The organism is Enterococcus camelliae (genome assembly GCF_042685105.1).
GTDB lineage: Bacteria > Bacillota > Bacilli > Lactobacillales > Enterococcaceae > Enterococcus_G > Enterococcus_G camelliae.
Genome location: NZ_JBHUMO010000025.1, coordinates 1 through 41,365, shown reverse-complemented (window position 1 = coordinate 41,365; position 41,365 = coordinate 1). Strand labels below are relative to the sequence as shown.

At 39.7% G+C, this 41,365-nt stretch carries 41 protein-coding genes and 1 tRNA gene; 10 read left to right on the top strand and 32 right to left on the bottom strand.

The genetic code is table 11. The features are described from left to right. Nucleotides 1-145 precede the first annotated feature (145 nt). Nucleotides 146-976: a helix-turn-helix domain-containing protein gene (locus ACFSR0_RS03935; protein WP_379980119.1), complete on the top strand. Its 831-nt coding sequence runs from the start codon at nucleotides 146-148 to the stop codon at nucleotides 974-976. A gap of 46 nt (nucleotides 977-1,022) precedes the next feature. Here the strand turns inward: ACFSR0_RS03935 and ACFSR0_RS03930 are convergent, their stop codons facing one another. The 23 genes from ACFSR0_RS03930 to lepB all read right to left on the bottom strand — a co-directional run bounded on the left by ACFSR0_RS03930 (nucleotide 1,023) and on the right by lepB (nucleotide 21,656). Next, nucleotides 1,023-1,871 carry a MetQ/NlpA family ABC transporter substrate-binding protein gene (locus ACFSR0_RS03930; protein ID WP_379980117.1) on the bottom strand — a complete coding sequence of 283 codons (849 nt, stop codon included), beginning with the start codon at nucleotides 1,869-1,871 and terminating at the stop codon, nucleotides 1,023-1,025. 21 nt (nucleotides 1,872-1,892) lie between these two features. Then, the gene (locus ACFSR0_RS03925; protein WP_379980115.1) at nucleotides 1,893-2,579 is read right to left on the bottom strand and encodes a methionine ABC transporter permease; all 687 of its coding nucleotides are present in this window, start codon (nucleotides 2,577-2,579) and stop codon (nucleotides 1,893-1,895) included. Next, complete coding sequence (locus ACFSR0_RS03920) at nucleotides 2,572-3,603, bottom strand: methionine ABC transporter ATP-binding protein (RefSeq protein WP_379980113.1); 1,032 nt, start codon at nucleotides 3,601-3,603, stop codon at nucleotides 2,572-2,574. The genes ACFSR0_RS03925 and ACFSR0_RS03920 overlap by 8 nt, the downstream gene beginning before the upstream one ends. A 364-nt stretch (nucleotides 3,604-3,967) precedes the next feature. After that, complete coding sequence (locus tag ACFSR0_RS03915; RefSeq protein WP_379980111.1) at nucleotides 3,968-4,312, bottom strand: glycine cleavage system protein H; 345 nt, start codon at nucleotides 4,310-4,312, stop codon at nucleotides 3,968-3,970. Then, nucleotides 4,294-4,668 carry an arsenate reductase family protein gene (locus ACFSR0_RS03910; protein WP_379980109.1) on the bottom strand — a complete coding sequence of 125 codons (375 nt, stop codon included), beginning with the start codon at nucleotides 4,666-4,668 and terminating at the stop codon, nucleotides 4,294-4,296. The genes ACFSR0_RS03915 and ACFSR0_RS03910 overlap by 19 nt, the downstream gene beginning before the upstream one ends. A 17-nt stretch (nucleotides 4,669-4,685) precedes the next feature. Next, nucleotides 4,686-5,864, bottom strand: coding sequence for an FtsW/RodA/SpoVE family cell cycle protein (locus ACFSR0_RS03905; protein ID WP_379980107.1), 1,179 nt, complete (start codon nucleotides 5,862-5,864; stop codon nucleotides 4,686-4,688). Nucleotides 5,865-5,970: 106 nt separating this feature from the next. Continuing rightward, on the bottom strand, nucleotides 5,971-6,345 hold the full coding sequence (locus ACFSR0_RS03900; RefSeq protein ID WP_379980105.1) for a hypothetical protein: 375 nt from the start codon (nucleotides 6,343-6,345) through the stop codon (nucleotides 5,971-5,973). 95 nt (nucleotides 6,346-6,440) lie between these two features. Continuing rightward, nucleotides 6,441-6,513, bottom strand: a tRNA-Thr gene (locus ACFSR0_RS03895). A 97-nt stretch (nucleotides 6,514-6,610) separates the two neighbouring features. Continuing rightward, on the bottom strand, nucleotides 6,611-7,240 hold the full coding sequence (gene upp / locus ACFSR0_RS03890) for a uracil phosphoribosyltransferase (protein ID WP_379980103.1): 630 nt from the start codon (nucleotides 7,238-7,240) through the stop codon (nucleotides 6,611-6,613). A gap of 136 nt (nucleotides 7,241-7,376) precedes the next feature. Next, entirely contained in the window at nucleotides 7,377-8,618 is a 1,242-nt protein-coding gene (gene glyA, locus ACFSR0_RS03885) for a serine hydroxymethyltransferase (RefSeq protein ID WP_379980101.1), read from the bottom strand. 79 nt (nucleotides 8,619-8,697) lie between these two features. Then, nucleotides 8,698-9,741, bottom strand: coding sequence for an L-threonylcarbamoyladenylate synthase (locus ACFSR0_RS03880; protein ID WP_379980099.1), 1,044 nt, complete (start codon nucleotides 9,739-9,741; stop codon nucleotides 8,698-8,700). Nucleotides 9,742-9,913: 172 nt separating this feature from the next. Next, on the bottom strand, nucleotides 9,914-10,747 hold the full coding sequence (gene prmC, locus ACFSR0_RS03875; protein ID WP_379980096.1) for a peptide chain release factor N(5)-glutamine methyltransferase: 834 nt from the start codon (nucleotides 10,745-10,747) through the stop codon (nucleotides 9,914-9,916). Next, complete coding sequence (gene prfA / locus ACFSR0_RS03870; protein WP_379980094.1) at nucleotides 10,740-11,813, bottom strand: peptide chain release factor 1; 1,074 nt, start codon at nucleotides 11,811-11,813, stop codon at nucleotides 10,740-10,742. The genes prmC and prfA overlap by 8 nt, the downstream gene beginning before the upstream one ends. 12 nt (nucleotides 11,814-11,825) lie before the next feature. Beyond that, the gene (locus ACFSR0_RS03865; protein ID WP_379980092.1) at nucleotides 11,826-12,404 is read right to left on the bottom strand and encodes a thymidine kinase; all 579 of its coding nucleotides are present in this window, start codon (nucleotides 12,402-12,404) and stop codon (nucleotides 11,826-11,828) included. A gap of 273 nt (nucleotides 12,405-12,677) precedes the next feature. Beyond that, nucleotides 12,678-13,094, bottom strand: coding sequence for an Hsp20/alpha crystallin family protein (locus tag ACFSR0_RS03860; RefSeq protein ID WP_007209168.1), 417 nt, complete (start codon nucleotides 13,092-13,094; stop codon nucleotides 12,678-12,680). Nucleotides 13,095-13,242: 148 nt separating this feature from the next. Continuing rightward, nucleotides 13,243-14,994 carry a DNA helicase RecQ gene (gene recQ, locus ACFSR0_RS03855; RefSeq protein WP_379980090.1) on the bottom strand — a complete coding sequence of 584 codons (1,752 nt, stop codon included), beginning with the start codon at nucleotides 14,992-14,994 and terminating at the stop codon, nucleotides 13,243-13,245. 152 nt (nucleotides 14,995-15,146) lie between these two features. Further along, on the bottom strand, nucleotides 15,147-15,539 hold the full coding sequence (locus ACFSR0_RS03850) for an OsmC family protein (protein ID WP_379980088.1): 393 nt from the start codon (nucleotides 15,537-15,539) through the stop codon (nucleotides 15,147-15,149). A gap of 1 nt (nucleotide 15,540) precedes the next feature. Then, on the bottom strand, nucleotides 15,541-16,431 hold the full coding sequence (locus ACFSR0_RS03845; protein WP_379980086.1) for an ATP-binding cassette domain-containing protein: 891 nt from the start codon (nucleotides 16,429-16,431) through the stop codon (nucleotides 15,541-15,543). Continuing rightward, on the bottom strand, nucleotides 16,424-17,302 hold the full coding sequence (locus tag ACFSR0_RS03840; protein WP_379980084.1) for an ABC transporter ATP-binding protein: 879 nt from the start codon (nucleotides 17,300-17,302) through the stop codon (nucleotides 16,424-16,426). Before ACFSR0_RS03840 ends, ACFSR0_RS03845 begins: the two co-directional genes overlap by 8 nt. Continuing rightward, on the bottom strand, nucleotides 17,299-18,135 hold the full coding sequence (locus ACFSR0_RS03835) for an ABC transporter permease (protein WP_379980082.1): 837 nt from the start codon (nucleotides 18,133-18,135) through the stop codon (nucleotides 17,299-17,301). Before ACFSR0_RS03835 ends, ACFSR0_RS03840 begins: the two co-directional genes overlap by 4 nt. Continuing rightward, nucleotides 18,132-19,094: an ABC transporter permease gene (locus tag ACFSR0_RS03830; RefSeq protein WP_379980080.1), complete on the bottom strand. Its 963-nt coding sequence runs from the start codon at nucleotides 19,092-19,094 to the stop codon at nucleotides 18,132-18,134. The genes ACFSR0_RS03835 and ACFSR0_RS03830 overlap by 4 nt, the downstream gene beginning before the upstream one ends. Before the next feature lie 87 nt (nucleotides 19,095-19,181). Then, complete coding sequence (locus tag ACFSR0_RS03825; protein ID WP_379980078.1) at nucleotides 19,182-20,756, bottom strand: ABC transporter substrate-binding protein; 1,575 nt, start codon at nucleotides 20,754-20,756, stop codon at nucleotides 19,182-19,184. Between the two features lie 330 nt (nucleotides 20,757-21,086). Next, complete coding sequence (gene lepB / locus ACFSR0_RS03820; RefSeq protein ID WP_379980076.1) at nucleotides 21,087-21,656, bottom strand: signal peptidase I; 570 nt, start codon at nucleotides 21,654-21,656, stop codon at nucleotides 21,087-21,089. 167 nt (nucleotides 21,657-21,823) lie between these two features. Here lepB and ACFSR0_RS03815 point away from each other — a divergent pair, with 167 nt between their 5' ends. The 3 genes from ACFSR0_RS03815 (at nucleotide 21,824) to ACFSR0_RS03805 (ending at nucleotide 25,441) form a co-directional block, all read left to right on the top strand. Beyond that, nucleotides 21,824-23,230, top strand: a complete 1,407-nt coding sequence (locus ACFSR0_RS03815; RefSeq protein ID WP_379980074.1) for a TrkH family potassium uptake protein — start codon at nucleotides 21,824-21,826, stop codon at nucleotides 23,228-23,230. A gap of 146 nt (nucleotides 23,231-23,376) precedes the next feature. Then, nucleotides 23,377-24,729: a MurT ligase domain-containing protein gene (locus ACFSR0_RS03810; RefSeq protein WP_379980072.1), complete on the top strand. Its 1,353-nt coding sequence runs from the start codon at nucleotides 23,377-23,379 to the stop codon at nucleotides 24,727-24,729. After that, nucleotides 24,722-25,441 carry a type 1 glutamine amidotransferase gene (locus ACFSR0_RS03805; RefSeq protein ID WP_379980070.1) on the top strand — a complete coding sequence of 240 codons (720 nt, stop codon included), beginning with the start codon at nucleotides 24,722-24,724 and terminating at the stop codon, nucleotides 25,439-25,441. The genes ACFSR0_RS03810 and ACFSR0_RS03805 overlap by 8 nt, the downstream gene beginning before the upstream one ends. Before the next feature lie 204 nt (nucleotides 25,442-25,645). On the opposite strand, the gene manA is transcribed toward ACFSR0_RS03805, so the two are convergent. The 3 genes from manA to ACFSR0_RS03790 are packed head-to-tail and all read right to left on the bottom strand — an operon-like array spanning nucleotide 25,646 to nucleotide 28,513. After that, nucleotides 25,646-26,599, bottom strand: coding sequence for a mannose-6-phosphate isomerase, class I (manA, locus tag ACFSR0_RS03800; protein WP_379980068.1), 954 nt, complete (start codon nucleotides 26,597-26,599; stop codon nucleotides 25,646-25,648). Between the two features lie 3 nt (nucleotides 26,600-26,602). Next, nucleotides 26,603-27,634, bottom strand: coding sequence for a serine hydrolase domain-containing protein (locus ACFSR0_RS03795; protein WP_379980066.1), 1,032 nt, complete (start codon nucleotides 27,632-27,634; stop codon nucleotides 26,603-26,605). Between the two features lie 24 nt (nucleotides 27,635-27,658). Next, nucleotides 27,659-28,513 carry a CppA N-terminal domain-containing protein gene (locus ACFSR0_RS03790; protein WP_379980064.1) on the bottom strand — a complete coding sequence of 285 codons (855 nt, stop codon included), beginning with the start codon at nucleotides 28,511-28,513 and terminating at the stop codon, nucleotides 27,659-27,661. Nucleotides 28,514-28,682: 169 nt separating this feature from the next. On the opposite strand from ACFSR0_RS03790, the gene ACFSR0_RS03785 reads away from it, so the two are divergent. The 3 genes from ACFSR0_RS03785 (at nucleotide 28,683) to ACFSR0_RS03775 (ending at nucleotide 30,602) form a co-directional block, all read left to right on the top strand. After that, nucleotides 28,683-29,114, top strand: coding sequence for an HIT family protein (locus tag ACFSR0_RS03785; protein WP_379980062.1), 432 nt, complete (start codon nucleotides 28,683-28,685; stop codon nucleotides 29,112-29,114). Beyond that, nucleotides 29,111-29,464, top strand: a complete 354-nt coding sequence (locus tag ACFSR0_RS03780) for a YtxH domain-containing protein (protein ID WP_379980060.1) — start codon at nucleotides 29,111-29,113, stop codon at nucleotides 29,462-29,464. The genes ACFSR0_RS03785 and ACFSR0_RS03780 overlap by 4 nt, the downstream gene beginning before the upstream one ends. Nucleotides 29,465-29,594: 130 nt before the next feature. Beyond that, nucleotides 29,595-30,602, top strand: a complete 1,008-nt coding sequence (locus ACFSR0_RS03775) for a peptidylprolyl isomerase (protein WP_379980058.1) — start codon at nucleotides 29,595-29,597, stop codon at nucleotides 30,600-30,602. 55 nt (nucleotides 30,603-30,657) lie between these two features. Here ACFSR0_RS03775 and ACFSR0_RS03770 read toward each other — a convergent pair whose 3' ends face one another. The 6 genes from ACFSR0_RS03770 to ACFSR0_RS03745 all read right to left on the bottom strand — a co-directional run bounded on the left by ACFSR0_RS03770 (nucleotide 30,658) and on the right by ACFSR0_RS03745 (nucleotide 38,684). Next, nucleotides 30,658-31,605 (bottom strand): 3'-5' exoribonuclease YhaM family protein, encoded by a 948-nt coding sequence (locus tag ACFSR0_RS03770; RefSeq protein ID WP_379980056.1) that lies wholly within the window; start codon nucleotides 31,603-31,605, stop codon nucleotides 30,658-30,660. A gap of 56 nt (nucleotides 31,606-31,661) precedes the next feature. Next, nucleotides 31,662-34,319 (bottom strand): AAA family ATPase, encoded by a 2,658-nt coding sequence (locus ACFSR0_RS03765; protein ID WP_379980054.1) that lies wholly within the window; start codon nucleotides 34,317-34,319, stop codon nucleotides 31,662-31,664. Then, nucleotides 34,319-35,524 (bottom strand): metallophosphoesterase family protein, encoded by a 1,206-nt coding sequence (locus ACFSR0_RS03760; RefSeq protein ID WP_379980052.1) that lies wholly within the window; start codon nucleotides 35,522-35,524, stop codon nucleotides 34,319-34,321. Before ACFSR0_RS03760 ends, ACFSR0_RS03765 begins: the two co-directional genes overlap by 1 nt. Before the next feature lie 94 nt (nucleotides 35,525-35,618). Then, complete coding sequence (locus tag ACFSR0_RS03755; RefSeq protein WP_379980050.1) at nucleotides 35,619-36,005, bottom strand: VOC family protein; 387 nt, start codon at nucleotides 36,003-36,005, stop codon at nucleotides 35,619-35,621. A 92-nt stretch (nucleotides 36,006-36,097) separates the two neighbouring features. Beyond that, nucleotides 36,098-36,445 carry a YlbF family regulator gene (locus ACFSR0_RS03750; RefSeq protein ID WP_007209191.1) on the bottom strand — a complete coding sequence of 116 codons (348 nt, stop codon included), beginning with the start codon at nucleotides 36,443-36,445 and terminating at the stop codon, nucleotides 36,098-36,100. A 64-nt stretch (nucleotides 36,446-36,509) separates the two neighbouring features. Further along, nucleotides 36,510-38,684 carry a PBP1A family penicillin-binding protein gene (locus ACFSR0_RS03745; protein WP_379980048.1) on the bottom strand — a complete coding sequence of 725 codons (2,175 nt, stop codon included), beginning with the start codon at nucleotides 38,682-38,684 and terminating at the stop codon, nucleotides 36,510-36,512. 182 nt (nucleotides 38,685-38,866) lie between these two features. Between ACFSR0_RS03745 and ACFSR0_RS03740 the strand changes: the two genes are divergently transcribed. The 3 genes from ACFSR0_RS03740 (at nucleotide 38,867) to ACFSR0_RS03730 (ending at nucleotide 41,023) form a co-directional block, all read left to right on the top strand. After that, nucleotides 38,867-39,721: an RluA family pseudouridine synthase gene (locus tag ACFSR0_RS03740; protein ID WP_379980046.1), complete on the top strand. Its 855-nt coding sequence runs from the start codon at nucleotides 38,867-38,869 to the stop codon at nucleotides 39,719-39,721. A gap of 100 nt (nucleotides 39,722-39,821) precedes the next feature. Next, nucleotides 39,822-40,331: an HdeD family acid-resistance protein gene (locus tag ACFSR0_RS03735; protein WP_379980044.1), complete on the top strand. Its 510-nt coding sequence runs from the start codon at nucleotides 39,822-39,824 to the stop codon at nucleotides 40,329-40,331. A 431-nt stretch (nucleotides 40,332-40,762) separates the two neighbouring features. Further along, entirely contained in the window at nucleotides 40,763-41,023 is a 261-nt protein-coding gene (locus ACFSR0_RS03730) for an IS110 family transposase (RefSeq protein WP_379980042.1), read from the top strand. Nucleotides 41,024-41,365: the final 342 nt, after the last annotated feature.

The following is a 41,365-nucleotide window of genomic DNA, read 5'->3' as shown; positions in this document are numbered from 1 at the left end:
CTTTTTTTGTACGCTGTTTTTTTGTAAAAAATAATCGATAATATTTCTGAATTGCAAATTATTTCCTTTAAATTGGAAATTTTTATTATTTAACTTTTGATAAATTAAATATGAATAGTTATTTAAAATATGAGGAGGTTATGTCGTGTATACCTTATTTTTTTCGAGCGTAAATCAAAATAAAATGAACCAGCTAAAGATAGCAACTAAGCCATCACATAATGAACGAACTTCTTCCAAATTTATTGTCGCTGAAACTTTGACGTCCTTAGATGACTATGTAAGCTATTTTCAAAAGAATATACAAGAGAGTCTCCACTTTCAACTGCTCTATCGTATGACTAGCGATCCATTTATTTTTAATAAAGATCTCATCCAGATACTCTACATTAGTGAATCCACTTTCTTTCGTAAAATGAAGGAACTGAAAGAGTGGCTACAAGCATTTGATATCCAAATCGAACACCTCAGTCACCCAACATCTAAATTAGCTGAGATTCAACGTCGAACGATTTTTATTCCCATAGTTGCTTTCAAACAACTCGATTTACCAACCCTAGATAATATCGAATTAACTTTGTTCTCCCTTATATCAGAAAAAAAAAGCATCTGGAATAGTTCATTAAATCATCACTTGTCTGTAAATAACTCTCACCCGACATCATTCTTTTTTGAAAGCGAAGCAAATTATGAATATTTATGGAAGCTCATCTTGGGTATTGAAGCTTACCCTATTGATAGTCAATTTTCTAGAAATTTATGGCTACATATCCCCAGAAAAAGATGTTACCTTTTTTCTGGTACTGAGAAATGTGAACTCGGTCGTCTTTTTTTATTTTTCCATGCACTATATCCTTGGGGGATTCCTAGACATCTTTATGAAACAATATGTAAGCGCTATATCATTATTAAAAAGAACTATCCTTGTGTTATTGACCAGTATTCTCTATTGCTTGCTTTTTTCCTTTTTCCATAAAATAGGCTCCTCAGTCATTTTTGACTGAAGAGCCTATTTTTACAACTTATTTTGCATCTGCATCGACAATTCGAACTGAGCCTTTCCATTTTTCATTGACATAGTCTTTAATGGTATCTGAATGTAAGACTTCGATTAATTTCTTGATGGCTGCTTTATTTTCGTCCCCTTTGCGGACAGCAATAATATTTACGTAAGGAGTATTGTCTTTTTCTAACAAGACTGCATCTTTTTCAGGATTCAAGTTGATACCTAATGCGAAGTTCGCATTAATAGCCACGAGATCGCCTTCACCATTTTGGTAGACGGTTGCCAACATTGCAGGAGCAATATCATGATTGAATTTCAAGTTTTTAGGATTGGTTGCAATATCATCAAAGGTAGCTGTTTGCTTGTCCACACCATCTTTCAACGTAATTAAACCGTTGTCTTCAAGAATAGTTAAAATACGACCCCAATCGGAAGTAGAGTTCGAAGTGATGATGGTCGCGCCATCTTTTAAATCTTTGATATCTTTGATTTTTTGTGAGTAAAGCCCCATCGGTTCAACGTGAACTGCTCCAGCATTAACAATATCATACCCATATTTTTCTTTTTCTTGATTCAAATAAGGAATGTGTTGGAAATAATTGGCATCAATATCTCCAGCGTTTAAAGCTTTGTTTGGAATAGCATAGTCATCCATAATTTTGATGTCCAATTTAATTCCTTCTTTTTCAAGTAACGGTTTGGCTTTTTCTAATATTTCGGCATGTGGTGTGCTTGAAGCCCCAATGGTTAGCGTCGTTGTCTTTTCTTTACTTGAATCACTAGAGCTTGATTTGCTACTGCCACAAGCGGCCAATGTAACGGCTGCGACTGCTGTTAAAATAATTCCCAATGCTTTTTTCTTCATGTTCATTTCCCCCAATTTTTTTTATCGTTTATCTGTTTTTTTCGTCAACGTATCTCCGATTGCTTGAACAATAAAGACAATCACTAAGATGATGACGGTTGCTACCATTGTAACGGTGTAATTGCCACGTTGGAATCCTTCTTGCCAAGCCAATGAACCCAGCCCTCCGGCGCCAATTGTTCCAGCCATGGCTGTATAACCAATCATGGTGATGGTTGTCACGGTAATTCCCGAGATTAACGCTGGAATACTTTCAGGTATCAATACTTTGTAAACAATTTGCCAATAACTCGCCCCCATTGCTTCGGCGGCTTCAATCACACCCGCATCAACTTCTCGCAAGGCAATTTCTACCAGGCGGGCGTAAAAAGGTGCAGCGGATAACACTAATGCCGGAATCGCGGCTTTAGCACCGAGCATTGTTCCAACTAAAAGTGTCGTGAAAGGAATCAGTAGGACCATTAAAATCATAAAGGGCGTTGATCGAAAAATATTGCTGACAATTGAAACAACGGTGTATGAGATTTTGGATGAAAGGTGTTTTTGTCTTCCTAAGCTATACAAAGCTAAGCCCAAGAGTAATCCTAAAATAATGACTAAAATAGTGGAAACAATGGTCATAAATAACGTGTCATACAGCGATTGTTTCATCGCTTCCCAGTCCACTTGGTCAAAACGAAAATACGTTTCAGCAAATGATTTATGCATGTTTGATCACCTCGATTGCGACATGTTTTGTTTCAAAAAAGGTGATGGCTTGATCAATTTCTGTTTCATCTCCTGTTAATAAAACCGTTAGTGAACCAATTGAACCCTCTTTGACTTGTTCGATTTTTCCAAACACTACATTTACATCAATCTGATACTGGCGAATGGCTTGAGATATAACAGGAATATTCGCATTGTTTTCAGTAAATGTTAAGGTAACAAGGCGACCATTCGGATTTTCTTGAATGAACGTTGCTAAGAGTTCAGGATCGACGGGATCATCAATTTCTTGGCGGACAAATCGTTTGGTTACTTCTTTCTGGGGATTACGGAAAAGTGACACGACGTCGCCTTCCTCTACCACCTTTCCTTCTTCCATCACTGCCACTTTATTGCAAATTTGTCTGACAGCATTCATCTCATGTGTAATTAAGACAATTGTTAAATGCAATTCTTGATTAATTTTTTGCAAAAGCTCCAACACTTCTTCTGTTGTTTGAGGATCGAGTGCACTCGTTGCTTCATCGCAAAGTAAGATTTCCGGATCATTAGCTAGTGCACGAGCAATACCGACACGCTGCTTTTGTCCTCCTGATAGTTGAGCAGGATAGGCTTTTTCACGCCCTTCTAAACCCACTAAGCTTAGTAACTCACTCGCTTTTTTGGTCCGCTCTTTTTTAGGAACACCAGCTAACTCCAAGGGTAATTCAACATTTTCTTGGAGCGTACGAGACCATAACAAGTTAAAATGTTGGAAAATCATGCCAATTTTTTTTCGAAATTCTCGTAACTCTTTGGGTTTGAGGCTCGTAATGGTGTGTTCATTTACAATAACTTCGCCACCGGTTGGTAATTCAAGGCCATTTAACATACGAATGAGCGTACTCTTTCCTGCCCCTGAATAACCCACTACACCAAATACATCGCCACGTTCAATCTTTAATGAAACACCATTCACCGCATGAATGGCCCCATTCTTTCCGTCATATTCTTTTTTTACATTCTTTAGTTCAATTACGGCCATTTTGCTCCCATCTTTCGTATTAGTTTAAAAAAAAACGTCCCTTGTACGTTATTCGTACAAAGGACGTGCATTCGCTGCCGTGTTACCACCTTAATTCGTTCTATTTAATAATAGAACCTCCACCGATACGGAACACCTAGCTAGTGTCGATATCGTTACACAATAACGGGTGTACCCGTAGCTTGTTCACCTAAAGGCTCACTTGCTCTTGCTCATAGACCATCTTCTACCTTGTCGCCATACCCTTTTCCACCAAGCGGGGCTCTCTTTCATTTAAACAAGTTATACTCATCTATTCGTTGCTTTTTTCTATTGAGCACATTATAGCAAGCCTCTTCCTAACTTGTCAATGTTAACTCTCTAATTAATCTTTTAATGCCTCAAAGTCAGCTGCACTAACGTCTTTTAAGCTTAGGAACCAAGCGTTCATTTCGTCCTCAGCGTTTAACACATCCACGTCTTCAGCAATTTGATCATTCACAGATGAAATGATGCCACTTAAAGGACTGACAAATTCATTCACTGCTTTTTCAGCTTCCACTTCTAACAACGTGTCGCCAACTGTTACTTCCTTGCCCACCACAGGCAATGTTGCAAACGTCACTTTGCCCAGTTCGTCTTGCGCTTCCTTCGTTAAGCCAATGCAATATTCTTTCCCATTAAATAAGACCCATAAGTTATCTACTTTTTTTAGACATTTTTTTTCCATGATGCGAGCACCCCTTCATACGTTTGTTCATTAAATCCATTTACCACAAATTGACCGTTCTTTAATAAGATTGGTCGCTTTAGCAACATGCCATCTGAAGCCAAAACTTCACAAGCCTCTTTTAGTGTATACCCATCGACTTTATCTTTCAAGCCTAACTCTCTATAACGCATGCCACTAGTATTAAAAAAACGTCGAATCGGTAACTCACTTGCTTCAATCCACGAGGCAATTTGTTCTGCAGAAGGTGTGTTTTTCACAATATCAATGAGTTCCACAGGTACTTTCTTTTCTTGTAAAAATTTCATGGCTTTTTTGCAGGTTGAACATTTCGGGTAGCCGTAAACTGTCACCATCGCTCTTCACTCCCTTTTTACTCTTTTGCTTGGAATTTCATGGACAAGATTAACCCAATCCCTATCATATTACTTAGTAAAGCAGATCCACCTTGACTGATAAATGGCAATGGAATCCCTGTCAACGGAAGCAAGCCAATATTAGCACCAATATTTTCAAATACGTGGAACAAAATCATCATAATAATTCCTGATGCAATGTACGCATAAAATTCATTATTCGTATCATAACATACGCGAATCATGCGATAAATCAACATAAAGTATAAAAAGATAACAAGCGTACTACCTATGAACCCAAAATTCTCACCAATAACAGAAAAGATCATGTCCGATTCCCGAACAGATACATAGACATCACTCACGTTAAATCCTTTTCCTAGCAAACCACCAGAACCAATGGCCATAATCGCTGTGGCTACTTGCCTAGAACTCCCCTGAATATCATGAAAAGGATCCAGCCAAGAATCAATTCGTTTAAACTGGTAATTTTTGACCAGTCCTAAATTTGAAAGCAACTGACGTCCATCTTCATTAATAACTAGAAACAGCGTTCCCGCTACAACCACTAAGAAAAGAACAATCACTGGGAGCACAATTTTCCAAGAAATTCCGGACATTAAAAAAATACCACCAAAAATGGCTAAAAACACTAACATTGTTCCAAAGTCTTTTTGTAACAAAACTAAAAGTAATACCGGCAACGTGACTAAAAAAAGTTTACCAATCAACAATAAATCAGAGGTCAAATTTCGTTGACGATAGATTGTATTATGAGAAGTAACAACACGTGCCATCATTAAAATATACGCAATCTTCATCAATTCAGCTGGTTGCAATGTAAATCGACCAATACGAAACCAGTTCCTAGACCCTGTTGATTCAGCCAGACCACGGTCATAAAATTCTAGTAATAGGGTCATAATCGCTAACCCTCCACCGTAAATAAAAGGGGTGAGGCGCCAAAGAACTTTCGATTTTATTTGCATGATAATGATTACCGCAACCATACCTACGACGTACCACAGTGCTTGCGTCGCTACTCCAGCGACTAAACTGCCTTTATAATTTGGGTTTTGAGCATAAGCCACATAAAGGGCAGATAAGCCAATCAAACAAAGTAAAAATACAGGTAAAATCACACCATAATCAATTCGACTATCTATTTTTTTGCTCGTTCTGCTATTTTTTTCCATGAATTCTCTCTTTCCATTTGTTCTTTTCATTATAGCGCTAGTTCGCTAGCACTGAAAAGGCTTCGTTGTACGCATTCAATAAAAACTTAAGCTTCTTTGATTCATGTTAGTTCTCATCGGATGAATCGGATTGTTGTTGATGAATAATTTTTTGAAATTGTTGTTTTTTCGTTTGATAATTAAAAAGCAGATGAAATCCACCAGCTATCAATAACGTGATGGCGTAAGGCGCACTGCCATTCCAAAAATAATTCATATTCCAATAGGCCAATAAGAGCAATGCTACCCAATAATACCCAATCATCCGGAAAAGAATTCCTTTAGAACCAATCTTATGAAAATAAAGACGCCATTTTTCTTCCGTCATATGTTGAAAATAACGTTTCATCTTAAAATGAAGCATTAAAAATCCAACTGACAAAAAAGAAGACAATTTAATGCTGATAATAAAAAGAACCAATGTCCCTAAAATAAATATCATGTGTAAGCTCCTTTAATTCTTTATTCCTTTTCTATTTTACACGAAAGTGCAAAAAAATGTTGATTGCCTACTTAAGACAACCAACATTTTTCTAGTGCCAGCTATAGGAATCGAACCTACGACCTACGCGTTACGAGTGCGTTGCTCTACCTACTGAGCTAAGCTGGCAAAAACCACATACACGATTATAGGCAAGAATAAGATGTTTGTAAAGAGAAAAAAAGAGAAAATAGGAAAAAACCTACTCTCTCTTAGTCGATTGTACTTATTTTGTACCAAATAAACGGTCACCTGCATCGCCAAGACCAGGTACAATGTAGCCATTTTCATTTAGATGGTCGTCTAGAGCGGCGGTGTAGATATCAACATCTGGATGCGCATCGCGTAAAGCTTTTACACCTTCGGGAGCAGAAACCAGACAAACAAATTTAATATTGGTTGCACCACGTTGTTTTAGTGAATCAATAGCCATAATCGCTGAACCACCAGTAGCCAACATTGGATCAACAACAAACAATTGACGGCTGTCAATATCATCTGGCAATTTGACAAAATACTCATGAGGAATTAATGTCTCTTCATCACGATACATTCCGATATGACCTACTTTGGCAGCCGGAATCAATTCTAAAATACCATCTACCATCCCAATTCCCGCACGTAAGATAGGAATGATGGCTACTTTTTTCCCAGAAAGGGTTTTTTGAACAGTTTTTACGATTGGTGTTTCAATTTCAATGTCCTCTACAGGCATATCCCTTGAAATTTCATATGCCATAAGCATCGCAATTTCATCAACAACCTCGCGGAATACTTTTGTCCCACAATTTTTGTCGCGGATAATGGTCAGTTTGTGTTGAATTAACGGATGATCAATCACTTGAAATTTTCCCATGTCAGTTCTCCTTTATGTTTTCTTTTATTGTAAAACAACTTTATGAATGCCGCAAAGAATTTTACCGTTTTCTACTATAACATAAAACAATCCTCAAAAAAGAGAATCCATAAAAAAATGGACTCTCTAACATTTTTTACTTTTTATAGATTGGGTGTTGATCCGTCAATTCTTTTATTTTCCCTTTCACTTCTGCGAGTACGGCTTCATCTTTTGGATGACTCAATACTTGAACGATGAATTCTGCAACTTTGATCGCATCATCTTCTTTAAAGCCTCGACTCGTAATAGCCGGTGTGCCTACACGAATACCACTCGTTTTAAAGGGACTTAGCGATTCAAATGGAATAGAATTTTTATTAACAGTGATATTCACCGTATCAAGCAATTGCTCTGCTTCTTTTCCATTCATGTCAAAACCACGAACATCAATTAATAAGAGGTGGTTATCTGTTGAACCAGAAACCAAACGTGCGGCTGGGGTCTGATTAAAGACTTTCGCCATCGCTTTCGCATTTTCAATCACTTGTTCTGCATACTCTTTAAATTCTGGTGCTAAGGCTTCTTTTAATGCAACTGCTTTTCCGGCAATAACATGCTCTAACGGACCACCTTGAATACCAGGAAAAACATTGCTGTTAATTTTTTTGGCCAAGTCTTCATCATTTGTTAAAATAAGCCCGCCACGTGGCCCACGTAATGTTTTATGAGTGGTAGTGGTGGTGATGTCTGCATAAGGAACTGGACTTGGATGCACGCCTGCAGCAACTAAACCGGCGATATGCGCCATATCAACCATTAATTTTGCTCCAACCTCATCTGCAATCGCACGGAATTTGGCAAAATCGATGGTACGAGAATAGGCACTAGCTCCTGCCACAATCAATTTAGGCTGATACTTTCTCGCTAAGATTCGAATGACATCATAATCTAGGACCTCCGTAGTCGGATCTACTCCATAGCTCACAAAGTGATATGTTTTGCCACTAAAGTTAACTGGAGAACCATGTGTCAAGTGACCACCAGCAGCTAAATCCATCCCAAGAACCGTGTCTCCTGATTCAATCAAAGATAAATAGGCAGCCGTATTCGCTTGTGAACCAGAATGTGGTTGAACATTGGCAAATTTTGCTCCAAATAGTTCTTTTGCGCGTTCAATCGCGAGGTTTTCCACCACATCGATATACTCACAGCCACCATAATAGCGTTTGCCTGGATACCCTTCTGCATATTTGTTGGTCAAAATACTGCCTTGTGCAGCCAAAACCCCTGCCGATACGATATTTTCGGAAGCAATTAACTCCAAATTATTTTGTTGGCGTACCCCTTCATCATCAATTGCGGTCCATAATTCTGGATCAAAAGCTCGATAGTCCATCTACACTGCACTCTCCTTTAATGATATTACGTGAATTGTAACACAGGAAAAAATAAGCGACTAGGTTTCTCTGAAAAAATCAGGAATTTTCTGATTTATTGTTCGTAAAATACATGTGATTAGCAGCTTTTTTCAAGCGATTCATATAAGCAACCCCTAATCCCTCTTCAGGATAACTGGCAACATAGAGAATATCCAAGCCACCTTGACTTTCATCCAATGCGCGCAATCCAGAAAATAATCCTCGAGTAGCTGCCTCAATGGAATCATTTGCATACATGTACACTGCTGCGGCTTCCCCTCTGACCTTTCCAGACGCAGTTGGCCCCGCTAAGATGCCTGCTCGTAGTGGATGCGTGGCTAAAAAAGTAGCCACTTCTTCCCATTGGTGCTCAGAGACCATCTGTACAGGAATCGTTGGAGCATAATGCTTGTACTTCATCCCGGGTGCTTTGGGTGCCTCCTCTTCAGAAACCAAATGTTGATCAATCAGAATTGTTGATTGGCAGACCTGTTCCAACATATCTTTGGTAATGGCACCAGGCCTCAAAATCATGGGTGGTTTTGTTTCATCACTCAGGTCAAGAACCGTCGATTCAACTCCTATTTGGGTTGGGCCACCATCTAATACGCCTGCAATCGTCGTTTGAAAATCATGAATCACATGATCAGCCGTTGTTGGACTTGGACGACCAGATAAATTGGCACTCGGACCTACTAAAGGTACACCTGCTTCGGCAATCAATTCCAAGGTGAGTGGTTGATTGGGCATACGAAAAGCAACCGTATTCAATCCACCCGTCACAACGGCATCAAATGCATCCGGTTTGATAGGCAAAATAAGCGTCAGCGGTCCCGGCCAAAAATGGTGCACCAAACTTTCCGCCAATGGATGACTTTTTGCAATAAACGCTTTGACTTGCTCAAAGCCTGTCACATGAACGATGAGTGGATTGTCACTCGGGCGACCTTTCACTTGATACACTTGTTTGACTGCCTGTGGATTCAAGGCATTCGCTCCCAATCCGTACACTGTTTCCGTTGGAAATGCCACTAAGCCACCCTTTTTTATTTCATTTGCTGCTTTTTTAACTTCGTCTGCCGAAAATTTTTGAATTTCCACCGTTTATCCACACCCCTTATCGGTTAAAACATTTAGTTATTCACATTTTCAACAGGTTATCCACATTTTGTGGATAACCTTAATCACTTTTCTTCCGAATTTTTTGTGTATATCTTTGTTTTCTTTTTCTTGCTATACTTGCTTTTAGTATTTTTTTCCACAGTATCCACAATCAATGCACAAGAACCATTCGCGGATTGCCAAACATATCTTTTTTGATTTGAACCTCTTTTTTAGGAAAAGCCTGTTGAAAAATAGCTTGGACTGCTGCGCCTTGTTGGTACCCAATTTCTAGAAAAAGCCACCCTTGCTCATCTAGACATACTTGGGCCTGTTGTGCAATTTTTTTATACATTGCCAACCCATGATCTTCGGCAAAGAGGGCCAGCTTTGGTTCAAATTTGCGTACACTGGCATCCATCAATGGCCATTCTTCATAACTAATATATGGTGGATTGGCGATAATTACATCCCATGTTTGCTGTTGGACAGGACCTAGCGTATCACCTTGGAAAAAATCAATGGCTACTCCCAAGTGTTGCGCATTTTTTTTGGCAACTGCTAAAGCCTCAACCGACACATCTACTGCTGCTACTTGCCACAAGGGACGTTCCGCTTTTACCGTTACCGCTATGGCACCGGTCCCAGTGCCAATATCCACCACTCGACAGGTTTCAGCTGTGACTTTTTGGAGACACTGCTCCACCAATTCCTCTGTCTCAGGCCGAGGAATCAGCGTGGATTCGTTGACAAAAAAGACTCTTCCAAAGAATTCTTCTTGTCCAGTCAAGTATTGTGGAGGAATATCTGCTAGTAATTGCTCCAAATCACTGGCAATCTGCTGTTCATCTGCTTGGTGAATCGGTTCGTGCATGTGCAATAACCACTTGGTTTTGTCCCAATTTTTTCTTGTAAGGAAAACAGATTGAATCGCATAGCCTTCTTTGCCATGCGATTCCAGTTGAGATTTTGCCTCTTCTATCGTCAGAAAGTAACTCTTAGCCATTTTGCAATTCTTCCAATTTCGATGTTTGATCATAAAGAACCAATGCATCAATGATTTCGTCCAATTTCCCTGCCAAGATTTGATCTAGTTTTTGTAACGTTAGGCCAATTCGATGATCAGTCACGCGATTTTGTGGGAAGTTATAAGTCCGAATGCGTTCCGAGCGATCCCCAGTACCAACAGCGGACTTACGGTTTGCATCGTATTCACTTTGTGCTTCATGCTGCAATTGATCGTAAACTCGTGCACGTAACACTTTCATCGCTTTTTCGCGATTTTTTAGCTGTGAACGCTCATCTTGCATGGCGACGACAATTCCTGTTGGCAAATGAGTTAGACGAACCGCAGAGGCTGTTTTGTTGATGTGCTGACCACCAGCACCAGATGCGTGATAAATATCCACCCGAATGTCCTTATCGGCTAAATCCAATTCGACCTCTTCTGCTTCAGGCATAACCACAACAGTCGCCGTTGACGTGTGAATGCGGCCTTGTGATTCCGTTGATGGAACCCGTTGCACACGATGCGCACCACTTTCATACTTTAATTTTGAAAAAACGTTATCACCGGTAATCATCATAATTACTTCTTTATAGCCACCAATCCCTGTCACATTAGCATCCATCACTTCTACTCGCCAGCCTTGAGATTCAGCATAGCGTTGGTACATATTAAACAAATCACCGGCAAAAAGAGCCGCTTCATCCCCACCAGCTGCACCACGAATTTCCATAATGATATTTTTGTCATCATTAGGATCTTTTGGCAATAAGAGGATTTTAATCGTTTCTTCTAATGCTTCTTTTTCCTTTTTCAAATCAGAGAGCTCTTCTTTGGCCAGCTCCGCCATTTCAGCATCAAGGTTTTCCCCTAGCATTTCTTCGGCGTCTCCAATTCCTTGAACAACTTCTTTGTAGCGGCGATAAGTTGCTACTGTCTCACGGGTATTGGCTTCTTCTTTTGACAACTCCATAAAGCGTTTCGTATCCGAAACAACATCTGGATCACTCAATAATTCTCCTAGTTCTTCATAACGGTCTTCAATCGCTTGTAACTGATCGTACATACTTGCTCTCCTTTATTCTTCCATTCGTTTGGGGTGAAAATAGTGGTGGCGACAAACAGGATAATAGGCTTCATTGCCACCTATCTGAACTTGATCTCCCTCGTAAACAGGTTCTCCGTCAATATAATGTAAGTTCATCGTCGCTTTCTTATGACAAAACCAACAAATCGTCTTCATTTCTTCGATTTTATCTGCATATAATAACAAATACTTTGAGCCTTCAAATAATTCATTGCGAAAATCATTCTTTAAGCCAAATGCCATCACTGGGATGTTCAACTCATCGACAATTTGGGTTAACTCTATTATATGGTGTTTTTGCAAAAATTGCGATTCATCAATTAACACGCAATAAGGTGGTATTGCTAATTTGCAAATCACGTCATAAACGTTGGTTTGCTCAAAAATAGGAATGGCTTGCTCCTCTAATCCAATTCGACTAGAAACATTGCCCACTCCCGACCGCGTATCCAAAGCACTCGTCATCAAAATGACTGATTTGTTTTGTTCTTTATAATTGTGTGCCACTTTTAAAATCTCAATCGACTTGCCACTGTTCATTGCGCCGTACTTAAAAAATAACTGTGCCATTTCTGCGACTCCTTTTTTAGCTTCTTTGGTATTATACTTGAAATAGCAGATTTTTTACAGTGGAAACATTGGTCTTTGTCTTGAACAACCACTTTACCGTGCCCATTTTTTCGTTGACTTGCTCCGCTTTGTTCTTTCTTTTTTCCCTCAAATATTTGTCCTTTGTCAGCGAATGGTAGAAACAATCACTGATAAAAAAAGACTCCCAAAAATTGACTTGTCGGCCTAATTTTTGGGAGTCCGCATCCTCTAGATGAATTCTTCATTAAAAGGTTACTTAATCTCAATCTTCTTTAATGGTTCTTTCGCATCTGCTCGTTTTGGTAATTGCATGGTTAACACACCATCCTTGAATTCTGCCGCAATGGCACTTTCATCAATTCCCTTTAACATAAATTGACGATGATACGATTGACTACTACGTTCGCGCCGAACGAAATGTCCTTCTTCGTCTTTGTCTTCCACAACATTGTTGCGTTCCGCTGCAATTGTTAAAACATCATGATCATAAGTCACATTTAATTCTTCTTTTTTAAATCCTGGTAAATCGGCTGTTAATTCATATTCGGCATCATTTTCTTTAATGTCAACTTGAAATGTGTCATTACCAAAAAATCTAGGGAAGAAACTGTCGAATAAATCATCCATTCTTGCTAACCCACCATCATATCTTGATACTGCATTTGCCATTTTCTATTTCCCCTTTCAAAATTGGTTTTTTCTTACAAGCGGCAACACCTGTAAGTCTGGAAGCCTCTCACTTCCTTACACTTATTATTGTACTCACCCTCTAAAAAAATGCAAAAATTTAGCACTCTATTATATTGAGTGCTAAAAATTATTTATTCTCTTGGAGGATTGCTAAAAAAGCAGCGCCGTATTTATCCAGCTTATTTTGGCCCACGCCTTTTATTTGAAGAAGTTCTAGTGTAGTAGTTGGTTGTTTCTGTGCCATTTCTTGCAAAGTCTTATCAGAAAAAATGACATAGGGTGGCAACCCCTGTTCTTGAGCCAACGTTAAGCGTAGCTGACGCAAACGCTCGAATAATTCATCATCTATAATTAGCTGTTTAACGACTGTTTGTTTGCGATAAACCCGTTGTTTTCCTCGTAGAACATCCACACCACTTGCAGAAACACTTAGTAACGGGTACTGGCCTTCAGATAACATGAGATATTGTTCTGCCGTCAGATAATCAATCAAATCTGTGACTTCTTTTTGTGACCAAGTAGCCAATAACCCATATGTCGTTAGCTGGTCAAATTTCCATTGACTAATTTTTTGATCTTTAGAGCCTGTCAATACTTTGCTAACCAACCCTTTCCCAAAGCGTTCCCCCATCCGTTTGACACAAGACAATACTTTTTGTGCTTCCTGTGTGACATCGATTGCCTCACGCTCATCTAGGCAATTGCTACACTTGCCACACGCCGTACCTGTTTCACCAAAATAGCGAAGAATGTAACATTGCAGACACATTTGCGTATGCGCATATTGATTCATCTCACGCAATTTCAAATATTCGTTTTGCTTATAGTCAATTGGCGCTTCTGATTGCTCAATAAAAAACTGCTGAATTTGTAAATCTTGAGCGCCGTAAAGCAAAATAGCTTCACTTGGTAAGCCATCCCGTCCCGCTCGTCCAGCTTCTTGGTAATACGATTCGATATTACCGGGGATTTGCGCATGAATGACAAAACGAACATTGCTCTTATTAATTCCCATACCAAAAGCATTGGTCGCAACCATCACTTGTACTTGGTCAAATAAAAAAGCCTCTTGATTGCTTGACCGTTCCTCTTCACTCAATCCGCCATGATACTTGCCTACGGATACATGATGGTGTTGCAACAAATGATACAATCGCTCCACTTCTTTGCGGGTACTAGCGTAGATAATTCCAGATTGCTTCTGATTGATTTTTAAGTACTCTAATAAGTAAACATCCTTTTGCTCTTTCACGACTTGAAACGCTAAATTTTCACGTGCAAATCCCGTCTGAATGACTCGTTCTGGCGAAATATGCAACAGTTGGCAAATATCTTGAGCCACCTCTGGGGTAGCTGTGGCTGTAAGTGCGACAATCGTCGGAGAAGGGTTGAAGCTTTGCAACCACTCGGCTAAATACAAATAACTTGGACGGAAATCATGGCCCCAATGAGAAATGCAATGCGCCTCATCAATGGCAACCAATGAAATGGTGATATGTCGGAGCAACTCGGTGAATTCTGTCGTTGCCAATCGTTCAGGTGCTACATATAACAGCTGAACTTCCCCTCTCGCTGCCATTCCTAGTCGCTGTTGCATCTCAGAAAAAGAGAGACTACTGTTGACGTAAGTTGCGGCAATTCCCATTTCTTTTAAACTATCCACTTGGTCTTTCATTAATGAAATTAGTGGCGAAATGACGATGGTCAATCCTTCTAACATCATAGCTGGTAGCTGATAACAGATGGATTTTCCACCACCCGTTGGCATGACACCCAAGACGTTTTCACCTGCTAAAAGATCTTTAATAATCGGCAATTGCCCTGGACGAAATTGGTCATAGCCAAAGGTTGCTTTTAATTGTTGTGTTAAAGAATCCATAATTGCCTCACTTTCATTTATTCATTATAGCCAAAACAATCACGAAAACCTAGTTGAATTATTCAGAAATGCCTTCTCTCAAAAAAAACCAGCATGAATGATCCTAAGACCATTTCATGCTAGGTTTTTGAAAGATATAGGGGTGTGGTGAGTTAGATAAAAACAACGTTCTCACTAACTTCAATCCCTTTATCCAATGATTGAATCACTGGGCAATTGTGTGAGACAAGTTTGACACAACGCTGTGCTTTTTCTTGAAATGCTTCTGGTACACGAACAAAAAACGTAATCGCAATCGCAGAAACTGGTTGCGCCGTTTGTTCTTGGTTGCGATCATAAGAAACGGCAATTTTTTCAAATTCAAATGGCACATTTGAATTTTCTAACACCGATTCATACACGTAACCACCACATGTTGCCGTTGCTGTGACCAACATTTGAACTGGTGAATAGCCAGAACCTCTGGCCAAAACCCAATTTGTGGGATTTGCAGATAATTCAAATTTTTCTTTTCCTTTTTGAATAGTTAATGTTTCAAGAGACATATTATTCACTCCTTACAAAATGATTTGGTCGGACTTCTTTCCATTCAAAGTCAGGCCCTAACGTAATAATTTCTTGCACCTGTTCTTGTTGCATTTGCCGTCGTGCTAGTTTGGGATCTGCAACGGGGGCAGCCGCCAATAATTTTTTCGTATACGCATGTTGTGGATGCTCGAACAGCTCTCTGGTTGAAGCCAATTCAACCAATTGACCTTGGTACATCACAGCAATCCGATCGGAAATATGGCGTATCACTGATAAATCATGTGAGATAAACAGATAAGACAGTGCGTACTCTCGCTGTAAGCGAACGAGCAGCGCCATAATTTGTGCTTGAATTGAGACGTCCAAAGCAGAGGTTGGTTCATCACATAAAATAAAGCGTGGCTGTCCAACAACAGCCCGTGCAATTCCAATTCGTTGCCGTTGTCCACCACTAAATGCTCGTGGATACTTATGAACTGCTTCGCCTTCAATCCCCACTATCTTTAAAAGTGCCAGTGCTTTTTCCCTAGCTAGTTCTTTGGGTTCTCGAAACAGAGGCTCCATTACCAATTCCAAGGCTGTCATTTGTGGATTAAGTGCCGAATAGGGATCTTGAAAAATAATCTGCATCTCTTGAGCAAGGGTCTGTTTTTGACTGGTAGTCATGGTCTGAACATCTTCTCCATCAACCAATACTTGCCCCGAAGTAAACGGCTCTAACTGCAAAATGCCACGTCCAAGTGTTGTTTTGCCACTTCCTGATTCACCGACCAATCCAACCGTTTCTCCTTTATAAATCGTTAAACTGACGTCGTTGACTGCTTGAACTTCTGTCAATTGCCCCCGCCAATTACGTGTTTTAAAGAGTTTGTTGGCATGTTTAATTTGTATAAGCGGTTCTTTATTCATGAACAATCCCTCCTAACCAAACACGATGAGTGGGTGAAAGTTGCGTAACAACCAATTCTCCTAAAGAGGGGGATTGATAAGTTGTCGGCAATTCGGGTGTTTCTTTGTCTCCTAAATGAGCGGCTGCTAAAAGCTGTTTGGTATAGGGGTGTGCTGGATGATAAAATATTTCGTCCGTCAGCCCTTCTTCAACTACATGTCCCTTATACATCACTTTGATGGCATCACACATTCCTGCTACCACACCAAAATCATGAGTAACCAAAAAGACAGACAGTTCTTCTTCTTTCTGCAAACGCTGAATCAGTGTTAAAATTTGTGCTTGAATGGTCACATCTAATGCGGTCGTCGGTTCGTCTGCAATCAGCAATTGAGGTTTCGCCAATAATGCCATCGCAATCATAACCCGTTGCCGCATCCCTCCTGAAAGTTCGTGGGGGTATTGTTTCATCCGTTTTTCCGGTAAAGGAATTCCGACTTTCGCTAATTCTTGAATTGCTTGCTCACGAGCCACTTTTTTTGAAACATACGTTTGACGCCGAATCACTTCAATCAAATGATACCCAATTGTCCGCACGGGATTTAAGGAGGTCATTGGGTCTTGAAAAATCATCGAAATCGGCAGGCGCTCTTTGGGGGTAACCGATTGACCAGCAAACTCAAATGAGTCGTAAGTGACCTCTGCTTTTTGTGGCAAAATATCCAGTAAACTTTTCATCGTCATACTTTTTCCACTACCAGATTCCCCAACAATCCCAATCACCTGACCTTTGTTAATCGTTAAGGAAAGAGGATGAACCAGTGTCTGCCGCGCATCTTTCCCTGTCTCAATTGTCACTGACAATTGGTTGACTGCTAACAATGAACTCATTGCTCTTCTCCTCCTTGTAACCGACTCTTAACAAAGTCCCCTAGGTTATTAAATGAATAGACCGTTAAGACCACAAACAAACCAGGTAAAATTGCCATATACGGTGCACTTTGTAACGTTGCTTGCGCATTTTGCAACAAACTTCCCCATGAAGACATTGGTTGTTGAATGCCCATGCCCAAAAAGCTCAAAGCCGATTCTGTCATAATGGCACTCGAAATACTCGTTGTCGCTGCCACAATCAAAGTTGGTAAAACAGCAGGAAAAACATGTTTTACAATAATCGTTGCCGGTTTTTGCCCAATGAATTTCCCATAAGCCACGTAGTCCCGTTCTCTTGCTGATAGTGTCTCCCCGCGAATCAAGCGAGCAATACTCATCCAAGAAAAACCACCAATCACAATGACAATCGTCGTCAAGCCTGGTTTTAAAAAGACACTTAACACAATCACTAAGACTAACCAAGGAATCGCAGACAAAACATCAACAAATCGCATCAACACATTGTCCACCCAGCCACCAAAATAGCCTGCTACCAGTCCAATGATGGTACCGATACAAGTAGCTGTCAACATTGCAAGTACTCCGACTAATAAGGAAACACGGCCACCGTACACAACCCGAATAAAATAATCACGGCCCACTTCATCAGTCCCAAATAAATGCTGCCAACTAGGGGGTTGTGACATTTGACTCACATTCGTTAAGGTCGGATCCAATGGCAACAATGGTGCAATGAGTGAGAGCACCACCAAAATTGCTAGAAAAAGAAAAGACAGTAGGTACAAAGGATGTCGTAGGATACTTTTAAAAAATGATTGAATCGCACTCATTTTGCGCTCCCTCCTTTACGAATTCGAGGGTCAACGACGGAATACAACACGTCAGCTAGCAAGTTTCCTAAGATGACCAATGAGGCCGAGAAAAGCATCACAGCCATAATCACTGGATAATCTAAGCTTTTGGTCGCACTCATTAGGTAAGGTCCAACACCCGGCCAGCCAAAAATCGTTTCAGTAATAATTGCCCCCGTGACCAGCATGGGCAACGCCATCCCAATTTGTGTCACAATTGGAATCAGAACATTCCGACTAATATGATGACTAAAAATTTCCCATTTGGTCGCATGAAATGCCTTCTGGACCATCACATAATCCTCCGATACCTCTTTCATCGCAGACGCACGGATATAACGCAATAATTCTGGGAAAAAGACAATGGTCAAGGTTGTATATGGCAAAATAAAATGTGCCAAATAATCCCTTAGGCTCCATGCTTTTCCAACTGTTTGCATGCCAATAATTGGGAATAAATTTAGACGATACCCAAAATAATAAATCAACAACATTGCCAGCCAAAAAGACGGAACGGCAATCCCAATCGACGCAATACCATCAATGACCCGATCCACCCATTTGCCTTGATTGGCGGCCGCTACTAATCCTAAAATAATAGCCAAAACAAGGGCCGTCACATACGCAGGCAACACCAACCGAATCGTATTTGGGATTTTGGTTGCCAAATCATCCGCAATGCTATGTTGCGAAGCCAGCGAATACCCAAAATCACCCTGAAAAATTTGTTTCATCCACAAAAAATATTGCACCAAAAAAGGTTTGTCTAATCCATAACGTTGCCGCAAACCAGCCACCTGCTCAGGGGACATGTTGGGCGTCGTTAGCGAATCAATCACATCATAAGGTGCTAAGTGAATCAATGAAAAAACGATAAAAGAAATCACCAATAGCAACGGAATAGCTTGTACCAATCGTTTCAATATGTAGCGTAACATGCGTTCACATCTCTTTCCTTTTTCAATTAATCAGACAAAACAGGCTGTGCAAGAAATCGCATTTTCTTGGCACAGCCTGACAATCATTTACTTAATCGTTAATTTTGCCATATCTTCAAACGTATAGATTGGAACTAATTTGGCCTCATCAATTCCTTGAATACGTTTATTAGCAGCTAAAATCTTTTTGTTGTCAACAATCGGATAAATGACGGCTTGATCTGCAATTTCTTTTTGCAAATCATCATAAATCGTTTGGCGTTTCGTTTCATTCAGCTCAACCGCACCTTGATCAAATAATTGATCGACGGTCGCATTCGCTAATTTGAAATAGTTTGACCCTCCTCCAGATTTAAACAAGCGTGCATATTGATCGGGGTCATTTCCCATAATGTAGCCACCTAAGAACATATTGTACTTGGTCGAATCGGCTTTACGTAGCTCCGTGTAGATTGCCGTGCCATCGCCACCTTGTAGTTCAACTGTAATCCCAACTTTGGCTAATTGTTGTTGGATTAAGGTTGCTTGCAAACTTTGCGCTGGATCAGACGCCGTGAATGCTAAATTAATTTTTAAGTCAGAGACACCCGCTTCAGCCAATAATTTTTTGGCTTTTGCATCATCGGTACTGTATGTTTCAACATCATCACTAGCAAATTTGTTGGCTGGCGGTAAAAATGAATCTGGTGTAGCATAATATTTTTTGTCCAAATAAGCTGCTTTATTCATTTCATCTTTGTTTAAAGCATAAAAGATTGCTTGACGTACTTTTACATCTTTTAACTGTTCTGTTTGACTGTTCAATCCAAGGTAGCCAACCCGGTTTTCACTGTATGCGTAAGTGTTAATTGCTTTTGTATCCAAATCTTTAATGTCTGAAGGCAACACGACTGTTGCATCGACTTCACCTTTTTGTAAAGCAACTTTGGCTGTATTGGTACTTTCGATAATTTGTAACGTCACGTTTTTAATACTTGGTTTTGTGCCAAAATAATTTTCGTTGGCTTCAAATTGTAGATATTGTCCTCGTTTGTATTCTTTTAGTTTGTAAGGTCCTGTTCCGACAGGCGATTTTGGTAATTCGCTGACCGAAAAATCAGTCACATCTTTGTAGATATGTTCCGGAATGATAAATGTTTCCGTGACAATATTATTAACGGCTGCTGCACTAACAGTTGGAAAATCAAAGCGTACCGTATAATCATCCACTTTCACCGCTTTGATGGCTTGATCACCAATCCATAAACTATCGGCATTGCCATTTGCTTTATCTGCTTTTTTGGTGTAGGTAAACACGACATCATCCGCAGTAAGTGGTTCACCATCTGACCATTTAACATCTTTCTTTAATTTCACTGTTACTGACTTGCCATCCGCTGCTGGTTCAACCGATTCCGCCAATACATTCTCTGAATTGCCTTCGCCATCGATGGCAACTAATGGCGAATAAATCATATTTGCGACAGTTAAGCCCCAACGATCACTCGTATTGATTGGATTCATGGAACTTGGATCCCCACTAATGGCATAGGTAAATGTAGAAGCATCATTTTTTGATGCTTTCGATGTTGTCGTCGTTGAGTTGGATGAGTTTCCCCCACAAGCAGCTAAAAAAAGCCCCAAAACGACCAAGCCCGCTATTAACCATTTCTTTTTCCCCATGAATACATTCTCCTCTTCCCAAAACAAAATTCTAGATGCTATTTGTATGATAATAATCGTACTTTAATCAACATGACATCTCTTTGTCAAATGACCCGCATTCTCCTACGTCAGACTGTTCACTGCTATAGTTTTTATCTATCACAAATGGGTCGTAAGTACAGTCCTTTCCTTCAAAAAAACAATGCCGTACCTGAGATTGATTCTTTTTTTCTATCGCGCAATCAACACTCCTCGCAAAAAAGCCCCCCACACTTTAAACCAAAATAAGACTCGAATTCATTTGGTGCAATCACCAAATGAATTCGAGTCTCTCTTCTTCAAACGTTTTTAAAATAATTTGATTTTCTTAATTGGCCAATATCGCACGACCACTTCCCCTTGGATATCAGCTTTGGACACGAAACCAAAAATTCGACTATCTTTTGAAACCAATCGATTATCACCTAGAACAAAATAGCTATCCTTTGGTACCGTTACTTCAAAGTCGGAAGTAAACGTAGTGGCTGCATTCGCTCGTTCTTGGAACAACGTACTATAGCTGTATTCTGTTTGTAATTTTTCTTTGGCAAAGGCTTGCTTAAATTGATCAAGATAAGGTTCTTTGTAGATTTTGCCATTAACAGTTAGTACATCATTACTCATTTTCACGGTATCCCCTGGTAACCCAATCACTCGTTTCACAGCCGTTGTATCTTGGTCATCTGGTTCTTTGGTGGTCACAATCTCAAAGCGTTCAATGTTAGCCAACTTATTGACGATTAGTCGTTGACCATCGGCAAGTGTGGGATCCATTGAGTGTCCACTTACTTGGACAGGCGTGAAAATGAAGAAACGAATCACCAAAAAAAGAAGGATGATAACAATAAAAAGACCCCAATCACTCAAAAATTTTTTCACTAGACTGACTCCTCTTCTTTTTTTCTTCTTTTAGTATAGCATATCCTAAAAAGAAAGAACTGCCCATCATTTGTTATTAAGAATTTCGCAATGTTTTCACTGAATCTTGTCAACGTACGAAGAAAATTTGCTATACTAACTATACTGAATAATAAAGGAGTTTTCTGATGAATTTCCAACGATTTTCCCAGCTGACACAGCGCAAAGGACAGCATTTTTTATCGAAGAATATTTCATCGATTCAAATCATTGTCTTTTATTATCTTGCCATGGCTATCATTGCACTTATTCTATTTTATTTGCCCTTTTTTCGGGTGCCAAATCATCAGGTTTCCTTCATTGATTTGCTTTTCTTAGCCATTAGTACAGTCAGTGTAACTGGTTTAACGACGATTTCATTGACGGATGTTTTTAATCATCATGGGATTATTTTATTAGAAGTTCTTTTTCAAATTGGTGGACTCGGTATCATGATGTTTTCTACTTTTTTTGCTATTGTTTCGAGACGAAAAATTTCATTGAAACAACGGCAATTAATCATGACAGACATGAACCAGCCTCGACTAAGCGGCATTGTAAAAATGATTCGTACGACGTTTACCATTTTATTGATTGTGCAGCTTCTCGCGGGTAGTTTATTTGCCCTCTATTTTAAATTGGGAGGATACTATACTCAGTGGTCCTCTGCTGTTTTCTATGGTTTCTATCAAGCTATCTCAGCAGTTACCAATTCAGGATTTGATGTAACCGGCGACTCCATTCTCCCATTTGCCAAAGATGGCTTATTTTTAATTGCTATCATGGTTTTAATCTTTATTGGTGGTATTGGGTTTCCAGTGTTAATGGATGTTCATGAGTATTTTCTTTACCTTCTTCATAAAAAACGAAGCCGACTCCCTTTTCGCTTCTCTCTCTTTACGAAGATTGCCTGTTTGGCGTTTGTAGTTTTGTTCATTGGTGGTGCACTGGCTATTTATTTTTTAGAAAAAGATCACCTATTTATTAGAATGTCATTCGGCGAACAGCTCTTAAATAGCTCATTCTATTCTATGACTACTCGAAATGCCGGACTCCAAATTCACGATTTGAATCAATTTCAAATCACCACTTTAATGCTTTTTTCGGTCTTAATGTTTATCGGTTGTAGTCCTAGCTCAGTTGGTGGTGGTGTCCGCACGACCACCGTGGCCATTATTGGCTTGTACTTGGTGTCCTTTTTAAAAGGAGAAAAGCATGTCAATGTTTTTGGTCGAAAAATTGCCGATGATGATGTTCAAAAATCCATTGCTGTCTTCATGTTGTCTCTAACGATGTGTCTTTTCTGCGTTTTATTTTTAAGCTCAACGGAAGATTTGCCTTTAATTTCCATCATTGTCGAGGTTACTTCTGCTTTTGGGACCACCGGATTGTCGTTGGGCATTACGCCCGAGTTATCGACTGTAGGAAAACTTGTGATTGCTTTGTTGATGTTCATTGGGCGCATTGGGATGTTATACACATTATTGTTATTTGTTCCAAAAGAAAAACGAGACTTAGGCTATCAGTACCCAACGGAAAAAATTATTATTGGCTAACGTTCTTTTGAATCATTGGGTAGTCGGCGAAAATTCATTGCATTCTGTGGCTCTCCGTTTTTTTTCTTGTTGAAAGAGCGTTGGAAGAAAATTTGTGATAAGATTATACACGTTCAAATGGAAATCGGTCATTATTGGAGGAAATTATGGGAATAAGAAGTGCGGTCGCTATTCTTGTGGGAAAGAGCTCACAATGGCTTTTAAAAACATTTTTTAAAGGAGGATCGAGCCTTCCAGGCAAATTAGCCTTACAAATCGATCCAAAGGTATTAGATCAACTTGCAAAAGATTACCAAGTAGTTGTTGTAACAGGGACAAATGGAAAAACACTGACAACTGCTTTAACTGTAAATATTTTACGTCAAGAATTTGACAATGTTTTAACGAATCCCACTGGTGCAAACATGGTTCAAGGAATCGTCTCCACCTTTCTTTCTGCACGTGCCAAAAAAGGGCAAAAGAAATTTGCAGTTTTAGAAATAGATGAAGCCAGTCTTCGCGAGGTCACCAAATATATCAAACCAGAACTCTTCGTTTTCACCAATATTTTTCGTGATCAAATGGATCGCTACGGGGAAATTTATACAACCTATAAAATGATTGTCGAAGGGGCGGCCCAGTCACCGAAAGCCCTCATTTTAGCAAATGGCGATGCGCCCATTTTTCATTCTTTGAAAACAGTCAATCCACAACTTTTTTATGGATTCGATCATTTGCCAGACCAAGAACAAATGGCACATTACAATACCGATAATGTCCTTTGCCCACACTGTCAGCACATTCTTCATTATAAAATGCTCACGTATGCGAATCTTGGAAAGTATTATTGTCCCAATTGTTCATTTAAGCGGCCAAAATTAGACTATCGCCTGACTGAGTTAACGTCAATGACCAACAAACAAGCATCCTTTGTGATTGATGGCGAGCCTTATCATATTGAAGTAGGTGGCTTATACAACATATATAATGCGTTAGCTGCAACGGCTGTGGCAGAACATTACCATGTCTCTCCTGAAAAAATTCGTGCAGGTTTAGCCTATGATGAAAAAGTTTTTGGACGACAAGAAGTCATTCAATTAGGCGACAAAGAATGTACCCTTGTCCTCGTAAAAAATCCAGTTGGCTTGAATCAAGTCATTGATATGATTGGTCTCACACCGGAAGAATTCTCACTCGTTTGTTTACTAAACGCCAATTATGCTGATGGAATTGATGTTAGTTGGATATGGGATGGTAATCATGAAGCCCTCGCTGACATGGACATTCCTGCAGTGATTGCTGGGGGTGATCGTCACAAAGACATGGCGTTACGATTGAAAGTTGCTGGTATTCCTGAATCACACATCACAGAAGTTGCAAATATCGATGATACCATTCAACAAATTCCTCATTTACCAACCAAACACGTCTATATTTTGGCAACGTACACCGCCGTTTTACAATTGCGCAAACGACTAGCTGAAAAAGGCATCATCAAAGGAGGAATGAGCAATGACTAATTACAGCCTACGATTGGCTCATTTATATGGCAATTTATTAAATACGTACGGAGATAACGGGAATATCCTCATGCTCAATTATGTAGCCAAACAACTTGGGATTGCATTAGAAATGGAAGTTGTGAGCATTCATGAACCGTTTGATGCTGAACGTTACCAATTGGTTTTTTTTGGCGGTGGACAAGATTACGAGCAAATGATTGTTTCAAAAGATATCCAAGCAAAAAAAGAAGCGTTAACTTCCTACATTGAAAATGATGGTGTCATGTTAGCTATTTGTGGAGGATACCAATTACTTGGTCATTACTACATTGGAGCAGATGGCGAAAAAATTGCTGGCATTGGCGCCTTGAATCACTATACATTAAGTCAAGACAATCACCGTTTCATCGGCGATATTGTCATTCACAATGACGCCTTCAACGAAACCTATTACGGCTTTGAAAATCACAATGGTCGAACATTTCTTGGTGACGGAGAAAAACCGTTAGGAACCATTATCCAAGGAAATGGCAACAATGGGGAGGATCAGTCAGAAGGGGTTATTTATCGAAATGTCTTCGGTTCTTATTTCCATGGACCGTTGCTAGCAAGAAATCCGATTCTAGCAGAACGTCTTCTCAAGACAGCTCTAGTTAAAAAATACGGTGAAAAAGCTCTAAATGATTTGCCAACTCTTTCACACCCAACACCTCAAGCAACGAGCAACTAAACTGTTTTCGTGAAGCAAGTCTACTCAACAACTGAGTGCTTGCTTCACGTTTTTTTTCAAAAAAAAAGCTTACTAGTTGGGGGCTAGTAAGCTAGGGAGAAAGAAATGAAAAAAAGTTTGGTTTGTTTGGGTATGCCTAAAGGATAGCTTGGCTTGCTTAAATGAACCATAAAAACAAAAACTTTTTTTCGTTTATCCCTTTTTTTATTCTTTGGCTCCAGGTTCGGAAGCAATCAATTGCACATCGCCTTCGATTTTCCATTCATCAATCTGACTTGGTAAAATAAAACTCGTGCCTGGTTGTAATTCATACGTGTTCCCTTCAACAATCAGTGTTCCATAACCTGAAATAGCAGTAACCAGTGTATATGGAGCCTGCTTCTTGAAAGGTAATTCACCTCGAATATCCCATTCATAGACGTTGAAAAAATCCGTTTGTAAATACGTTGTAATGGTAGACTGTCCTTTCCGCTCTTCTTGGATGGACGGAGTTGGATACGTAGCTGGAATTGTGGAAACATCAATCGATTGTTGAATATGCAGCTCCCGCTTGTTGCCAGCATCATCAACACGATCATAGTCATAGACCCGATAGGTAGTATCCGAGCTTTGTTGGGTTTCCAAAATTAAAATTCCTTTTCCGATGGCATGAATGGTCCCACTAGGAACATAAAAGAAATCACCTTTGCGAACAGGAACTTTGCGGAACAATTGATCCCACTCCTCGTGTTCAATCATTTGAGCAAACTCGGCCTTTGTTTTGGCATGATGCCCATAAATAATTTCCGCCCCCGGTTGTGCATCAATCACGTACCAGCATTCCGTTTTCCCAAGTTCTCCTTCATGTTCTTTTGCATAGGCATCATCCGGGTGGACCTGTACAGATAGTTCATCCTCGGCATCTAGAATTTTGATTAACAAAGGAAAAACTGCTTCTGTTGGGTACCCAAACAATGCTTTTTCCTCTTGCCACAAATCTGCTAAATTCTTACCTTTAAATGGACCATTTGTAACTGTACTGACACCATGTGGATGCGCACTAATCGCCCAATCTTCCCCTATTTTATCGCTTGGCAAATCAAAGCCAAAGACATCGTGTAATCGCGTGCCACCCCAAATTTTTTCTTGAAATACTGGTTGTAAAAACAAAGGTTCCATCTCTTACTCCTCACTTTCCGCTTGTTCATTTTGCTCATTCCTATAGCAAGTGACCAATTGATTTCGTTGTTCGATATAGCCTTGTCGTTCATCTCGTGGATGAACCCGGTTAGATAAAAAAATCATCCCCGTTTGATTATGACAATCAAGTAGCAAAAAAGTTCCTGTATAACCGGTATGAAATAGCTTTGGCTGTTGATTCGTTCCAAGTAGCTGCCATCCCAAGCTCCTTCGTCCCTGATGATTCGGTGTTTGATCCTCTTGTGTCAGGCGCATCACTTCCGTGGATAAATAGCTCCCGCCATTTTGCAAATACATCTGTCCAAATGTTTCCAAATCAGCTAGCGTTGAGAAAATTCCCGCATTGCCGGCATGTGCCCCCAGAATTCGTGCTTTGGGATCATGCACGATTCCTCTAAGAACCTGACCATCTACGAGCTGTTCTGTCGGGACAACTTCATCCAAGTTGCCCGAATATCCAAGCGATGTATCCATCATATGTAGGGGGGTAAACACTTCTTGTTGAAAAATATCCGCTAACGGTATCCCTCCATATATGGTTTCTAACATAAAGCCTAATAAAAGAAAGCCTGTATCAGTATATTGTACCCGCTGCCCAATTTCGGATGATGCTCGCTGCTGCAGATAGGTTGCTTTGAGTTCTGATGCGGAGAGTTGATTCCGATGAGCAATCCACGTATGAATCCCAGAGGTGTGTGTAACCAGATGTCTGATGGTCACTCGTGAATCCACATATTCCGGTAAATACATCTGCAATGGATCATCTAGCTGAATCTCTTTGCGATCAAGTAAGCGCAAAAGCACGCTTGTCGTGCCAATCACTTTTGTCAACGAAGCCACGTCAAAAGAATGGTGCTCCGTCAAACGTTCCGTTGTCGGTACAGTCGCCGCCCATCCATTCAGCGTGCGTTCGCTTTTTCCTTCATTTAAGAAACTAACGAGATAACCACTGTAGACACCTGCTCTTCTTTGGCGCTCCATTAAGGCTAATGTTTTTTCAAACAGCTTGCTCACCTCTTTTGTTTGACTACTACAAGGCTACTTGCTTTGTTCAAACCACCATTCGACCCCTACTGAATCATAGACGGTCAGAATTGTTTTTTTCTGATCAATAAAGAAATCTTTGCTGGAAGCGACTAAATTTTCTTCCAAAGCAAGTAGATCTTTTTGGTCCATCCTAAACTTGATAAACTCTAAACCAATCACCTCATGACTAGCCAGCTTAACCGTTGGATCAGATACTTGGTTGGCTACCACTGAAAATGAAACAGAAGGCACGTGAACCGTTTTTTCCTGACTATTGTTTTTTAGTCCCATATTCGTCGTTAAAAACGCCACCTCTTCCTCCATGTCGTGCACATTTAATGCAACAGAGACGAATTGAATCGTTTCAGCCAGACGAATACTTGCGTCTGTTTGCTCTGTAACTAATTCCTCTGAACTTGTAATTACTTGGTCTGAGGCCTTTTTTTGATAGCAAATCACCCATTGATTTTCTTCTGGATCGACTACTTTGACTTCGATAACTGAATCTGTCACCTCAATTTGGTAATGCTGATCTGCCACTTTGGCTAATCGTGCAGCAATCGCTGCTAATTCCGCAAGTGATTGAACTTGTAGGGTTAGATGATGCAATTTTTTTGTTTTCCCAAAATAATCCTGTGCCCGCGGACTTTCCTCCAATAAAAACCGTTCCTCGGGATGCTGATCCGTCCCCATAATTGCCAATGCATTTTCTTCACTCTTTAAAGAAAAACCGATGATATCACGATAAAACGCAATCATTTTGTCACGGTCTTTCACTCGAATAGCCACTGATAGTAGCTCTGCACTTGGTCCAAGCTGAAATTGCCCCATTTCCTCAATATCTCCTCTCAAAGTTTCTTGCTTCATTTTACTGATAAACTTCTTTTCTAGCAAGCAATACCCGAAAAAAATCGGAAACCTCACTCTATACTAGTTGAATGATTCTTTTCCTTCCCCTATTCACTTTTTTTACGGAATTTTAGGGAATATGGTACACTGTTTGTAAACAAACATTGTTTTTAAGGAGGCTATTTTAATGGAAAACTGTATTTTTTGTAGTATTTTAGCTCACGATATTCCTAGTCACAAAGTCTATGAGGACGACAAAGTCTATGCCTTTTTAGACATCACGCAAGTCACACCTGGGCATACACTGGTTATTCCGAAAAAACATGTATCCGATATTTTTGAATACGATGAAACACTAGCCGCTGATGTTTTTTCACGTATCCCTAAGATTGCACGTGCCTTGGAAGCTAGTTTTCCTGAGATGGAAGGCTTAAACATTATTAACAACAACAAAGAGATTGCTTATCAATCTGTTTTCCATTCCCATATTCATTTAATTCCTCGGTATGGAAAAGAAGATGATTTTGCCATACATTTTGGCAACCATATGGAAAATTATCGTGCAGAAGACCTGGCTACTTTGGCGGCAAAAATCAAAGCGCAGGTGAAAAGTGAATGAAATCATTTTTTAAAGGATTGTTATTTGGTGCCGGATTAGGCGGTAGCCTGGGGATATTTTTTGCCCCCAAAAAAGGCAAAGAACTTCAAAACCAAATTGATCAATATGTCGTTGATGTCACTGATTCAACCAAAACGTTTAAAAATCACGTAGAAGAATTTCAAAAAACCGTGAAAGAAACATCCGAACTCGTTGCCCAAACGATTCCTACTGTCTCTCAAGCAATTCAAAAGGATATCGATGCCTTCCAATTTCAAGCGGAACCTAGAATCAAACGCATCGAAGAACAACGAACAATTTTAAGCCAACATGTCCAAGAAGCAAAGCAAAAATTTGCTTCAACTAAGTAAACTCCTAAAGAAAACATGATATTTATATGAATTTTATTTGAAACATTTACCGATTTCTTTTTTTCTATTAAAAATATGTTATAGTAGTTGTTGTGATTATTTTTAATAGAAAATGGGAGTGCTTAAGAAAATGAAGAAAAAACTACTTTTGGCAACATTAGGACTTTTTAGCGTGTTAACCTTAGCCGCTTGTTCTAGTTCGAATGACGAAACAATTGCTACCATGAAAGGCAATAAAATTACCGTTTCTGATTTTTATGCAGAAGCAAAATTAACCTCTGCCAATCAACAACTGGCTCGTAACATGATTATCTATCAAGCATTTGAAGATAAATATGGTGACAAAGTATCACAAAAACAAATTGATAAACAATACAACCAAACAGCCAAACAATACGGCGATTCATTTGAATCACAATTGGAATCAGCTGGCTACACAAAAGATTCTTATAAAAAGGCAATCAAACAACAACTTGCAATGGAAGCAGGCTTAAAAGCACACGTAAAATTGACAGATGCTGATTACAAAACTGCTTGGGAATCCTTCCATCCAGAAGTTGAAGCTCAAATCATCCAAGTTGCCTCTGAAGATGAAGCAAAAGAAGTAAAAACAGAAGCTAGCAAAGATGGCGCAGATTTTGCTAAGATTGCTAAAGAAAAATCTACAGATAGCACAACAAAAGAAGATGGAGGAAAAGTAACCTTCGATTCTACCTCTACGACCATCCCTGCTGAAGTTCAAGCAGCAGCATGGAAATTAAAAGATGGTGAAATTTCTGATCCAATTACGGTAACAAATGCATCTACGTATACGCAAAGCTACTACATTGTTAAAATGGTGAAAACATCTTCCAAGGGTAACGACATGGATAAATACAAAAAGACCTTGAAAACCATCGCAACAGATGCAAAAGTAAGTGACTCAACCTTCTCAACGAAAGTAATTGGTCAAGTCTTGAAAGATCAAAATGTAAAAATTGTTGATAAATCTTTCAGTAATATCTTATCAACCTTTATTGATGCCGCTGAAACGAAAACGTCATCTAGCTCAACTTCATCTACTTCAAGTTCAGCAACAACGTCTTCTACTAGCGAAACATCTGAATCTTCTTCAGATACAACTTCTTCATCCAAATAATTAAAAAAAAGTAGTTGAAATGACTGTGGTCATTTCAACTACTTTTTTTTGCTATTTACTCATTTATTTTCGGTACATAAAAACTACGGCCATCTAAACCAAAAATTCGTTCAGTGTAGCTTCCTGGTTCTGTTTGACTAATGGCTGTACTCATCATCTGCATCGAAGCATCGAGGTTGTCAATTTGATGTAAAATTTCAGCTTCCATGATGTGTGGGCGTACTGGCGAGCCATATTCTAATAATCCATGATGGGCCAACACCATGTGCCGGAGCAACACAACATCCTCACTAGCCGGATCAATCGATAAGGCCACACAAGCTTTTGTAATCTCCTCATCCACAATAACAAGATGACCCACTAGATTTCCTACTAACGTATATTCCGTTCCCACTGGACCAGATAGCTCAATCACTTTGCCTAAATCATGAAGCAAAACGCCAGCATAAAGCAAAGCAGAATCTAGTTGGGAATATTGACTTACCATTGCTTTTGCCAAGTGCAACATTGTCGTTGTATGATAAGCCAAGCCCCCAGCAAACGCATGATGGTTACGTTTTGCTGCTGGGTACTCAAAAAATTCCCGATTGTATTGGTTGAACAAATACCGAACAATGCGATTCCAATGAGGATTCGTAATTTCAAATAACGTTTGGCTGATGAATGCCTCCATCTCCTCCCGTTTCACAGGGGCGCGTTCCATAAATAAACTAGCATCGGATGGTTCTTCGTCTTTTGGTAACCGCAAATGAAAGATCTTCACCTGTGGATTTCCTTGGTAGACTTCTCGTTTTCCATCAAGACAAACCACTTTTCCCGCTGAAAATTTTTGAATTTCCTCTTCGGATGCATCCCAAAATTTACCATCAATTGTGCCACTCGTATCTTGAAACGTGAAGGCAATAAATTTTTTGCCATTTTTGGCAATTCGAACATCTGCTTGCTTGATTAAAACAAATAATTGAAAGGTTTCATCAAGGGTTAATTCTCTAATTTTTTTCATTACGTGGCTAGCTTTGTGGATGCACAGCATTCAACAAAGCTAGAATTCACATCCTTTCATTCGATGGACATTTGCATTTGGTCCAATTCCTGATAATAGCTTACCATTTCTCGGTCGGAGGATAAACAGATGACCTGCATCGTTTTTCCAAATTCTTTAAAAAGTTGTGCTAAATCATATTTTCGTTGGTAATCATAATGCAGCCATCCGTCGTCAATCATTATTGGACATAACGTTTCATTGCCCTGTAAAGAAAGATACGCAAAGCGAATGGCCATAATCAACTGATCTTTCGTTCCTGTGGACAATTGGTAAATATCAAACGTCTGTTTCTCATTTGCTACAAACAATAGTCCTTCATCAAACCAAATTTTTTGATAATGATTTCTCGTCAAAATTTGAAAGAAGTGCGCTGCTTTTTGCACTAATTGTGGTAATTGTTGTTCGGATCGATTGGTGGCTAGGTCCCCAAGCATCGCTGCATGAAGTTGATTGCTTGCCCATTGTGTAGTACTTTCTTGCAAGTCGTCTTCAAGCAAAACACGCTGTTGGTAAAGTTCATCAAGGGTCCCATCTTCTTGCAATTGAGCCAGTTCCAGTCGCAATTTTTGTTGTTCAGCTACCAACAACTCTTTTTGGTGTTTGAGGTCCATTTGTTGTTGGTGATTTTTTTGCACGAGCGTTGCTAGCTCATCTTTTTTTATTTGCTGAGGATAGATACCAGCTAACATCTGAGCCAGTTCTTTCTCACGCTTCCGCTGTTGCCAATATTCTTCCCACTGTCTCATCCACATTGGGATATCTGTTGGTTGCTCAATTCCTAATTGATGCAACAACGCATCGTGTGTTTTGATTAACTGCTCCCGTTCGAGTTGCAATTGTTGTACTTGTTTGGCTAATAGCGTACTGGGTTGTTGCAAACGTTCTATTTTAATCGCCTGCATTTCTTCGCCAAAAGCCAAAATCTTCGTCACTTGCTCCATTAAAGGTAACTTGGCCAACGGTAGCCATTCCCCAAAATCAGACCAAATTTGTTCCTTTTCCGCTAATTTGGTCTGTATAGTGTTGATGCTTTGGCGCAATGGTGGCAAACTTTGTAACAAATCCAAATATATTTGCACTTCTTCATCGTAATGTTGCACGATGAATGGCCACTCATCAACTGGAACTTGCTCTCCAAAGAAAGGATATAATTGGTGCACCAATTGTTCGTATGCTTCTTGTTTTCCCAGCAGTTGATCACTCAGATCTTGCAATTCCAGCTCATAGTTTGTTTGCCTTTTGGATGCCTCTGAAGAAGACTCATACACTGACTGGGTATTTTTTGATGATGATAGACGATAGGACATGATGCCACTACTTATTCCTAAAAGCATGAAGAAAATACTTGGTCCCAGTCCCCTTATTAAAACGGTTATGCCGCCCAAAACAAGCGCTACAATTGCCACGATACGTAAGGGTTTTGCATAATCCTTTTTCGCCTGATAGTGATCAATTTCACTCATTTGCTTTTCTTGAGTTGCTACTTGTTGTTCAGCTATCCAGCGCTTTCGTTCATGAAGCAGTTGACTTTCTTGTTGTAATTTTTTTATCGTTGCTAATTGATCATAAATTGCTTGTTGGGCAAGGGCAGGTGGATGATTGGTTTGCCATCCCCATTTTGCTTCCAACTTTTGTTGTTGCTGCAGCTTTACTTGTAACGTATTCGTTTGTTGCGCTACTTGATCAACCATTCGCGCCAATTCGACTTGTGCTTTGCTCACTTGCTGAATCGTTGCTTCATGTTCTAAGTAAAAAAAGTACCGTTCAGAAGTGTTGCCTTGCTCCAATCGGGCTATTTCAGCTTGATGTTTTTGAATCGTTGCTGTCACATCTTGATAACGCTGGTAAAAGTGTTGTACTCGTCGTGTCAGCTCTGGTGTTGCTAGGTTTTCTTCTTTAGGCAATGTTTGTCTGAGCATTTGCCATTCTTCATAGAGACTCCAATGAAGTGTCTGCTGCTCATATTGCTGAGCATGCTCGTGTAGCGCTGTTGACGTTTGATTCATTTGTTCCATTTCGTGTTGAATTTGCCCAACTCGTTGCACTTTTGCTTGGACTTGAGCCTCTTGTTGTTCTTTAACTTGAATGCGCGCTTGCAACTGTTTGTATTGTTGAATCAGTTGATTTAATGGCAACCGTTGCCCTCTTGGACGGAAGAGTGCCTGATTATTTTTTTTGTCGGCTTGTATACTGGACATGATGGACTGATTTCCACTAATTCCTATTGATAACAGTGCTTGATGCAATTCGTCTTCTTGTAAGTGATCAAGTTTGGACAGTTGCTCTTGTTGGAAGGTGTAGATTTCTTGGAACATTGCTAATGTCAGTCCACCTAATACCGTTTGTAAGTGTTCTTCCGTTGTCTCTAATTCACCAAGCCATACGCGAGCTTTTCCCCGATTTGCTTGACGGAACCGCTCGATTTTAATCGATTTATATTGGGGAGTCGCTATCCATAAACGTCCCCCATAGGCAGCTCCATCTGTCGGCGTATAGTCTCGTTTTTTAGTGGATTTCTTAGGAAACCCAAAGAGCATCGCTTGGATAAACTGATAAAGAGTGGATTTCCCCGCTTCATTTTCCCCATAAATCAATTGATTGCCTGCTGAAAAGGTAAACTCTCGCTGACGATAGGCGCCGAAACCAACAATTTCGGCTTTTATAATATGCATTATTCCCCCTCCTCTTTCACATCAAATTCTTCGTAGATGCGGCGTTGAACATTGGCTAATACCTTTTTTTGGAAAGAGGTAGTCTGAAACAGCTGACTCAAAACCGGTTGCGTCCACAATTCCTCAACAGTTTGATGAAAAACAGTGGGTTCTTGATAGGTCTGATACAAAAGTTGCCATTCAGCAAAATCAAGTAATAGCGGACTGCCTTGGTCCTGCTGTGCTTCTTTAACCACTGTGACATCGTATAACCACTGGGTTGTCTGCTCACCTTGCCTTTGATTCACATAAGCTAACAGCTCTTGCTTTTCGACGGGTGATAACCAATCACTTGGTAAATCGTCCGTATCAAAAAGTTCTAACTGTAAAAAGCATGGGCGAGAATGGATTGGTTCACTCAGCAAGCGATCCAAGACGTTTTTTTTCGATGAACAGCCAGCTAAAGATAGTTGTCCGGTAAGCCAATGAATCCCAGCAACAGAAATTTGTTCGATGATAGGTGCCTGTTGTGGATGGATGGTAACAAGTTGAATTCCTGCAATTTTGTCTTCTTTTTTATTTCGACCGAGCGGGGTCCCCGGATAACAGATCGGAGGCTGACTGGCTAACTTAGTGGGAACATGAATATGCCCTAACGCCCAATAGTCATAGCCTTTGGTTTGCAAATCTGCTACTTGGAATGGTGCGTATTGCCCAGATACCCCCACTTCCCCATGGTACATGCCAATGTGCACATCGACAGCCATACGCGGCGGAAATTCACTGGCTTTTGTCGTGCGAATCCATGGATGACAGTAACTGAACGCACTGATAGCATAACGTTCATGTTCTGCTGTCTCCCCCATCATGGTTGCGACCTCCTCTGATGTAAATAAATGAACATTTTTAGGAAAATCAAACCAATAGCGAGTCGGATCATAATAATCATGATTGCCAAAACAAAGATAGACTGGAATATTTCGCTGCGCTAAACGATCCATTTGTTCAAAAAATAAGCGTTGCATTTTTAATGTTGGACGGTTTTGGTGAAACGTATCCCCCGCCAATACTAAAAAATCAACCGCTTCTTCTAGTGCAACATCGACAAGCGTTTGCACCATCTGTTGATTGTACTCTAAAAAAAAGGCTTGATACTCTTTAAGAGCAGACAGGCCTTCAAATGGCCGATCGAAATGCAAATCGGCAGCATGAATAAACCGTACCATTCTGTATGACTCCTTTGCGTTTATTCCTTTATTTTATCATGTTCTCTGTCAAAAGTCAGAAAAAACGCGAAAACTTGTTCGTATTTTTTCTGATTTAGACGGCAACCACTTCCAATTTAATTCGATCTGGATCTTCAAAATAGACCGCATAATGATTCTGTCCACCTGCAAATGGATACAATTGATCATAAAGTAACGTTGTGGGATTTATGATGGTCAATTGATCATGTATTTGATCAACCTTCAGCCGAGATGTTGCCCAGAAAGCCAAATGATTCAGTCCTATGTGCGTACGATTATAACCCATTGATTGTTTTTCTTTGGCTACTTCAACAAAAACTAAGTAACAATCATCTTGACGGAACGTTACGCCATTCACCCAATGAGTATCCAGTTCGAATGCCAAATTACAAACCAACAACCAATGATAAAATTGGACCGTGTTAGCAAGATTGGCTACATAAATTTCAATATGGTTCATGCTCTCCCACTCTTTCTACAAAACAACAGTCGTTTCACATTTAGTTCGTGCTAAATGTGGAACGACTGTCTTTATTTTAGTATGAACGTTTTTTATTCACCTTCGTACAATTCATGAACTGGTGCCATAACAATCTTGTTCATATCATTCACCAATAAGCTAAAGGCTTGCTCGGCTTCCATTAACTCTGCAATCCCCGCTTCGGCTTGAACAGCTGTTGTTAATTCTTGCGCTTTTTGAGCATCTTCTTCCGTCATCTCTTCGCCGCTCATCATTTTTTGTTGAAGTGTTTGTTGAAAGGCTTGAAACTCTTTAAATAAGGCATAGGCTTCCGTTTTTTCTTTTAAATTTGCAAATGCTTCTTGCAAGGCTTTGTATTGATCAGTTGCCCGAATTTCTCGTTCTAATTGCGTTGCTGTATCATAAATATTTGCTGTCATGATGTTCCTCCATTCATTCTTCTTTCTCTATTTTACCATCTTATGAAAGCTCTGACAAAACCCTTTATTGATTTTCTTGGATTTTCCCCCAGAGGTTATTCCAAAGCTCTTTTGATTTTTCCTTAACTGTATTTCCAAAATCTGTTAACCCTTCTTTGGCTTTTTCGGTAAAGTCATCTAATCCCTTTTGCCAATCATTGTCCGTGGATTCCCCTGACTGCTCTTTGGCTTCTTTCGGTGTTAACACTTTCCCACCTGTGTCGTAAGCATCAGCCACCTCAAAACTGGTGCCCTTGGTATAAGGTAATACACTTTCCGCAACTTTTTTAAAAATCAACCCTGCGACGGTTTCACTCGTGCCGTGTAAATAATGTTCAGCACTCGTCTTTTCAAAGCCCAACCAAGTGGCCATCACTAAGTCTGGCGTATAGCCAATCACCCATTGATCATTCACCTTGCTTGCATCAAATCCGGTTTCAGTCGTACCCGTTTTTCCTGCAACAGTATAGCCATAAGGATCGGCTAACGAACCTGTTCCGTGAGAATACGTTCCTAGTAAAATACTAGTCATCGCATTCGCTACTTTTTGAGATACAACCCGTTTTCCTTTGACCTCAGTGTTGTCAACAATCACTGCACCCGTTGAGTCGACAATCTTCGTGATCAAATGGGGTTTGTAATATGTCCCACCATTGGCGAAGACACTGTAGGCCGCGGCCATTGTTAATGGTGATTCACCATATTGTAGACCACCTAAGGCCAATCCCCAATACTTGTCATCAGCGGTCAATGAAAGACCGAATTCTTTGGCTTTGTTGTAGCCAGTTTCTAAGCCTATTTCATGCAACAACCAAACAGCCGGCAAATTCAAACTTTGAGCGACAGCCTGATACATCGGTACTTCTCCCGAATAGGTGCGACTATAATTTTGTGCATCATAATAGCTTTGTGGACTATCTTGTAAAATGCTTGCCGGAGTATAGCCTTTTTCCAAAGCTGGTGCATAGACAGCTAGTGGCTTAATGGTTGATCCCGGAGAACGTTTCATTTGAGTGGCAAAGTTAAACCCTCGAAAAACGGATTCACCACGGCGACCGACTAATGCGGTAACTCCACCATTATTGGGATTGATTGCGACCGTTGCCGATTGTACAATCGCACCATCTGAGGCATTTTCTGGAAAATATCCATCTACTGCATACGTTTCTTGCATGGCTTTTTGTTGGTTTTGGTCCAATGTCGTATAAATTTTGTAGCCCCGATTCATAATATCATCCGCATCGATGCCATACTCATCCACCGCTTCATTAATCACCGCATCAAAAAAAGAAGGATATTGATAGTTATCAGTGGATGCTTGATACGTATCATTCACTAAACTCTGCAAGGAAACAGCTGTTTGTTCTTTGGCCTCATCCGCACTTAACTTATGATTGTCTACCATTGATTGCAAAACGGTATCACGGCGATTGGTGGCATTTTCTAAATGATCAATCGGATTATAAATAGATGGTCCTTTTAACATGCCAATGAGCGTTGCTGCTTCGCCAACAGATAGTTGACTAGCGTCGACACCAAAGTATTTTTGAGCTGCATCTTGTACTCCCCAAACTCCATTACCAAAATAGGAAGTATTTAAATACATCGTCAAAATTTCATCTTTCGAGTAGTGCTTTTCGATTTCAATTGCTAAAAAAATTTCTTTGGCTTTTCTTGTAAAGGTCTGATCCAATGTCAAATACGCATTTTTTGCCAATTGCTGGGTAATGGTACTCCCACCACCACCAGCCGTACTACGATTGATAACCATTCGGACCGCCGCACGAGCGATTCCTTTGATGTCAAAACCATGGTGTGTATAGAAGTTGCGATCTTCGGTTGAAATCACTGCATTGACTAACGCTGGTGACATCTCTTTTAAATCAATGTACGTCCCCTTTTGCGCATACAATTTACCCGCACTTTCACCTTTTTCATCGTAAATCAACGTTGATTCTTTCAACCCTGATTCAAGTTCAGAGACATTGGTTGTCTTTGCAACATAAAATAAGTACACACTTACACACAACAAACAGATTAACGTTACTAAAAAAAAGATTTTATGTATATGGTATTTTTTCCAAATACGTTTGCGCCATAAATGAAATTGGTGCAAGTATGGTTTGATCCACACCCAAAAGCGTTTGCTATATGTTTTAATGGTCTGCCATAACACAGCCAAGAATTGTTTCACGTCCATTTTTTTCCTCCGTTACCTCTATACGCCTACTATACCGAAATAAAGAAAAGACAGCATACGTCTTAGGAAGGAAATTCCTTCTCATCTGATCTCAATTAGTGTATCATTTGTTTACTAGAAAAAGATTACTTTTTTATTAAAAAAACCTTAAACATCCACGTTTAGCAAAAGAAAGGAACCTTATGGACTATCAGATTATGTTGCCACCCTCGCAACAAACCATCACTATTCGTGACTTACTGGAATCACAGTGGCTCATTCCAAGAAAAGTACGGCATTTTCTCCGTACCCGCAAACACGTCTGGGTAAACGGGCAGCTTGCCATGTTTCACCAAGAAGTGCAAGCAGGTGATTGTGTGACGTTGCGTTTAGAGGAAGACGATTATAGCTATCAACCCGTTGCATTGGGCCAAGCGAACCGCGTTGTTGTTTTATTTGAAGATAATCATTTGTTGATTGTGAACAAACCTCTGGGCATAAAGACTCATCCCAATCAACCCAACGAAACAAATACCCTACTAAATGATGTACAAGCTTACCTTTCTCCAACCAAGCAACGGGCTTACGTCGTACACCGCTTAGACAAAGAAACAAGTGGTGTCATTTTATTTGCTAAAAATCCTCTTGTTTTGCCGATTTTAGGCCGCCTATTGGAGCAAAAAAAAATCTATCGTATTTATCAAGCCATCGTGGAAGGTAAATTAGCAAATGATTGTACGATACGCAAAAAAATTGGTCGTGATCGTCACGACCGTCGCAAACGCGTAATCGATGAACGGCAAGGACAGTTAGCTATCACACATATCCATATAGTCCAGGTTCACTCTCGAACAACGAACATAACCTGTCAACTAGAAACGGGTCGAACACATCAGATTCGAGTCCATCTCGCTAGTATCGGCCATCCTATTATTGGTGATCCACTTTATCAAAAGAAACCAGCCGATCGACTTTTTCTTCACGCGTATCAAATGCATTTTATTCACCCTTTCACGCAAAAAGAAATGACGATAACTTCACCAGATTCTCTTTGGTAGAATCCTTTATTTTTTACGATTCATATAGATAAATTCAAGGTCGTATTTTTTCACTTTTCTCTTATGGTGCGCTAAGATAAAGAGGAAAGGAGATGAGAAAATGAGAACATTTAATTTGGGATACTTTTTGTTGGTGTTATTTTTTATTTTTGTTTCGTTGTTATCCTTTAGAAATCCTGGAGGAAATTTGGTCGCATTGGTTTATGTTTTTGCCTTTTTAGCTATTTTTAAAGGGGTAATGGAATTGGGCTTTCGTAGTCGGTTAGAAGGATTTACAGAAAATAAACATCGCTTTTTATTTCTAATTGGTATTGTCGATATTTTATTAGGGGTGTTTTTATTATTTAACGTTTCCGTTGGCCTAATTGCCCTCCCTTTCATTTTTGCAATCTGGTTTATTTTCGATTCACTCTCTGAACTCGTTGTGGCGGATTCTTACAAAGCAATTAGCACAGGATATTATTGGTTTTCCATTATTTTAAATTGTCTTTGTGTCATAATTGGTATCAGTCTCTTCTTTAACCCTGTTACAGCAGCCTTTACACTTGCTTTCTTGGTTGGCTTTTATTTTATGATGACAGGTATTTCTTACATTATCGCCGCCTTTTAGTTTCTTCTTAAAATGATTTCTAAAGAAGGAAGGTTGCGACTGTCTGTATCATGTGGTGCAGTCGCAAAAACTAAATAATACCTATTGAATAGTTGAAAATATTGGTTCTATAATGTTTGGTGTTGTTACTCAAAATGAGTAGTGACGCCGAATATCATAGAATCCTTTTTTTATTGCTTGAAAGTGGCTAAATTCATCTAACAATGAGCCCAATGAATTTATCGTGATTATTCCGTAGATTTCTGATAGTATTACTATTGGTCATTGTGAGCATTGCCTTTCTTACCTCCAGTTATAGTTGTCGGAACCATAACTTTAGAGGAATTTCAGGTTGCCCACAATGGCTTTTTATTATAGCTTAAGCGATTTGCGGGACTATGCGCTTTTGTGTGCAACCGTGTGTACTTTTATTCTGCCATAAACACTACCGTTTGAAGTATCAGCGTATTTACAAACGACGCGGAAAGAAACGCGCCATTATCGCAATCGCAAGGATGATGCTTACAGCTATCTACCATATGCTTTCAACTGGAGAGGTTTGGAATTCGACTGACTTATATAAGATTAGTATGCCAGACAATCTTGTTCAAAAACAGAAAACTAAAGTACTTAAACAAGCAACCAAATTACTCATTTCAGAAGGTTTATTACCAGATGATTTTGTTAAAAAAGACTTAGCATCACTCATCTAAATATTTTTTTTATTGTCAGACCTGTAGTTTTTGACGTTTATTTGATGTGCGCTTTATTTCTTGAATTGCTTATTATCCTAGATAGATTGGTTTTCACACTAAATTCATCAGTATAACGTTTTGGCATAGTATCAACCTTCCTTTTATAAAGAGTATATTTAATGTCTACTGAACAAATGGCGCATCTCTAAACGTCATTTTGAATACAGCTAATTGTTTCCAAAAATAAAATTTTTGTTTTTTTTCAAAAAAAGTGTGCAGAAAATCTGCCGTCAATTTTGACAGATTGAGTGCGATAACGCTTAGAGCTATGCTCGTAAGAGTCGTTCCCTTTAACTTTGT

What these genes read in the sequence shown, in the direction of transcription:
- ACFSR0_RS03755 (WP_379980050.1), bottom strand. Translation starts at nt 36,005, where the DNA reads ATGAACCATATTGAAATTTATGTAGCCAATCTTGCTAACACGGTCCAA.
- ACFSR0_RS03765 (WP_379980054.1), bottom strand. Translation starts at nt 34,319, where the DNA reads ATGCATATTATAAAAGCCGAAATTGTTGGTTTCGGCGCCTATCGTCAG.
- ACFSR0_RS03915 (WP_379980111.1), bottom strand. Translation starts at nt 4,312, where the DNA reads ATGGAAAAAAAATGTCTAAAAAAAGTAGATAACTTATGGGTCTTATTT.
- ACFSR0_RS03815 (WP_379980074.1), top strand. Translation starts at nt 21,824, where the DNA reads ATGAATTTCCAACGATTTTCCCAGCTGACACAGCGCAAAGGACAGCAT.
- ACFSR0_RS03805 (WP_379980070.1), top strand. Translation starts at nt 24,722, where the DNA reads ATGACTAATTACAGCCTACGATTGGCTCATTTATATGGCAATTTATTA.
- ACFSR0_RS03835 (WP_379980082.1), bottom strand. Translation starts at nt 18,135, where the DNA reads ATGAGTGCGATTCAATCATTTTTTAAAAGTATCCTACGACATCCTTTG.
- ACFSR0_RS03865 (WP_379980092.1), bottom strand. Translation starts at nt 12,404, where the DNA reads ATGGCACAGTTATTTTTTAAGTACGGCGCAATGAACAGTGGCAAGTCG.
- ACFSR0_RS03785 (WP_379980062.1), top strand. Translation starts at nt 28,683, where the DNA reads ATGGAAAACTGTATTTTTTGTAGTATTTTAGCTCACGATATTCCTAGT.
- ACFSR0_RS03780 (WP_379980060.1), top strand. Translation starts at nt 29,111, where the DNA reads ATGAAATCATTTTTTAAAGGATTGTTATTTGGTGCCGGATTAGGCGGT.
- ACFSR0_RS03930 (WP_379980117.1), bottom strand. Translation starts at nt 1,871, where the DNA reads ATGAAGAAAAAAGCATTGGGAATTATTTTAACAGCAGTCGCAGCCGTT.
- ACFSR0_RS03735 (WP_379980044.1), top strand. Translation starts at nt 39,822, where the DNA reads ATGAGAACATTTAATTTGGGATACTTTTTGTTGGTGTTATTTTTTATT.
- ACFSR0_RS03825 (WP_379980078.1), bottom strand. Translation starts at nt 20,756, where the DNA reads ATGGGGAAAAAGAAATGGTTAATAGCGGGCTTGGTCGTTTTGGGGCTT.
- ACFSR0_RS03840 (WP_379980084.1), bottom strand. Translation starts at nt 17,302, where the DNA reads ATGAGTTCATTGTTAGCAGTCAACCAATTGTCAGTGACAATTGAGACA.
- manA (WP_379980068.1), bottom strand. Translation starts at nt 26,599, where the DNA reads ATGGAACCTTTGTTTTTACAACCAGTATTTCAAGAAAAAATTTGGGGT.
- ACFSR0_RS03900 (WP_379980105.1), bottom strand. Translation starts at nt 6,345, where the DNA reads ATGATATTTATTTTAGGGACATTGGTTCTTTTTATTATCAGCATTAAA.
- ACFSR0_RS03745 (WP_379980048.1), bottom strand. Translation starts at nt 38,684, where the DNA reads ATGGACGTGAAACAATTCTTGGCTGTGTTATGGCAGACCATTAAAACA.
- glyA (WP_379980101.1), bottom strand. Translation starts at nt 8,618, where the DNA reads ATGGACTATCGAGCTTTTGATCCAGAATTATGGACCGCAATTGATGAT.
- ACFSR0_RS03925 (WP_379980115.1), bottom strand. Translation starts at nt 2,579, where the DNA reads ATGCATAAATCATTTGCTGAAACGTATTTTCGTTTTGACCAAGTGGAC.
- ACFSR0_RS03850 (WP_379980088.1), bottom strand. Translation starts at nt 15,539, where the DNA reads ATGTCTCTTGAAACATTAACTATTCAAAAAGGAAAAGAAAAATTTGAA.
- ACFSR0_RS03740 (WP_379980046.1), top strand. Translation starts at nt 38,867, where the DNA reads ATGGACTATCAGATTATGTTGCCACCCTCGCAACAAACCATCACTATT.
- ACFSR0_RS03790 (WP_379980064.1), bottom strand. Translation starts at nt 28,513, where the DNA reads ATGAAGCAAGAAACTTTGAGAGGAGATATTGAGGAAATGGGGCAATTT.
- ACFSR0_RS03750 (WP_007209191.1), bottom strand. Translation starts at nt 36,445, where the DNA reads ATGACAGCAAATATTTATGATACAGCAACGCAATTAGAACGAGAAATT.
- ACFSR0_RS03830 (WP_379980080.1), bottom strand. Translation starts at nt 19,094, where the DNA reads ATGTTACGCTACATATTGAAACGATTGGTACAAGCTATTCCGTTGCTA.
- prfA (WP_379980094.1), bottom strand. Translation starts at nt 11,813, where the DNA reads ATGTACGATCAGTTACAAGCGATTGAAGACCGTTATGAAGAACTAGGA.
- ACFSR0_RS03860 (WP_007209168.1), bottom strand. Translation starts at nt 13,094, where the DNA reads ATGGCAAATGCAGTATCAAGATATGATGGTGGGTTAGCAAGAATGGAT.
- upp (WP_379980103.1), bottom strand. Translation starts at nt 7,240, where the DNA reads ATGGGAAAATTTCAAGTGATTGATCATCCGTTAATTCAACACAAACTG.
- ACFSR0_RS03810 (WP_379980072.1), top strand. Translation starts at nt 23,377, where the DNA reads ATGGGAATAAGAAGTGCGGTCGCTATTCTTGTGGGAAAGAGCTCACAA.
- ACFSR0_RS03905 (WP_379980107.1), bottom strand. Translation starts at nt 5,864, where the DNA reads ATGGAAAAAAATAGCAGAACGAGCAAAAAAATAGATAGTCGAATTGAT.
- ACFSR0_RS03760 (WP_379980052.1), bottom strand. Translation starts at nt 35,524, where the DNA reads ATGGTACGGTTTATTCATGCTGCCGATTTGCATTTCGATCGGCCATTT.
- ACFSR0_RS03770 (WP_379980056.1), bottom strand. Translation starts at nt 31,605, where the DNA reads ATGAAAAAAATTAGAGAATTAACCCTTGATGAAACCTTTCAATTATTT.
- ACFSR0_RS03775 (WP_379980058.1), top strand. Translation starts at nt 29,595, where the DNA reads ATGAAGAAAAAACTACTTTTGGCAACATTAGGACTTTTTAGCGTGTTA.
- ACFSR0_RS03920 (WP_379980113.1), bottom strand. Translation starts at nt 3,603, where the DNA reads ATGGCCGTAATTGAACTAAAGAATGTAAAAAAAGAATATGACGGAAAG.
- prmC (WP_379980096.1), bottom strand. Translation starts at nt 10,747, where the DNA reads ATGGCTAAGAGTTACTTTCTGACGATAGAAGAGGCAAAATCTCAACTG.
- ACFSR0_RS03910 (WP_379980109.1), bottom strand. Translation starts at nt 4,668, where the DNA reads ATGGTGACAGTTTACGGCTACCCGAAATGTTCAACCTGCAAAAAAGCC.
- recQ (WP_379980090.1), bottom strand. Translation starts at nt 14,994, where the DNA reads ATGGATTCTTTAACACAACAATTAAAAGCAACCTTTGGCTATGACCAA.
- ACFSR0_RS03845 (WP_379980086.1), bottom strand. Translation starts at nt 16,431, where the DNA reads ATGAATAAAGAACCGCTTATACAAATTAAACATGCCAACAAACTCTTT.